Here is a 57006-nt window from a genome sequence, read left to right as displayed (position 1 = left end):
CGTCGTAGGGGTGGACGAAGGTCAGCCCCTCGCGTTCGGCCAGCTCCAGCGCATGCGTGCGCGCCGCCTCGAGCGTGTCGCCGTGCAGTACCACTTCGGCGCCGAAGCCGCGCGTGCGCTCGATCTTCACGCCGGGCGTGAAGCGCGGCATCACGATGAGCGCGCGCAGGCCGAGCCGCTGCGCGTGGTAGGCCACACCCTGGGCGTGGTTGCCGGCCGACATGGCCACCACGCCGCGCGTTGCTTCCTGGCCCTCCAGAAGATCGACCAGCTTGTTGCACGCCCCCCGCTCCTTGAACGAGGATGTGAACTGCAGATTCTCGAACTTCAGGTAGACCTGGGCGCCCACGATTTCGGAGAGCGTGCGCGATTCGACGCAGGGCGTGTTGAGCACCTGACCCTCGAGACGCGCCGCGGCGCGCCGGATTTCTTCGATTCCGACCATGGCGGGCATTGTGGCTGGAATCGCCTCATCAGGGTTTTTACCGCTCGCGCGTCTTCCCGAAGCCAAAAGTCTGCGTTATGGTCGCCCCAAGAAGTTCCTCGTCTGGAGGTTGTCCGATGGTCAAGCGTGCGGGTGTCGATGTGGTGGCTGCTGCGGTACGCGGGCAGGCATTGCCGTCGCCCGGGCTCAAGGGTGCGCCGGTGCTCGAACTGATGTGTTCGCACTTCGTGCTCACGCTGGCCGCCAAGCAGGGGCCGCGCTTCAACGTGCGCCGCGACATCAACGGCCTGCTCTCGCTCACCGGCCGCCACCTGGTGTGGCCGGCCGCGGTGCTGCAGCGGCTGCGCGAATTCCTGGGCCGGCGCTGCGCCGGCAACGAGGCCTGGAAGGGCGTCGAGAATTTCGACGGCCGCACGCTGCTCGAGCGGCACGGCGTGTGGCGCGGGCCCTACGAGGAAGGCACGCTGTTCTTCTACCTCGACGAATACGCCAAGGACTACCCCAAGGACCTGCTCTCGGTGCTGGCCGTCACGCGCGACTGGCTCACGCATGCGCTGCGCAAGCAGTCGACCTTGGTCGAGAAGAACATCGATGCGCTCGCGGGCCTGCTGCAGCTCAACAAGGCCGAGCGCGCGCTGCTGCTCTACGGCACGCTCGCGCGCTACCAGCGCGACCTGCGTTCGCTGCTGGTCGAGTTCAAGGTCAACAACGCGCCCGAGGCCTATGCCGCCATTGCCGACATCGCGGGCGTCAATGCCACCGAGGTGGGCGAGGCCCTGCGGGCAGGCTCGCGGCTGGAACGCATCGGGCTGGTCGAGAACCTGATTTCCGAGCACAACATCACCGACCTGGCCGACCTCATGAAGGTCAGCGAGAAGCTGCCGCCGGTGCTGATGCGCGAATACCGCGACCACAACGAACTGATGGCCGTGTTCACGCGGCCTTCCGCCAAGAGCGCGCTCACCACGCACGACTTTTCCTTCGTCGAGGAAGACGCGCAGATGCTCGTCACGCTGCTGCGCGCGGCGGTGGCGCGCAAGGAGCCCGGCGTCAACGTGCTGCTCTACGGGCCGCCCGGCACCGGCAAGACCGAGCTCGCCAAGGTGGTGGCGCAGGCGGCGGGGCTCGAGCTGTTCGAGGTCGAATACGCCGACCGCGACGGCAATTCGCTGTCCGGCCGCGACCGCTACCGCTCGCTGCAGATCGCGCAGGTGTTTCTCAAGGGAAGCGCGCAGGCTGCGCTGCTGTTCGACGAAGTCGAGGACGTGTTCCCGCCCATCAGCACCGAGGCCGCGCAGTTCATGGCGCGCGCCGAGCAGATTCCCGCGCCCACCAGCGGCAGCGTGAGCGGCAAGGCCTGGGTCAACCAGATCCTCGAGGCCAACCCGGTGCCCACGCTGTGGGTCACCAACCGCATCGAGCAGATCGACCCGGCGTTCCGGCGCCGCTTCGCCTACCACCTGGAGCTCAAGTCGCCACCGCCCGGTGCGCGCGAGCAGCTCGTGAAGAAGACGCTCGAAGGCATCGTCGTGTCCGAGGCCTTCACCGCCAAGCTGGCCGAGCGCAAGGGCCTCACGCCCGCGCAGATCCGCACCGCGGTGCGCTTTGCGGGGCTGGCGCAGACGGAGGACGGCGCCTCGATGGAGGCGCTGATCGAGCGCCAGCTCAAGAACGCCGACCTCGCGCTCGGCACGCTCGACACCGGCCCGGGCGAGCGGCGCAGCGTCACCACCTACGACCTCGACATGCTCAACGTCGAGACCCGCTTCGAGATCCCGCGGATCGTGGCGGCGATCAAGGCGCGCGGCCACGGCACGCTGTGCTTCTACGGCGCGCCCGGCACCGGCAAGACCGCGCTGGCCGAGCACATCGCCAAGGCCATCGGCCGGCCGCTGATCATCAAGCAGGCCAGCGACCTCATGAGCAAGTACGTCGGCGAGACCGAGCAGAACATGGCGGCCATGTTCAAGGAGGCCGAGGCCGAGAAGGCCGTGCTGCTGCTCGACGAGGCCGACAGCTTCCTGCAGGACCGGCGCGGCGCGCAGCGCACCTACGAAGTGACCGAGGTCAACGAGATGCTGCAGGGCATGGAGCGCTTCAACGGCGTCTTCATCTGCACCACCAACCTGCTCGACCGGCTCGACCAGGCGGCGCTCAGGCGCTTCACCTTCAAGATCAAGTTCATGCCGCTCACCGCGCCGCAGCGCGAGCGCATGTTCGTGACCGAGGCGCTGGCGGGCGACGCTGCGCTGCTCACTGGGGAGATCAAGGCGCGGCTGGCGCCATTGCACCAGCTGTGCCCGGGGGATTTCGCGGCCGTGAAGCGGCAGACGGATATTCTTGCGGTCGAGTTCTCGGCCGCCGAATTCCTCGACCAGCTCGAGGCCGAGCACCGCATCAAGCCCGAGGTGCGCGAGTCGCGCGGCATCGGCTTCATGCAGTAGCAAAAAGCAAGCAGGAAGGCCGCGGCAGCGCGGCAGACAAGAAAGAAAAACCGTCCGCCACGGCGGGCACGAGGAGGGCTCGATGAGCTTGGGCAATGGGCATGCGCGGGCGACGCCGCGCTTCACCGCATCGGCTGCGGCCGCATTCGCATTGGCCGGCATCGTCTGCGCGCTGGCAGGCTGTGGCGGTGGCGGCGGAGGAGGGGGCGGAGGCGGCGGGTTTCCGGTCATCGCGCCGCCCGGCAGCGCGCCGCCTCCCGCCAGCGGCGGCGGCGGTGGCGACGACGATGCCATCCTTGCCTCGGCCACCGTGGCCGGCCTGTGCGCCGCGCCGCGCGCCGGCGTCAACCCCGCAACAGGGGCGGCCTATCCCGACAAGCCCGGCACGCTGACCGACGAGAAGCGCTGGGTGCGCGGCTGGATCGACGAAACCTACCTCTGGTACGGCGAGGTGCCGACCACCCTCAAGGCCGCCGACTACGCCACGCCGGTGGCCTACTTCAGCGTGCTCAAGAGCCCGGCCCTCACGGCCTCGGGCCGCGCGAAGGACCGCTTCCACTACGTGTACGACACCGAGCGCTATCGGCAGCTCTCGGAGAACGGCGTGGCGCCGGGCTACGGCATGGAGATTGCCATCGTGCGCAGTTCTCCGCCGCGCAACATGCGCATCGCCTTCGTCGAGCCGAATTCGCCCGCCGCGAATACAGGCCTCCAGCGGGGCGCGAAGATCGTCGAAGTCGACGGCGTCGATGCCGTCGGCAGCACCGGCACCGAGAACGTCGATGCGATCAACCGCGCGATCTCGCCGCAAACCGAGGGCGAGTCGCACACCTTCGTGTTCGAGGTGGGCGGCGTCCGGCAGGCGCCCATCACGCTGGCGGCCGCGAAGATCACGCGCACGCCGGTGCAGAACGTGAAGACGATCGACACCGGCAGCGGCCGCGTGGGCTACCTGCTCTTCAACGACCACATCACGACCTCCGAATCGCAGCTCGTCAACGCCTTCAACCAGTTCAAGCAGGACGGCGTGCAGGACCTGGTGCTCGACATGCGCTACAACGGCGGCGGCCAGCTCAACATCGCCAACCGGCTCGCCTCCATGGTGTCTTCGCCGGGCGCCACCTCGGGCAAGGTTTTCGAGCGCCTGGCCTTCAACGACAAGAACCCGTTCCACCTGACGCCGGCGCAGACCATCTATCCGTTCCTCGGCACCAGCCGCACCGGCGCCACGCTGCCGAGGCTCGGCCTTTCGCAGGTCACGGTGCTGGTCAGCCGCGACACCTGCTCCGCCAGCGAGGCGGTCGTCAACGGCCTGCGCGGCATCGACGTCAAGGTCAATCTCGTGGGCGGCACCACCTGCGGCAAGCCCTATGGCTTTTCTCCGCAGGACAACTGCGGCACCAGCTACTTCGCGATCCAGTTCCAGGGTGTCAACAACAAGAACTTCGGCGACTACGGCGACGGATTCGCGCCCGACTGCGCCGTTGCCGACGATTTCGGCCACCAGCTCGGAGACCCGGCCGAGGCGCGCCTCGCGGCCGCGCTTGCCATGCGCAACGGCGGTGCCTGCCCTGTTTCGGCCTCGGCCAAGTCCCAGGCGGAACTCGAGAAATCCGGAACGGCCGACGACGAACAGCCCTACCTGCTCCATCGCTCTCCGCTGCGCGAAATGCGCCTGCTCGAAGCCGCGCCGTCGCCGGGCTGACCCGCTTCGGCACCGGCCTCGGTTACCCCTTGAAACCTTGCGCGTTGCCGCGCTCGTGGCATGCGCTTTAGAGTTCAGGCAAACGTTTGCGCAAACGTTTGGCATTTAGTTCTACATGGCAAGACCATTCGAAAAGGAGCCGGTATGACGATTCGGATTCAGCGACGCAGATGGATGGCAGCGGCCTTGCTCGCCACGGTGCTCTCGGCCTGCGGGGGCGGCGGCAACGGCAACGGCGGCTTCGGGCTCGCACCGGGCTTCGGCGCGGCGCCGCCGCCGGCGCAGAAGATCATCATCGACAGCGACTACAACACCATGAGCGACGACGGCCAGCTCGGCGTCATGGCCGCGCAGCTGCAGGCCCAGGGCAAGGTGCAGGTCATGGGCATCAGCGTGGTTTCGGGCAACCAGTGGCTCAGGCAGGGCGTGGCGGACGCGCTGAAGTCGGTCGAGCGGCTGGGCGTGGGCGACCGCATCGGCGTCTATTCGGGTGCGAACTACGCCTTCAACCACGACTACGCCACCATCGAGGCCGAGATGGCGGCCGGCTCCGGCGGCGACGGCTACCTGGGCGCCTGGAGTTCGCCCGAGCCCAAGACGGATGCCGACCTGAAGCCCCCGCCCGACGGCTTTGCCACCCACACGGTGCTCCAGCGCAGGAGCGCGGTCGACTTCATCGTCGACACCGTGAAGGCCAACCCCAACGAGATCACCATCCTGGCCATCGGCCCGCTCACCAACATCGCGCTCGCGGTCAAGCAGAACCCCGAGATCGTGCCGCTGATCAAGAAGATCATCTACATGGGCGGCGCGGTCGACGTGCCGGGCAACACCACCAGGTACGCCGAATTCAACTGGTGGTTCGACCCCGAGGCCGCGCAGTTCGTGGTGCGGCTGCCGATTCCGCAGGTGGTGGTGCCGCTGGACGTGACCGACACCGTGTTCCTGACCAAGCCGATCTACGACCGCATCGCGCATCCGGCCCGGCCCACGGCCGTGACCGAGGTGTTCCGCCAGCTCAACGGCTACGGCTTCAGCGGCACCAACGGCTTCGAGAACAACCCGGCCTACACGCAGAACATCTGGGACACGCTCACGCTCGCCTATCTCATCGATCCGGCCTATGCCACCGAAACCGTCGAGCGCTATGTCGACGTGGTCGCCAAGCCCGGCGCCGCCGACAACGGCCGCTCGATCGGCTATGCCTCGCAGCCCGCGGGCCCGGCGCTGCAGAAGATGACGGTGGTGAAGAAGTTCGACAACGCACGCTTCTTCGAGTTGTACGTCGACCTGCTCACGCGGCCGGTGCCGATCACGCTGCCGCCGGCGAGCTGACCGATGTGCGCGGGCCGGGCCTAGAAAGCCGAGGCGACGCGCAGCACCTCGGTGCCGTAGGCCTCGAGCTTCTTGGTGCCGATGCCGCTGATGCCCTGCAGGTCTTCGAGCGTCGCGGGCGCGCGTTCGGCAATGGCCGCCAGCGTGGCGTCGTGGAAGATCACGTAGGCCGGCAGGTTGTGCTCGCGCGCTACTTCGGCGCGCCAGGCCTTGAGCGCCTCGAAGCGCTTCTGCCCGTCGGCGTCGAGTGCCGCGGCCGCCGGAGACGGGGCGCCGCGCGCCGCCTTCTCGCGCCGGGGCTTGCCGCCGCGCGCGGCCGGCGAAGAGACCGACTCGCGCAGCGTCACGTTCGCTTCGCCCTTGAGCACCGCGCGCGAGCCTTCCGTGAGCTTCAGCGTGTTGAAGGCTTCCGCATCGACGGCCAGCGCGCCCGTGGCAATGAGCTGCCGCAGCACGCCGCGCAGCTGCACTTCGCTGAACTCCGCGCCGATCCCGAAGGTGCTGATGCGCTCGTGCCCGAACTGCTTGACCTTCTCGGTTTCCTTGCCGCGCAGGATGTCCATGATGTGGCCCGCGCCAAAGCTGATGCCGCTCAACTGCTGCACGCGGTAGATGGTGGAGAGCAGCTTGCGCGCCGCATCCGTGCCGTCCCACACCTGCGGCGGATTGAGGCAGTTGTCGCAGTTGCCGCAGGGCGTGCTCTTCTCGCCGAAGTAGCCCAGCAGGCGCACGCGCCGGCAGTCGCTCGCCTCGGCCAGCGAGAGCAGCGCGTCGAGCTTGCCGCGCATCACCTGCTTGAACTCTTCGCCCGCGGGGCTTTCGTCGATCATGCGGCGCTGGTTCACCACGTCCTGCAGGCCGTAGGCCATCCAGGCATCGGCCGGCGCGCCGTCGCGGCCCGCGCGGCCGGTTTCCTGGTAGTAGCCCTCGATGTTCTTGGGCATGTCCAGGTGGCCGACAAAGCGCACGTCGGGCTTGTCGATGCCCATGCCGAAGGCGATGGTCGCGACCATCACCACGCCTTCCTCGCGCAGGAAGCGGTCCTGGTGCCTCTGGCGCACCGCCGCGTCCAGGCCCGCGTGGTAGGGCAGCGCGTTGATGCCGGCGCCCTGCAGCATCACGGCCACGTCTTCCACCCGCTTGCGCGACTGGCAATAGACCACGCCCGCATCGCCTTCGTGCTCGCGCTCGATGAAGCGCAGCAGCTGCGTGGTCGCGTCCTTCTTCTCGACGATGGTGTAGCGGATGTTCGGCCGGTCGAAGCTGGAGACGAACTGGCGCGCTTCCTCGAGCTGCAGCCGCTCGACGATGTCGGCGCGCGTGAGCGCATCGGCGGTGGCGGTGAGCGCGATGCGCGGCACGCCCGGGTAGCGCTCGTGCAGCACCGTGAGCGCGCGGTATTCGGGCCGGAAGTCGTGGCCCCACTGGCTCACGCAATGCGCCTCGTCGATCGCGAACAGCGAGAGCTTGCCGCGCTCTTTCAGGGAATCGAGCTGCGACAGGAAGCGCGGCGTGTTCACGCGCTCGGGCGCCGCATACAGCAGCGTGATCTCGCCGCGCAGCATGCGGCGCTCGACGTCCTGCGTCTGTTCCCAGTCGAGTGTGGAATTGAGGAAGGCCGCGTTCACCCCGGCCTCGTGCAGCGCACCGACCTGGTCGTGCATCAGTGCGATCAGCGGCGACACCACCACCGAGACGCCGCGCCCCGCGCGCTGCCGCGCAATGGCCGGGATCTGGTAGCACAGCGACTTGCCGCCGCCCGTGGGCATCAGCACCAGCGCGTCGCCGCCGGCCACCACGTGCTCGACGATGTCCTGCTGCGGCCCGCGGAACTGCGAGTAGCCGAAGACTTCGTGAAGGATGTCGGCGGGTGCGCTGCTGCTGCCGGGGGCGTCGAGGGGGAGGGGAGCGAGCGAGGACACGGGCAGCGGATGCGAAGAATGGGGAAAAGAGCAGAAGGGGGAGCCGCTGATTGTCCCCCAGCAGCATCGATATGACTGTGGCACGAGGTTTGCAATCGTGAAGCCCGTCCCGCCGCCCCTCCTGTATAGACAGCAATCTGGTGCATTTTGCTGAAGGAATGCACCGAAAGTGGCCTTTCGGGTTATCCTGTATATACAAGTTGGGGCGCTTGGCAACAATGCGAGGCGTGCGCAGCCCTTGAGAGGGGGTGCATCGCCAAGCCTTTTCCTAGAAAACAGACCCAGGAGTACCCATGGTCAAGACGGTAGTTGTGAAAGTCGCTTCGCTGCTGGCAGCAGGTGCGTGTGCAGCAGGCATGGCCCAGACGGCCGCGGCGCAGGAAACCAAGATCGCGCTCGGCATGTCGGGCTGGACCGGCTTTGCGCCGCTCTCCTTGGCCGACAAGGCCGGCATCTTCAAGAAGAACGGGCTGGACGTCGAGCTCAAGATGATCCCGCAGAAGGACCGCCACCTGGCACTGGCCGCGGGCGCGATCCAGTGCGCGGCCACCACCGTGGAGACGCACGTGGCGTGGAACGCCAACGGCGTGCCGATCGTGCAGATCTTCCAGATGGACAAGTCCTACGGCGCCGACGGCCTCGCGGTGCGCAACGACGTCAAGAGCTTTGCCGACCTCAAGGGCAAGAGCATCGGCGTGAGCGCGCCCGGCACCGCGCCCTACTTCGGGCTGGCCTGGATGCTCAACAAGAACGGCATGACGCTGAAGGACGTGAAGGTGGTCTCGCTCGAGCCTCAGCCCGCGGCCCAGGCCTTCGTGGCCGGCCAGAACGACGCCGCCATGACCTACGAGCCCTACCTGTCGACCGTGCGCGCCAACCCCACCGCCGGCAAGATCCTGGCCACCACGCTCGACTACCCGATGGTGATGGACACCGTGGGCTGCGCCCCCACCTGGCTCAAGGCCAACGCCAAGGCGGCCGCCGCGTTGACGCAGTCATACTTCGAGGCGCTCGACCTGATCAAGGCCGACCCCGCCAAGGCCAACGAGCTCATGGGCTCGGCCGTCAAGCAGACCGGCGAGCAGTTCGCCAAGTCGTCGGCCTACCTGCGCTGGCAGGACAAGGCGGCCAACCAGAAATTCTTCGCGGGCGAACTCACCAGCTTCATGAAGGAAGCCGCGCCCATCCTGCTGGAGGCCGGCGTGATCCGCAAGGCGCCCGAAGACTACACGGCGATGTTCGATGCAAGCTTCGTCAAGTAAGGCCCTGCCGCAGGTGGCGCCGCGCGCGGCGGCGCCTGCATCGGCCGCAACCCCCCAGGCCGTCGCGCCCGCGCGGCGCCGCTCGCTCGCGCCGCTCGAGCCCGTCAGCGGGCGCGCCCGCGTGCTGCTGGGCCTCGGCTTCTTCGTGGCCTTCGTGCTCGTGTGGTCCGTTGCCACGCTCGGCGGCTTCGTGCCGCCGACCTTCCTGGCCAGCCCGGTGACCATGCTGAAGGAAGGCTGGATGCTGTTCGCCGAGTTCGGTTTCATCGGCGACGTGGGCATGACCGTGTGGCGCGTGTTCGGCGGTTTCCTGCTGGCGGCCGTGCTGGCGGTGCCGCTGGGCATTGCCATGGGCACCTGGAAGGCCGTGGAGGCCTTCTTCGAGCCCTTCGTCTCGTTCTGCCGCTACCTGCCGGCGTCGGCCTTCATTCCGCTGCTCATCCTGTGGGCGGGCCTGGGCGAGATGCAGAAGCTGCTGGTGATCTTCATCGGCTCGTTCTTCCAGATCGTGCTGATGGTGGCGGTGACGGTGGGCGGTGCGCGGCGCGACCTCGTCGAGGCCGCCTACACGCTGGGCGCGAAGAGCCGAGGCATCGTGGCGCGCGTGCTCATCCCGGGCGCCGCCCCTGGCATTGCCGAGACGCTGCGCCTGGTGCTCGGCTGGGCCTGGACCTACGTGATCGTGGCGGAACTCATCGGCTCCTCGTCGGGCATCGGCCACATGATCACCGACAGCCAGGCCTTGCTGAACACCGGACAGATCATCTTCGGGATCATCGTGATCGGCGTCATCGGGCTGGTGTCCGACTTCGCTTTCAAGGCGCTCAACCGCCGCCTCTTTGCATGGGCGGCACTGTGATGACGACCAACAACCAGCTTTCCATCCAGGGCGTCTCGCGCGTCTTCACCGGCACCAGGGGCCAGCGCACGCAGGCGCTGCTGCCGATCGACTTCGAGGTGCGCGAGAACGACTTCGTCACCATCCTCGGCCCCTCTGGCTGCGGCAAGTCGACGCTGCTGCGCATCGTCGCGGGGCTCGACTTCCCGACCACCGGCCAGGTGCTGCTCGACGGCGAGCGCATCGACGGCCCGGGCGCCGACCGCGGCGTGGTGTTCCAGAGCTACACGCTCTTTCCGTGGCTCACGGTGGCGCAGAACATCCGCTTCGGGCTGCGCGAGCGCGGCATGAGCGAGGCCGACCAGAAGGAGCGCAGCGAGTTCTTCATCGCCAAGGTGGGCCTGCGCGGCTTCGAGCACCACTTTCCGAAGCAGCTCTCGGGCGGCATGCAGCAGCGCACCGCGATTGCGCGCGCGCTCGCCAACGACCCCAAGATGCTGCTGCTGGACGAGCCCTTCGGCGCCCTCGACAACCAGACCCGCGTGCTGATGCAGGAGCTCCTGCTCGGCATCTGGGAGTCGGCGCGCAAGACGGTGCTGTTCGTCACGCACGACATCGACGAGGCGATCTTCATGGCCAACCGCGTGGCGGTGTTCAGCGCGCGGCCGGGCCGCATCAAGACCGAGATCGCGGTCGATTTTCCGCATCCGCGCAGCTACACCATCAAGACCTCGCCGGAGTTCATGGAGATCAAGGCGCGGCTGACGGAAGAGATCCGCGCCGAGTCGATGGCCGCGGCCGAACACTGACATGAAACGCGACCTGCCGTCCCTCGCGCTCTATGCGCAAGTCAAGGATCACATCTCCCGCAGGATCCAGGACGGCACCTGGCCGGCCGGGCATCGCCTGCCGTCGGAGAGCGAGCTGGTCGCGCAGTTCGGCATTTCGCGCATGACGGTGAACCGCGCGCTGCGCGAACTCATGGAGCAGGGCCGCATCGTGCGCGTGGCCGGTGTCGGCAGCTTCGTGGCCGAGAACAAGCCGCAGTCCACGCTGCTGCAGATCGCCAACATCGCGAGCGAGATCCGCCAGCGCGGGCACGACTACCGCTGCGAGATGCTCGCGGTGGAACGCCTGTCCGCCTCGCCCGACGTCGCCGCCTGGCTCGACATGCGCGCGGGCACCTCGGTGTTCCACAGCGTCTGCCTGCACCTGGAGAACGACACGCCGGTGCAGCTGGAAGAGCGCTACGTCAATCCGCTGGTCGTGCCCGACTTCCTCGAGCAGGACTTCGCCGCCGTGCCGCCCAGCGAGTACCTGGTGCGCCACGTGCCCTTCGACCAGATCGAGCACGTGGTCGACGCCGTGCTGCCCACCGCCGAGCAGGCCGAGCGGCTCGCCATGGCGCCCACCGATCCCTGCCTGCTGCTCACGCGCCGCACCTGGACGCGCAACACGCCCGTCACCTGGGTGCGCTGCCTGCATCCGGCGTCGCGCTACAGCCTGGGCAGCCGCTTCAAGGCCGACGGCAACCCGTCGTTCGGCTAGAACTATGGCTCTCCCCCAGTCTTCGCGCACTTCGTGTCGCTTCGCCAACCCCCTCGCCGGGGGCAACACCAGCGGCCCGGCAAAGCCGGTTCCGCGGTGTTTCACGAAGGGACCGTGAGTCTTTTTTAGTGTCCGAAGGACAAGGTTTTCTCTCGCAACCACTTGTATAGACAGGTTCACATGCCAAGAAACAATCACACCGCCACCACCCTGACCCTCACGCCCGGCAAGGTGGACCTCGCCATGCTGCGGCGCATCCAGGCCGGCGGCGTGCGGCTGGCGCTCGATCCTTCGGTGCAGGAGGGCATGGCGCGCGCCGAAGCGGCGGTGCGCCACATCGTCGAGAACGACCAGGTGGTCTACGGCATCAACACCGGCTTCGGCAAGCTCGCGAGCACGCGCATCGGCAACGACCACCTGGCCGAGCTGCAGCGCAACCTCGTGCTCTCGCACAGCGTGGGCACGGGCGAGCCGCTGGCCGCGCCGGTGGTGCGCATGGTGCTCGCGACCAAGGCCGTGAGCCTGGCGCGCGGCCATTCGGGCGTGCGGCCGGCGCTGGCCGATGCGCTGCTGGCGCTGTTCAATGCGGGCGTCATGCCGCGCATCCCGTGCAAGGGCTCGGTCGGCGCCTCGGGCGACCTCGCGCCGCTCGCCCACATGGCCTGCGTGCTGATCGGCGAGGGCGAGGCGACCCTGGCCGACGGCAAGGTCGTCGGCGGCGCCGAGGCCATGCGCAGCATCGGCCTCGAACCCTTCGTGCTCGGCCCCAAGGAAGGCCTGGCGCTGCTCAACGGCACGCAGGTGTCGACCGCGCTCGCGCTTGCCGGCCTGTTCGGCGCCGAGGACGTGTTCGCCTCGGCTCTGATGTCGGGCGCGCTCTCGCTCGAAGCCATCCAGGGTTCGATCAAGCCTTTCGACGCCCGCATCCACGCCGCGCGCGGCCAGCCCGGACAGATCGCGGTGGCCGGCGCGGTGCGCACGCTGCTCGAAGGCAGCGAGATCGTGCCCTCGCATGCCGACTGCGGCCGCGTGCAGGACCCGTATTCGGTGCGCTGCATCCCGCAGGTGATGGGCGCCTGCCTCGACAACCTCGCGCATGCCGCGCGCGTGCTGGTGATCGAGGCCAATGCCGCCTCGGACAACCCGCTGGTGTTCACCGACACCGGCGAAGTGATTTCGGGCGGCAACTTCCACGCCGAGCCGGTCGCCTTTGCGGCCGACATCATCGCGCTGGCCGTGAGCGAAGTGGGCGCGATTGCCGAGCGCCGCATCGCGCTGCTGCTCGACACCGGCCTGTCGGGCCTGCCGCCGTTCCTGGTGCGCGACGGCGGCCTGAATTCCGGCTTCATGATCGCGCAGGTCACGGCCGCGGCCCTCGCGTCGGAGAACAAGTCGCTCGCCCATCCCGCGAGCGTCGACAGCCTGCCGACCTCGGCCAACCAGGAAGACCACGTCTCGATGGCCACCTTCGCGGCGCGCCGGCTCGGCGACATGGTCAACAACACCGCGGTGGTGGTGGGCATCGAAGCCATGGCCGCCGCGCAAGGCATTGAACTCAAGCGCGGACTCAAGAGCTCCCCGCTGGTCGAAGCCGAGTTCGCCGCCATCCGCCAGAAGGTCGCTTTCCTCGAACGCGACCGCTACCTCGCGCCCGACATCGAAGCCATGCGCCAGTGGGCGCTGAAGGCCGAGCTGCCGGCTGCGCTCTTGAACATCCTGCCCAGCCACGCCTGAACACCGATCAAGGAGAACCTCGCCATGAACGCACCCGAAAAGCTCCCGCTGCAAAACACCGACCCGCGCCACGACCCCACGCGCGTGATCCGCGCCCCGCGCGGCAGCACGCTCAACTGCAAGAGCTGGCTCACCGAGGCCCCGTTCCGCATGCTGCAGAACAACCTCGACGCCGAGGTGGCCGAGCGCCCGCAGGACCTCGTGGTGTACGGCGGCATCGGCCGCGCCGCGCGCAACTGGGCCTGCTACGACCAGATCCTCGCGTCGCTGAAGGAACTGAATGACGACGAGACGCTGCTCATTCAATCGGGCAAGCCGGTCGGCGTGTTCAAGACGCACGAGAACGCGCCGCGCGTGCTGCTCGCCAATTCGAACCTCGTGCCCAAGTGGGCCAACTGGGAGCACTTCAACGAGCTCGACCGCCAGGGCCTCTTCATGTACGGCCAGATGACGGCTGGCAGCTGGATCTACATCGGCAGCCAGGGCATCGTGCAAGGCACCTTCGAGACCTTCGTCGAAGCCGGCCGCCAGCATTACAACAACAGCCTCGCGGGCAAGTGGATCCTCACGGCCGGCCTCGGCGGCATGGGTGGCGCGCAGCCGCTTGCGGCCACGCTGGCGGGCGCGGTGTCTCTCAACATCGAGTGCCAGCAGACCAGCATCGACTTCCGCCTGCGCACGCGCTACGTCGACAAGCAGGCGCGCGACATCGACCATGCGCTCGAGCTCATCCAGCAGCATTGCGACGCGAAGGAAGCCGTGTCGATCGCGCTGCTCGGCAATGCCGCCGACATCCTGCCCGAACTCGTGAAGCGCGCGAAGGCCGGCGGGCTCAAGCCCGACCTCGTGACCGACCAGACCTCCGCACACGATCTGATCAACGGCTACCTGCCCTCGGGCTGGAGCGTTGCGCAATGGCAGGCCGCGATGAAGGACGCCTCGCAGCACGACGCGCTCAAGAAGGCCGCCGCGAAGTCGTGCGCCGTGCACGTGCAGGCCATGCTCGACTTCCAGGCCATGGGCATTCCCACGGTCGACTACGGCAACAACATCCGCCAGGTCGCCTTCGATGAAGGCGTGCAGAACGCCTTCGACTTCCCCGGCTTCGTGCCGGCCTACATCCGTCCGCTGTTCTGCGAAGGCAAGGGACCGTTCCGCTGGGTGGCGTTGTCGGGCGACCCGGAAGACATCTACAAGACCGATGCCAAGATCAAGGAGCTGTTTCCCGAGAACACCCACACGCACCGCTGGCTCGACATGGCGCGCGAGCGCATCGCCTTCCAGGGCCTGCCGGCGCGCATCTGCTGGCTGGGCCTGGGCGAGCGCCACATCGCCGGCCTGGCCTTCAACGAGATGGTGAAGAACGGCGAGCTGAAGGCGCCCATCGTCATCGGCCGCGACCACCTCGACACCGGCTCGGTCGCCAGCCCCAACCGCGAGACCGAGGCCATGAAGGACGGCACCGATGCCGTCTCCGACTGGCCGCTGCTCAACGCGCTGCTCAACACCGCCGGCGGCGCCACCTGGGTCAGCCTGCACCATGGCGGCGGCGTCGGCATGGGCTATTCGCAGCACTCGGGCGTGGTGATCGTGTGCGACGGCACCGACGCCGCGGCCAGGCGCATCGAACGCGTGCTCTGGAACGACCCGGCCACCGGCGTGATGCGCCATGCCGACGCGGGCTACGACATTGCCGTGGCCACCGCGAAGAAGCAGGGCCTCAATCTGCCGATGATCAAGAATGGGTGATGCAATGTCTGCCGAAACGAATTCCGAACCCATCTACCTGCACTACCTGAACCACCTCGACGTGCAGGCGCTTGCGATGACCGATGCCGAGATCGTCGCGGCCGTCGAAGAGGGCCTCGTGGCCCAGGGCCGCGGCGAGACCACCATCGAGCCGCGCATGCACCTGGTGCCCGAGAAGGACTACCCGGGCCACTTCAACGTGCTGCGCGGCTACATCCGGCCGCTCGGCGTGGCCGGCGTGAAGGTGGTGGGCGACTTCTATCGCAACTACCAGGTCGGCCTGCCGTCGGAGCTCGCGCTGCTGAACCTGTTCGACCCGAAGACCGGCGTGCCGGTGGCCATCGTCGATGCCTCCGACATCACCGACATGCGCACCGGCGCGATCACGGCCATCGGCGCCAAGCATCTCGCGCGCAAGAATTCGAAGATCCTGGGCCATATCGGCGCGCGCGGCACCTCGTACTGGAACGTGCGTCTGCTCGACTCGATCTTCGACTTCGACGAGATCCGCGTGCACTCACGCCGGCCCGAGAGCCGTAACGCCTTTGCCGCCAGGCTGGAGCGCGACCTCGGCAAGAAGATCGTCGTGACCGAGGACTGGGAATCGTGCGTGCGCGGCGCCGACATCGTGGTCGAGGCCTCGCGCCTCGAGAAGCCGGAGCCGGTGCTCAAGACCGAGTGGATCAAGAAGGGCGCCTGCGTCATTCCGTACGGCACCATGAGCGCGGTCGAGCTGTCGCTGACCGACATCATGGACAAGATGGTGATGGACGACTGGGGCCAGGCCAAGGCCGGCCCCTTCGGTGCACTGCGCGCGCACGTCGACAGCGGCCGCCTGTCGGAAAAGACGCTGCATGCCGAGCTCGGACAGATCGTCGCGGGCCTGAAGCCCGGGCGCGAGAGCGACGAAGAGACCAACCTGTTCTGGCATCGCGGCCTCTCGCTGTCGGATATCGCGCTTGGCGCGGCGATGCTCGCGAAGGCGAAGAAGATGGGGCTCGGCCAGCAACTGCGTTTCCGTTGACCGGCGCATCGGAGCCACTGCGATGACGCCCGTCGCCAACGCGCGCATGTACTCGGCCACCGCCTCGGTGCGCGCCGACTGGAAGCAGCTTCTCGCGTGGGTGCTGGCACGCGCGGGCCTCGCGTGGGACGTGATCGACTACGACGCGCCCGCGCCGCTCTCGGCGCTGTGGGCGCGCGACGACCTCGGGCTCGCGATGATGTGCGGCCTGCCGTTCTCGCAGCGCGCGCCGCGCCCCACGCTGGTGGCCGCGCCGCTGCCTTCGCCCGCGCGCTATGGCGGCCGGCCGGTGTACTTCACCGACATCGTGGTGCGCACCGGCTCGGCCTTCGAAACGCTGGCGGACACCTTCGGCGGCATCGTGGGCTACACGCTGGCCGACTCGATGTCGGGCGGCGTGGCGTTGCGCAACCATCTTGCGCCGTTTCGCGCGGCGCGCGGCGCGCGTCTTTACCGCGGTGCCGTCGGCGGCCTCATCCATGCGCGCGGGGTGATCGAGGCCCTCGTCGAAGGCCGCATCGACGTTGGCCCGCTCGACAGCTACTACCACGACCTGCTGCGGCGCAACGAGCCGGCGCTCGCGCAGAAGGTGCGCATCGTCGACAGCACCGAGGCCCTGCCGATCCCGCCGCTCGTCGCAACGACGCCGCTCACGCCCGGCGAGCTCGCGCGCGTTCGCAGCGCATTGCAGGAAGCCACCCGCACGCCCGAACTCGCGGCCGTGACGGAACGGTTGTTGCTTGCAGGTTTCGTCTCGCCCGATCCTGCGGACTACGACGTTCTTGCGGCGATCTCCCTTCGTGCCATTCCCCCTTTCGAGGAACTCTGATGTCGATCAACCGCCGTGCGGCCGCCTTGTTGCCCCTGTTGCTTTGCGCCGCGCCATGGCTCGCGCATGCGCAGGCCTATCCCGAAAAACCCATCCACGTCGTCGTGCCGTTCGCGCCCGGCGGTCCGGCCGACGCGGTGGCCCGCATCCTCGGCCAGGAGCTGGTCGACACGCTGGGCCAGCCCTTCATCATCGACAACAAGGTCGGCGCCGCGGGCAACATCGGCGTGGCGCAGATCGCCAAGGCCGCGCCCGACGGCTATACGCTCGGCATCGTGCCGGTCGGCAATGTCGCGGTGAACCCGAGCCTCTTTCCGTCGCTGCCCTACAAGGTGTCGGAGCTGCAGCCGGTCGCAATGCTTGCCGTGGTCGAGAACGTGCTGGTCGTCAATGCATCCGTGCCGGCCGGGTCGGTGAAGGAGCTGCTCGCGCTCGCCAGGCAGAAGCCCGGCACGCTGAGCTTCGCATCGCCCGGCGCCGGCAGCCAGGCGCACCTGGCCGGCGAACTGATGGCGCTCGACGGCGACGTGCAGCTGATCCACGTGCCGTACAAGGGCATCGGCCCGGCGCTCAACGATGTGGTGGGCGGGCAGGTCACGATGATGTTCGGCTCGCTCTCGGCCGTGCTGCCTTTCGTCAAGAGCGGCAAGCTGCGGGCGATCGGCCTCGCGAGCCTCAAGCGCTCGGCCGCGATGCCGGAGCTGCCCACCGTCGCAGAACAGGGCCTGCCCGGTTTCGAGGCCATTTCCTGGTATGCGCTGATGGCGCCGGCCGGCACGCCGAAGGCCATCGTCGAGCGTCTCAACGCAGAGACGGCGCGCGTGCTGGCCAAGCCCGAGATGAAGGAGAAGTTCGCCGGCCTGGGCCTCGAGCCCGGTGCCGGCAAGCCGCAGGACATCGCCGCGAACATCCAGAGCGAAAGCGCGCGCTGGTCGGCCGTGATCCGGAAAAGGAACATCAAGCCGGAGTGACGACACCGCCCACGGATGCGCGCGGCGCCGGCAGGAAAAAGGCGCCGGCATTCTCACTGGGTGGGAATGAGGGCTTGGAGCCCGGGACGGCGCGCAAGATACTGCACGCCGTCCCGCCTCGGACTTCCGCCCGCCCTGCCATGACGCCCCCCCTCGATGCTCCGGCCCACAACGACCGCGCGCTGCGCGTGCTGTCGGTGCTGGCGCAGAGCAAGTCGGCGATGAGCGCGGCCGAGCTCGTGCAGGCCACGGGCCTCGTCAAGAGCACGCTGTACCGGCAGATCGCGGTGCTGCGGCGCTGGGGCTTCGTGATGGAGACCGACGGGCGCTATTCGCCCGGCCCCGTGAGCGTGCAGCTCGCGAGCGGTTTCGACGGCAACTCCGACCTCGTCATGGCCGCGCGCGCCGACATGCGCGCGCTCGCGCAGCAAAGCCATGAAAGCGTGGCGCTGGTCACGGCCGTGAACGACCGCGTGGTGTGCCTCGAGATGATCGACAGCGAGCAGTCGCTGCGCTGCTCCTTCGACCGCGGCCGCAGCGTGCCGGCGCGCGACGGCGCCAGCGCCAAGTGCCTGCTGGCCCACATGCCGCTCGACCAGCGCGATGCCTTGCTCGATGCGCTCGGCGAGAGTCCCGGGCGGCGCGCCGAGCGTGTCGCCGAGCTCGACGCAATCCGCGAGGCCGGCCATGCCGTGACCCACGGCGAGGTCGACGCCGGCGTCTGGGGTGCCAGCGCACCGGTGCTCGGCCCGGGCCGGCGCCTGCGCGGCGCGATCACGCTCATGGCGCCGCTCACGCGCGTCGAAGGCATGGAAGCTGCGTTGCTTCACATGACCGTCGTCACGGCGGCGCGCATCTCGCGCGCGCTGCAGTAGCGGTCCATCCGCCGCACCGATTTTTCTTCAACCTACGGAAGCCTTCCCATGAACACCCGCCGCACCCTCGTTGCCGCCGCACTCTCCAGCCTCGCCTTCTTCGGCTTTGCCGCCACCGCGCAAGCGCAGGGCGAGCCGCTGCGCGTGGCCACTGACGCCACCTTTCCGCCGATGGAATTCGTGGAGAACGGCAAGCGCACCGGCTTCGACGTGGAGCTGGTCGAGGCCATCGGCAAGACGCTGGGCCGCAAGATCGAGTGGATCGACATCGACTTCAAGGGCCTGGTGCCGGGGCTGGTGTCCAGGCGCTTCGACATGGCCGTGTCGGCCATCTACATCACCGACGAGCGCAAGAAGGTCGTCGACTTCACCGTGCCCTACTACGCGGGCGGCCTGGTCGTGATGGTGAAGGACGGCAACACGGCCATCAAGGCGCCGGCCGACATCAACGGAAAGAAGGTCAGCGTGCAGGTGGGCACCAAGTCGGTGGCCTACACCAAGGAAAAATTCCCGCAGGTGCAGCTGATGGAAGTCGAGAAGAACCAGGAGATGTTCAATCTCGTGGACATCGGCCGCGCCGACGCCGCCGTGACCGGCAAGCCCGCCGCCTACCAGTACGTGCGCACGCGCGGCGGCCTCAAGGTGCTGCCCGAGCAGATCACCACCGAGGAATACGGCATGGCCATCCGCAAGGACACGCCCGAGCTCACCAAGGCGGTGAACGGCGCCATCGAGAAGCTCAAGGCCGACGGCACTTACGCGCAGATCGTCGCCAAGTGGTTCAGCGCCAACGCCAAATAAGCGGCCCATGGATTTCGACTTCTCGCCGGTCTGGCAGGGCTGGCCCGACCTGCTGCGCGGCGCGCTGGTCACGGTGGAGATCACCGCCTGCGCGCTCGCGCTCGGCTGCGTGCTGGGGCTGCTGGTGGGCATCGGCCGGCTCAACCCGAAGCGGCGCTGGCTCTACGGCGTGTGCACGGCCTACGTGGCGGCGATTCGCGGCACGCCGCTCCTGGTGCAGCTGTTCATCCTGTTCTTCGGACTGCCGCATTTCGGCATCCTGCTGCCGGCCTTCCTGTGCGGCGTGCTGGGGCTCGGTGTGTATTCGGGTGCGTACGTGTCGGAGATCGTGCGCGGCGCGATCCAGTCGATCGACAAGGGCCAGACCATGGCGGCGCAGTCGCTGGGCATGACGCCTGGCACGGCGATGCGCGAGATCGTGCTGCCGCAGGCGGTGGTGCGCATGATTCCGCCGCTGGGCAACGAGTTCATCGCGCTCATCAAGAACTCGGCGCTGGTGTCGCTGCTGACGATCCACGACGTGATGCACGAAGGGCAGAAGATCATCAGCGTGTCGTACCGCTCGCTGGAGGTCTACCTGGCGATCGCGCTCGTGTACTTCGTGCTCACGGGCACGATGACGCTGGTGCTCAGGCACTTCGAACAGAAGCTGCGGCAGGGCGGGCTGATGCGATGAGCGGCACTGCATTCGCATTTCTCCCTCCCCTCCCGGGGGAGGGGAGGGGTGGGGGCACGACGGCCTTGCCCTTCGCGCGGCGCTCGTTGCGCGCCGCCCCCATCCCAGCCTTCCCCCGGAAGGGGAAGGAGCAAGAGGTCCCATCATGAGCAACGTGCAGCGTTTCTCGCGCGCGGCGCTCCCGGCCATGCCCTGGAAGAACGGCGGCGGCACCACGCAGGAGATCGTGAGCTGGCCGCAGGGAGCGGGGCTCGACAGCTTCGGCTGGCGCGCAAGCATCGCGACCATCGCGGCGGCCGGGCCGTTCTCGGTGTTCGCGGGCGTGGACCGCAGCATCATGCTGCTCGAAGGCGACGGCGTGCGGCTGTTCACGCACGATGGGCGCATCGAGCACCGGCTCGACGTGCCGCACCGGCCGTTCGCCTTCAGCGGCGACGACGCGATCGACTGCACGCTGCTCGGCGGCGCATCGAACGACTTCAACATCATGACGCGGCATGGGCAGTGGCACGCCGACGTGCAGGTGCTGGACCATGCATCGGCCATCGAGGCCGCACCGCACGGCGTGCTGCTCGCGCTGAGCGGCGCATGGCGGCTGAACGGCGAGCCCTGCCGCGAAGGCGAAGGCCTGTACTGGACCGACAGCGCGCAGGCATGGCAGGCCGTGCCCGAGGGTGAAGGCGCGCGGCTGGCTGCGGTCCGCATCGTGCCGGCGTAAGCTGTGCAAACACCAGACAAGACATGACATCCGCAACCACATCCCCATCGGCCGACGGCCTCTGGACGGGCCTGCGCCTGGCGCCCGGCGCCGCGCCCGGCACCACCCTGGACGCCGGCACCGAAGCCGCGATCGCGGTGGCCGAGGGCACGATCCGCTGGGTCGGCGCACGCAGCGCCCTGCCGGCCGGCTTCGAGGGCCTGCCGCTGCACGATGGTGGCGGCGCGCTCGTCACGCCCGGCCTCGTCGATTGCCACACCCACCTGGTTTATGGCGGCCAGCGCGCCAACGAGTTCGCGATGCGGCTCGCGGGCGCCAGCTACGAAGAAGTGGCGAAGGCCGGCGGCGGCATCGTCTCGTCGGTGCGCGCCACGCGCGAGGCCGATGAAGACGCACTCTTCGCGCAGGCCGTGCCCCGGCTCGAACAGCTGCTGGCCGACGGCGTGTGCGCCATCGAGATCAAGTCGGGCTACGGCCTGGCGCTCGAACATGAACGCAAGCAGCTGCGCGTGGCGCGGCGCCTGGGCGAAGCCCATGGCGTCACCGTGCGCACCACCTTCCTTGGCGCGCACGCGCTGCCGCCCGAATATGCGGGCCGCAGCGGCGAGTACATCGATCTCGTCTGCAATGAGATGCTGCCCGCGCTCGCGGCCGAGGGGCTGGTCGATGCGGTCGACGTGTTCTGCGAACGCATCGCCTTTTCGCTTGCGGAAACCGAGCAGGTGTTCCAGGCCGCGAAGGCGATGGGCCTGCCGGTCAAGCTGCATGCCGAGCAGCTCTCCGACATGGGCGGCGCCGCGCTCGCCGCGCGCTACGGCGCGCTGTCCTGCGACCACATCGAGCATTTGTCGGCCGAGGGCATCGAGGCCATGCGCCAGTCGGGCACCGTGGCCGTGCTGCTGCCCGGCGCCTACTACACGCTGCGCGACACGCACCTGCCGCCGATCGAGGCGCTGCGAGCGGCCGGCGTGCCGATGGCGGTGTCCACCGACCACAACCCCGGCACCTCGCCGGCGCTGAGCCTGCTGTTGATGATGAACATGGCCTGCACGCTGTTCCGCCTGACCGTGCCCGAGGCGCTGGCCGGCGTCACGGTGCATGCGGCGCGCGCGCTCGGCCTGCAGAAGACGCACGGCGCGATCGCCGAAGGCATGCCCGCCAACTTCGTGCTGTGGAACGTGCGCGATGCGGCCGAGCTCGCCTACTGGTTCGGCCAGCGTCCGGTGCGCAGCGTCGTGCGGCAAGGCCGCATCGCCGTGGGGGCGAGCCAATGAACACGCTGTTCGCGGCCGACGCGCTGCTGCCCGGCGGCTGGGCGAAGAACGTGCGGCTGTCGTGGAACGACGCCGGCCAGCTCACGCAGGTGCAGTCCGCCGCCCAGCCTGCCGCAGGCGCGCCGATGGCGAACGGCCCGGTGATCCCCGGCATGCCCAACCTGCATTCGCATGCCTTCCAGCGCGCCTTCGCGGGGCTGACCGAATACCGCGCCCAGCAGCAGGACAGCTTCTGGAGCTGGCGTACGCTGATGTACCGCTTTGCCGCGCGCCTCGGCCCGCAGCAGATGGAGGCCATCGCGACCTGGCTCTATGCCGAAATGCTCGAGGCGGGCTACACCAGCGTGTGCGAGTTCCAGTACGTGCATCACGATGCCGACGGCCGCCCCTATGCCGACGATGCGACGCTGAGCCTCGCATTGCTGCGCGCCGCGAAGAAGGCCGGCATCGGCTTCACGCTGCTGCCCGTGCTCTACCAGGCCAGCGGCTTCGGCGGCCTGCCGCCCAACGAGGGGCAGCGCCGCTTCATCCGCTCGACCGATTCGATGCTGCGCCTGCTCGATAGACTCAAGCCCGCGTGCGAAGCGCAAGGCGCGCGGCTCGGGCTGGCACCGCACTCGCTGCGCGCCGTGCCGCCCGACGCGCTGCGCGAAGCCATCGCGGGGCTCGAGGCCATCGACCCGGGCGCGCCGATCCACATCCACATTGCCGAGCAGACCAAGGAGGTCGACGACTGCGTGGCCTGGAGCGGCCAGCGCCCGGTGGCCTGGCTGCTCGACCATGCGCCGGTCGATGCGCGCTGGTGCCTGGTGCATGCCACGCACATGGATGCGGCCGAATACGAGCGCGGCGCCAAGAGCGGCGCGGTGGCAGGCCTGTGCCCGACCACCGAGGCCAACCTGGGCGACGGCATATTCGATTTTTCCGCCTGGCGCCACCACGGCGGCGCCTGGGGCCTGGGCTCCGACAGCCATGCCACGGTCAATGCCGCGGAAGAGTTGCTGATGCTCGAATACAGCCAGCGCCTGGCCTGGCGGCAGCGCAACGTCGGCGCCAGCGCGGCGCAGCCGCATGTGGCCACCGCGCTTACGCTCGAAGCGGTGCGCGGCGGCGCGCAGGCTTCGGGCCGGGCCATCGGCGGCCTCGCCGCGGGGCAGCAGGCCGATTTCATCGTGCTCGATGCCGCACAGCTTGCGCTGCAAGGCCTGCCAGCGCCCGACATGCTGTCGGCCCACGTCTTTGCGAGCCACCGCACCTCGGCCATCGACACCGTCTGGGTGTCGGGCCAGCCGCGCGTCGCGGCCGGCCGCCATGCCTTGCACAACGAGGCCGCCGCCGCCTTCGTCGCGGCGCGCGGCCAGCTTCTCCAGGAAAATTGAGCCCATGAGTTTCATCACCACCGAACCCGCCTTCCGCTTCCGCCAGGGCACGCGTCCCCTGCTGATCTCGATGCCGCATGTCGGCACCTACGTGCCGCCCGCGCTCGCCGCCCGCCTGACCGAAGAGGCGCGCCAGGTGCCCGACACCGACTGGCACCTCGAACGGCTCTACGACTTTGCCGATGCGCTCGGCGCCTCGGTGCTCGTCGCCACGCATTCGCGCTACGTGGTCGACCTGAACCGGCCACCGGATGGCGCCAGCCTCTATCCGGGCCAGAGCGTCACCGGCCTGTGCCCGGTCGACACCTTCGACGACACGCCGGTCTATGCGTCCAGCGACGACCTGCCGGGTGACGATGAAATCGCCGCGCGCCGCGACGCCATCTGGCAGCCCTACCATCGGCAGCTGCAGGCCGAGCTCGACCGCCTGAAGGCCGCGCACGGCACCATCGCGCTGTGGGACGCGCACTCGATCCGCTCGGTGCTGCCGCGCTTCTTCGAGGGCAAGCTGCCCGACCTGAACCTGGGCACCGGCAAGGGCACGAGCTGCGACCCCGCGCTGGCCGCCACGCTGCTGGGCATCGCCGAATCGGCCACCGGCTACACGGGCGTGCTCAACGGCCGCTTCACGGGCGGCTACATCACGCGCCAGTACGGCAACCCCGCGGCCGGCGTGCACGCGGTGCAGCTGGAGATGACGCAGTCGAGCTACATGCAGGAGAAGCTGCCCTTCGACTACCTGCCCGAAGTGGCGGCCGGCGTGCAGCCGCATGTGCGGCGCATGATCGAGGCGGTGCTGGAATTCGTCGAAGGCCGCTAAAGCACCGACGGCGGCCAGGGACAGCCCCGCTTCCTACAATCGGGGGCTATGAAGCCCGTCACTTACACCCGCGGCCAGGCACTCGCCGGCATCCTCGAAAAGCGCATTGCCATCCTCGACGGCGCAATGGGCACGATGATCCAGCGCTTCAAGCTCACCGAGGAACAGTACCGGGGCGAGCGCTTCAAGGATTTCGAGCGCGACGTGAAGGGCAACAACGAGCTGCTCTCGCTGACGCGGCCCGACGTGATCCGCGACATCCACGAGGGCTACCTCGCGGCCGGCGCCGACCTGATCGAGACCAACACCTTCGGCGCCACCACCATCGCGCAGGAGGACTACAGGATGGCGCATCTCGCACGCGAGATGAACCTCGAATCGGCGAAGCTCGCGCGCGCGGCCTGCGACAAGTTCAGCACGCCCGACAAGCCGCGCTTCGTGGCCGGTGCCCTGGGCCCGACGCCCAAGACCGCGAGCATCAGCCCCGACGTGAACGACCCCGGCGCGCGCAACGTCGACTTCGAGCAGCTGCGCGCGGCCTACTACGAGCAGACCGAGGCGCTGGTCGAGGGCGGCGCCGACGTGATCCTGGTCGAGACCATCTTCGACACGCTCAACGCCAAGGCCGCGCTGTTCGCGGTCGACGAGTATTTCGACCACAGCGGCCAGCGCCTGCCGCTGATCATCAGCGGCACCGTGACCGACGCCTCGGGCCGCATCCTGAGCGGCCAGACCGTCACCGCGTTCTGGCACAGCGTGCGCCATGCGCAGCCGCTGGCCGTCGGGCTCAACTGCGCGCTCGGCGCCGCGCTGATGCGGCCCTACATCCAGGAACTCGCAAAGGTGGCGGGCGACACCTTCATCAGCTGCTACCCGAACGCGGGCCTGCCCAACCCGATGAGCGAGACCGGCTTCGACGAGACGCCCGACGTCACCTCGCGGCTGTTGCACGAGTTCGCGGCCGAAGGGCTGGTCAACATCGTGGGCGGCTGCTGCGGCACCACGCCGGACCACATCGCGGCCATCGGGAAGGCCGTGGCGCCGATGAGCGGCCGGCTGTTGAACAACAACGGCTTCTACCGCGAAGCCGCGTGACCGACGGCCGGGGCTGTCGCGCCCTCGGCTGATTGACGGCATCCGGGCCGCCGCCTAGGCTGGTGGCGCAAAGGAAGCCTGATCATGAACAACAAACTTTCCCTGCGCTGGATCGGCATCGGCGCCATGGCGCTGGCCCTGCCGCTGGCCGCCGCGGCGCAGCAGGCCTTCACGCGCGGCGCGGTCAACCTGCGCGCGGGCCCCTCGGGCGACTATCCGCTGGTGGCGCGACTCGGGCCGGGCCAGCCGCTCGACGTGATCGGCTGCACCGGCGGCTACAGCTGGTGCGACGTGGTGCTGCCCGACGGCGGACGCGGCTGGGTCTGGGCCCGGAGCCTGGACTACGCCTACCAGGAGCGGCGCGTGCCGCTGACCAGCTACGCCGCGGTGATCGGCGTGCCCGTCGTCACGTTCGTGATCGGCAGCTACTGGGCCGACTACTACCGAGACCGGCCCTGGTACGGTGAGCGCCGCTGGTGGGGCGGCCGGCCGCCGCCTCCGCCGATGCCCGGCTGGCGTCCCCCGCCGCCGGTGCGGCCGGCCTGGCAACCGAGGCCATGGCCGGGCCCGGGCTTCAAGCCCGCGCCGGGGCCCGGCTTCCATCCGCAACCGGGACCGGGCTACCGTCCACCACGGCCGGGGCCGGGCTATCGCCCGCCGGCCGACCCGGGCATCAAGCCGCCGCGGCCCCAGCCGGCCTTCCGGCCCGGACCGCCGCCCGGCCAGCCGCAGATGCATCCGGGCGGCGGGCGCCCGCATGGAGGCGGTGAAGGTGGCGGCAGGGGTGGTGGCCACGGCCATGGCGGCGGTGGTGGCGGTGGAAAGGGCGGCGGCCACGGCCACCGCGACTGATCAGCCGCGCGCGCTCGCGGCAGGAATGCCCGCCGCGGCCTGCCGGTCGCGCGCGATCAGTGCCACGAAGCGCTGCGCCCCCAGCCCCAGCGGCCGCTCGCGCGACCACACCACGTCGACCCACAGGTCGAGTCCGTTGCTGAGGTTCTCGAATGGAATCTCGACCAGCGCGCCCGCGGCCACGTGCGGCCTGGCGAAATTGCGCGGCAGCCAGCCCCAGCCGAGGCCGGCCGTGATCAGGCTCAGTGCGGCCAGCGCGTTGTCGGTGCGCCAGACGTGGCGCGCGAACACGAAGCGCGGATCGCTGGTGGCCAGGTCGCGGCCCGCCACCACGATCTGCCGGGTATTCGTGAGGTGCTCCTCGCGCAGCCGCTCGCCGGCGGCCGCAAGCAGCACGGGGTGGCCAGGCGCCATCACCGCCACCATGGTGTCGCTGCCGACTTCCTGAAAGCCTTCCCGCCCATCGAGGCTCGGGCGCTCGAACACCAGCGCCAGCTGCGCGCGACCGCTGTGCAGCAGCGCCAGCGCATCGGCCTGCGGCGCCGCCAGCACCTCGACCTGCAGCAGCGGATATTCCTCGGCCAACGCGGCCAGCGGCCCGCTCCAGGGCGCGGCCAGCAACTCGGGCGCAATGGCCAACGTGAGGCGGTTTTCAAGGCCCTGCGTGAGCGCCAGGGCCTGCACCTGCAGCTGCTTCAGCTGGGCCGCCAGCAGCCGCGCCTGCGGCTCCAGCGAACGGGCCGCGGCGGTCGGCTGCGGCTCGCGGCCGCTGCGGTCGAACAGCGGCAGGGCCAGTTCGGCCTCGAGGTTGGCAATGGCCATGCTGACGGCCGAGGGCACCTTGTGCAGCGCGCGCGCCGCAGCCGAAAAGGAGCCGTGGTCGATCACGGCCAGGAAGACCTCGACGTTGTCGCTGGAGAAAGCCATGGCCGATCTATCAATAAAACTGAAATAAGTTGACTTTTTATATCAGCGAACAGCAAATAAAGTCCAGCCATCGTCTTCATCCGCCAGAGGAAACAGTCATGCAGGGGTTCCAGCGCCGCGTCGTCTACATCAGCCTTTACGAAGGAATCGCCATCGTGGCCGCCAGCGCCGGCCTGGCGCTGATGACGGACGCCGGGCTCGGGCATTCGGGCGTGCTGGCGGTGGCCGCCTCGGTCATTGCCGTGATCTGGAACCTGGTGTTCAACGCCCTGTTCGAGCGCTGGGAGTCGCGCCAGGCGGTGCGCGGGCGCAGCGTGCGCCGGCGCGTGGCGCATGCCGTCGGCTTCGAGGGCGGATTGATCGCGGTGTTGGTGCCGCTGTTTGCCTGGGGCCTTGGCGTGACGCTCTGGCAGGCGCTGGTGATGGACCTGGGCCTGGTGGTGTTCTTCCTGGTCTACACCTTCGTCTTCAACTGGGGCTTCGACCGGGTGTTCGGGCTGCCGGCCTCGGCCGCGCCCGCCAAGACCGGACCGGCAGCAGCGGCCGGGCAGGGCGCCTGAACGACCCTGGCGGCCGCGGTCCTTGCCGCAGCCGGTAAAATTGCGCTCCCTTCCAAGGAGCGTTGCAGCGGCGGCCCGCATCGAGAGGCCCGCCGTCAGGCTTGGAAGGCGCCCTGCCGCCAGGGCGCAAGCCGCAAACGACGCTCACCTGACGTTTTTTCCTGCCCAGGTGAGCCCCCATGAACGAAGTCTCCACGCCCCGCGTCCCCCCGATGAAGCTGTCCGGCCTCGAACCGGTGGCCATCGATGCCGGGTCGCTGTTCGTCAACATCGGCGAGCGCACCAACGTCACCGGCTCCAAGGCCTTCGCGCGGATGATCCTGAACGGCCAGTTCGAGGACGCCCTGGCCGTGGCGCGCCAGCAGGTCGAGAACGGCGCGCAGGTGATCGACATCAACATGGACGAGGCCATGCTCGACAGCAAGGCCGCGATGGTGCGCTTTTTGAACCTGATTGCCAGCGAGCCCGACATCGCGCGCGTGCCGGTGATGGTCGACAGCTCCAAGTGGGAAGTGATCGAGGCCGGCTTGCGCTGCATCCAGGGCAAGGGCATCGTCAACTCCATCTCCATGAAGGAGGGGGTCGACAAGTTCAAGCACGAGGCCAAGCTCGTGAGGCGCTACGGCGCCGCCGCGGTGGTGATGGCCTTCGACGAGAAGGGCCAGGCCGACACCTACGAACGCAAGATCGAGATCTGCGAGCGCGCCTACCGCATCCTGGTGGACGAGGTGGGCTTTCCGCCCGAGGACATCATCTTCGACCCCAACATCTTCGCGATTGCCACCGGCATCGAGGAGCACGACAACTACGCGGTCGACTTCATCAACGCGGTGCGCTGGATCAAGCAGAACCTGCCGGGCGCCAAGGTGTCGGGCGGCGTGAGCAACGTGAGCTTCAGCTTCCGCGGCAACGACCCGGTGCGCGAAGCGATCCACACCGTGTTCCTGTACCACGCGATCCAGGCGGGCATGGACATGGGCATCGTCAATGCCGGCATGGTGGGCGTGTACGACGACCTGGAGCCGACCCTGCGCGAGCGCGTGGAAGACGTGGTGCTCAACCGGCGGCCCGATGCCGGTGAACGTCTTGTCGAAGTGGCCGAGACCGCCAAGAGCGGCGCCAAGGACGACAGCAAGAAGCTCGAATGGCGCGGCACGCCGGAGCATCCGGTGCACGTCAACCAGCGCCTCTCGCATGCGATGGTGCACGGCATCACCGACTTCATCGTGGAAGACACCGAGGAGGCCTACCGGCAGATCCTCGCCAAGGGCGGCCGGCCGCTGCACGTGATCGAGGGGCCGCTGATGGACGGCATGAACATCGTGGGCGACCTGTTCGGCCAGGGCAAGATGTTCCTGCCGCAGGTGGTGAAGTCGGCGCGCGTGATGAAGTCGGCCGTGGCCCACCTCATCCCCTACATCGAGGAAGAAAAGCGCCAGGACGAGGCCGCGGGCCGCGACGTGCGCACCAAGGGCAAGATCATCATCGCCACCGTCAAGGGCGACGTGCACGACATCGGCAAGAACATCGTCACGGTCGTGCTCCAGTGCAACAACTTCGAGGTGGTGAACATGGGCGTGATGGTCCCGTGCCACGAGATCCTCGCCAAGGCGAAGGTCGAGGGCGCGGACATCGTCGGCCTCTCCGGCCTCATCACGCCGAGCCTGGAAGAAATGCAGTACGTGGCCGGCGAAATGCAGAAAGACGACCACTTCCGCATCAAGAAGATTCCGCTTCTGATCGGCGGCGCCACCACCAGCCGCGTGCACACCGCCGTGAAGATCGCGCCGCACTACGAAGGCCCGGTGGTCTACGTGCCCGATGCCTCGCGCAGCGTGAGCGTGGCGCAGTCGCTGCTCTCCGAGCAGGCCACCGCGTACATCGACGAGATCAACGCCGACTACGAGAAGGTGCGCACGCAGCACGCCAACAAGAAGCAGGTGCCGATGTGGCCGCTGGCCAAGGCGCGCGCCAACAAGACGCCGATCGACTGGTCCGGCTACACGCCGCCGGTGCCCAAGTTCATCGGCCGGCGCCTGTTCAAGAACTTCGATCTCACCGACCTCGCGAAGTACATCGACTGGGGCCCGTTCTTCCAGACCTGGGACCTGGCCGGCCCGTTCCCGGCCATCCTGAAGGACGAGATCGTCGGCACGGAGGCCGTGCGCGTGTATGCCGACGGCCAGCGTATGCTCAAGCGTTTGATCGAAGGGCGCTGGCTCAGCGCCAGCGGCGTGGTCGGCTTCTGGCCCGCCAACACGGTGAACGACGACGACATCGAGCTCTACACCGACGAGACGCGCAGCGAGGTCGCCATGACCTGGTACGGCATGCGCCAGCAGACCGAGAAGCAGGTGATCGAGGGCGTGATGCGCCCGAGCCGCTGCCTGGCCGACTTCGTCGCGCCCAAGGACAGCGGGCTGAAAGACTACGTGGGCGTGTTCGCGGTGACGGCGGGCCTGGGTGTCGAGAAGAAGGAGAAGTACTTCATCGACGACCTCGACGACTACTCCGCCATCATGCTCAAGGCCCTGGCCGACCGGCTGGCCGAGGCCTTTGCCGAATCGCTGCACCACCGCGTGCGCACCGACCTCTGGGGCTATGCGCCCGACGAGGGCCTGAGCAACGAGGACATGATCGCCGAGAAATACCGCGGCATCCGCCCTGCGCCGGGCTACCCGGCCTGCCCCGACCACAGCGTGAAGCGCCCGATGTTCGACCTTCTGGGCTGCGCGGACATTGGCATGACGCTGACCGAAAGCCTCGCTATGATGCCCGCCGCCAGCGTGAGCGGCTTCTACCTGAGCCATCCCGAGTCGACGTACTTCAACGTCGGCAAGATCGGGCACGACCAGCTGCAGGACCAGGCGGCGCGGCGCAAGGAGAGCGAATCCGACCTCGAGCGCCTGCTGGCGCCGAACCTTTGAACCTGCCGGCCGGCGTGGCCGACCGGCACCGGGAGTTGTTATTCAGAAGCTGATATTTGCTGCCGCGCACTACGCGGCATTGGCGGTCTTTGTCCTTGGCTGCTGGGGTTTCGGGCGTGCGCTGCTGGCGCGCCTCGCGCCGCCGCCGCGCCGGGACGCCTGGCTCGAAGCGGCCATGGCGGCGGCCCTGGGCGTGGGTTTGTTCATCTGCGCCTTCCAGCTGCTGGCGATCTTCGGCGCGTTCAAGCCGGGCGCCACCGTGGCGCTGATCGCCGCCGGCGTGGTGGCGGCCGCGCTGCAGCTGCGGCCCTGGTGGCGCGAAGTGCGGGCGCTGCGCGCCCCTGCTCCGCCGTGGAGCCGCGCCGAAAGGATCGCCGCCATCGCGCTGGCGCTGGTGGCGCTGCCCGCGCTGGTCGCGCCGCTCGCGCCGCCCGCCGCCTTCGACGAGCTGATGTACCACCTGCCCTATGCGCGGCAGGTGGCGCAGCAGGGCTCGCTGGGCATCCACGAGTGGCTGCGCTACCCCTGGTTCCCCTACAACTACAACCTGCTGTATGCGGCCGCGCTGCAGCTGGGCGACGACGTGCTGCCGCACTTTCTCAATGCGCTGGCTGGCGCGCTTTCAGCGGTGATGGTCTACCGCCTCGGCATCCAGCACGCGAACCGGCTCACGGCCTGCATCGGCGCGGCCATCTGGATCGGCATCGGAGATTATTCGAACGCGCTGATCGACATGGGCGTGGCGCTCTTCGTGCTCGGTGCCTGCGTGGCGCTGTGGTGGTGGCGCGAATCGCAGCCGCTGCAGGGCGGCACGCGCTGGCTCGGGCTGGCGGCGTTCTGCCTTGGGGTGGCGGCGGGTTCGAAGTACCAGGCGCTCACCTTCCTGCCGCTGGTGGCGCTGTTCGTGGTGTGGCACGAGCGCCGGCCCAAGGCCTGGGCGCTGGCGCTGCTGTGCTTCCTGATTCCGTGCGTGTACTGGTACGCGCGCAACGCCATCATGACCGGCGATCCGTTCAACCCCATCGGTGCGCGCGTGTTCGGCTTCACCGACTGGATCCCGGCCGACTACGTGCAGCAGGTGGCCGACGTGCGCGACCATGCGGCACGGCCCAACGCGCTGATCTGGGCCGTGTTCCTGGCGCCGTTCAGCCTGCTGTGGAAGCGCTCGGCCGCGCTGCGCGCCGCGGGCTGGTTCTGCTTCTATTCCGTGGCCGTGTGGCTCTTGACCTCGCGCTATCCACGCTACCTCACGGCTTCGTTTCCGCTGCTCGCGCTGATGGCGGCCATCGGCTGGCAGGTGCTGTTCGGCGGGATGGCCGCAGGCCTGCGCCGTGCATTCGGAGGCCGGAGCGGGCAGGCGGAGGCCGCACCTGCGTCCACCGCTGCAGCACCCGCCGGTCGCCTGGGCCTTGCCGGCGACTGGATCGTCGTGCTGCTCCTGGCCGCGTTGGCCGCGGTGTCGCTGCGCCAGACGGCGGGCAAGGTGGCGATGATCTCGCCCACGCCCGAAACGCGCGAAGCCTTCCTGCGCCAGCATGTGCCGGGCTATGCCGCCATGGACTACCTGCGCCAGCATGCCGACGGGCGCGTCTACCAGATCGCGCTGAACGAGGCGATCTACTACGGCCCCAATCCGATCTGGGGCGATACGCTCGGCCCGTGGCGCTACCGCGATTTCCTGCTGCTGCTGCCCGGCGACATGGCGCGCAAGCTGGCCGCGATGGGATTCACGGCCATCGTCATGCCGACCTCGATGGTGCCCACGCTGGCCACCCGGCCCGGCTTCGACGCGCATTTCGCCCTGCTGTACGAAAAAGACGGCGGCCGGGTCTACCGCATTCTCTCGACCGCACCATGACCGACGACAACCCATCCGCCGCCGCCCGCGCCCCGATCCGCATCGCGGCGGTGATTCCCTGCTACAACGAGGCGCTGTCGATCGCGCAGGTGGTCGCGCAGTTCCGCGCGGCGCTGCCCGAGGCCGAGATCCATGTCTTCGACAACAACTCGACCGACGACACGGCCGCCATCGCACGCGCGAGCGGCGCCACGGTGACGCACGTGGCGGCGCCGGGCAAGGGCAACGTGGTGCGGCGCATGTTCGCCGACGTCGAGGCCGACGTGTACGTGACGGTCGACGGCGATGCCACCTACGATGTGGCCAGCGCGCCGCGGCTGGTGGATGCGCTGGTGGAGCGCAACCTCGACATGGTCGTGGGCTGCCGCGTCGACGATGGGCAGAACGCGCTCACCTACCGCGCCGGCCACCGCTTCGGCAACCGGCTGCTCACGGGCGCGGTGGCGCAGCTCTTCGGCGGCGGGCTGACCGACATGCTCTCGGGCTACCGCGTGTTCTCGCGCCGCTATGCCAAGTCGTTTCCCGCGCTTTCACAGGGCTTCGAGATCGAGACCGAGCTCACGGTGCATGCGCTCGAACTGCGCATGCCCCATGCGGAGTTCGACACCGCCTACAGCACGCGGCCCGAAGGCTCGCACAGCAAGCTCTCGACCTACCGCGACGGCTGGCGCATCCTGAAGACCATCTGCAAGCTGTTCATCAGCGAGCGGCCGCTGCAGTTCTTCTCGATCCTTGCGGCGGTGCTTGCGGCGGGCGCGATCGCACTGGCCATTCCGCTGCTGCTCACCTACCTGCACACCGGCCTGGTGCCCCGGCTCCCCACGGCGGTGCTGGCGACCGGCGCCATGCTGGCCGCCATGCTGTCGATGGTCTGCGGCGTCGTGATGCACGCCATCCGGCTCGCCCGCCGCGAGGCCAAGCGGCTGCGCTACCTCGCGATTCCCGGCGTCGGGCAGTTCCGCCGCACGCCATGAAGGCGGGCCGCGAGTTCCTGGCGTTCGCCATCGTCGGGGCGGCGGGATTCGTGGTCGACGTGGCCGTGCTGTACCTTGCGGCGCCGCTGCTGGGCTGGTACGGCGCGCGGGTGCTGTCGTTTCTTGCGGCGGCAACGGCCACTTGGGCATTGAACCGGCGCTACACCTTCGCGGCGCGGCGCTCCTCGGGCGCGGCGACGCCGATCGTGCGCGAATACCTCGGCTATCTGGCCACCATGCTGGGCGGGGCGGTCGTCAACTACGGCGCGTATGTGCTGGTGCTGCACTGGGCTTCGGGCCCCTGGGCTCCCGCGGCCGGCGTGGCGCTGGGCAGCTGCGCAGGGCTGGCCGTGAACTTCCTGTCCGCGCGCTACCTGGTGTTCAGGACGCCTCGCCGCTGAGCCAAGGGCGCCTCAGTGCGCCGCCGACACCACCACGGGGATTTCGGTCGCGGGCGGCGTGTTGCGGCTGCGGCCGCAGCGCACGATGCCGTCGATCATCACCATGCCCACGCCCGGAATGTCGCCGAGCTGCACGCTCTCGAGCAGGCCTGGTGCGGGCGAATGCTGCGCGCGGTCCATGAAGACGAAGTCGGCGTCGCGGCCCACCTCGACCAGCCCGCAGTTGAGCTTGCGGATCTTCGCGGTGTTGCCGGTGGCAAAGCAGAACACCAGCTCGGCCGGGATGTTTGCAATGGACGACAGCATGGCCACCATGCGCAGGATGCCCAGCGGCTGCACGCCGGAGCCCGCGGGCCCGTCGGTGCCGAGGATCACGCGGTGCGGGCACTTGAGCTCGAGCGCGGCCTTGGCCGCGGCGATGGCCACCTTCTCGTTGCCGTTGTGCACGATCTCGATCGCGCGCGAGCTCTTCTCGCACAGCTCGCACACATGCGCCTCGGGCAGCGAGGTGTGGCCGCCGTTGATGTGGCCGATGATGTCGGCGTCGGCCTCCAGCACCACGTCCTTGTCGATCAGGCCCGAGCCCGGGATCGACGGGCCGCCCGTGTGGATCGTGCTCTGGATGCCGTACTTGCGCGCCCAGGCCACCATCTCCTTGGCCTCGTAGCCGGCCTTCACCGAGCCCAGGCCCACTTCGCCCAGCAGGCCCACGCCGGCGTCGGCGAGTTCCTTGAAGTCGCTCTCGACCATGCCCTTCTCGATCACCGGCGCGCCGGCCAGCACCTTCACGCCGCCGGGGCGGAAGTTGTCGAACGCGCGCTGCGCGGTGATGGCCAGCGCCTTCAGGCCCACGATGTCCTTGGGCCGGCCGGGCAGGTGCACCTCGCCGGCCGAGATCATGGTGGTGACGCCGCCGTGCATGGTCGAGTCGATCCAGCCGATCTGGCCCTGGCGCGGCGTCCAGTCGCCGAACACCGGGTGCACGTGGCTGTCGATCAGGCCGGGCGCGACGCAGGTCTTCTTCGCGTCGATGACGGTCTGCGCACCTTCGAGGTCGCAGTCCTTTTCCTTGCCGACTGCCACGATCAGGCCGTCGTTCACCACGATGGTGTCCGCGTCCAGGATGGGCTTGTCGATGTCGCCCGAGAGCAGCAGCCCTATGTTCTTGATGACGACCTTGCCCGACTTTGCGCCGGCTGCGATTTCTGCCATTTCGTGGTGTCCTCGTCGTGGGGTGGGGAGTTGTTCTCTTGTTCCTGGATGTCGTCCGCGCGCACGGTGCGCAGCACGGTCTCGATCACGAAGTCTTCCCAGTGCGTGATCGCCTCGGGCGACTCCAGCGGCTCGCCCAGGAAGGCCGTGAGCGTGTGCCGGTTCGAGGTGTAGAAGTAGCCGGTGGACGCGATCAGCAGATAGATGTCGCGCGCGTTCAGGTCGCGGCGGAACAGGCCCTGCGCCGCGCCGCTCGCCAGGATCTCGGCAATGATCGCCACCGCCCGCGACGAGTATTCGCGCGCCCTGAGCGACTTCGAGATGTGCCGGCCCTTGTGCAGGTTCTCGGTGTTCAGCAGCGTCACGAACTCGGGGTTCTTGCGGTAGTAGCCGAGCACGAAGCGGATGACCTCGGTGAGCGCCTCCACCGGCCGCGAGGCATCGAGCGCGATGGCGGCTTCGGCGTCGTCCATGCGCTTGTAGATGCCTTCGAGCACCGCGATGAAGAGGCCTTCCTTGCTGCCGAAGTAGTAGTAGATCATCCGGTCGTACGACTTGGCGGCCTTGGAGATCTTCTCCACGCTGCCGCCGTCGTAGCCGTATTTGGCGAACACCTTGGTCGCCGACTTCAGGATGCTGTCGCGCGTGGCCTGTGCCGCGGCCTCGCGCACGCCGGTGCGGCGCTGGGGCTTGGCGGCGGTGCGGCTGTCGGCCATCGTGCGCGCGGCTCGGCCTACTTTTCGGCGAAGGCGCGTTCGACCACGAAGTCGCCGGGCGTCGAGGTGTTGCCTTCCTTGAAGCCGCGCTTCTCCAGGATGTGCTTCAGGTCCACCAGCAGGCCCGGGCTGCCGCACAGCATCACGCGGTCTTCCACCGGGTTGAGCGGGGGCAGGCCGAGGTCGTCGGTGAGCTTGTTGGTCTCGATCAGGTCGGTGATGCGGCCCTGGTTGCGGAATTCCTCGCGCGTGACCGTCGGGTAGTAGAGCAGCTGCTTCTCGACCATCTCGCCCAGGAACTCGTGCTTGGGCAGGTGGTCGGTCACGAGGTCGTGGTAGGCCAGTTCGTCGACCTGGCGCACGCCATGCACCAGGATGACCTGCTCGAACTTCTCGTAGGTGTCCGGGTCGCGGATGATGCTCATGAACGGTGCGAGGCCCGTGCCCGTGCCGAACAGGTACAGGCGCTTGCCGGGCAGTGTGTAGTCGATCAGCAGCGTGCCGGTGGGCTTGCGGCCCACGATGATGGTGTCGCCGACCTGGATGTGCTGCAGCTTGGAGGTGAGCGGGCCTTCTTCCACCTTGATGCTCAGGAACTCGAGATGCTCCTCGTAGTTCGGGCTCACGATGCTGTAGGCGCGCAGCAGCGGCTTGTTGTTGACCTTCAGGCCGATCATCGTGAAATGGCCGTTGGAGAAGCGCAGCGCCGGGTCGCGCGTGGTGGTGAAGGTGAACAGGCGGTCGGTCCAGTGGTGGACGCTCAGGACGCGTTCTTCGCTGAAAGCACTCATACGGAACTCAAGAGTTGGTTGGAACAGTGGAAGGTGGCTGAGCCGGAACGCACGCTTGTGGGGCGTGCAGCCGCCGGCCGGCTGCGAACCCTCCATTGTCGTTGGTCGGAAAAACCCCGATGAACACCGCGAGAAAACACCATTGCAAGCATCGGGCCTGTTTGCTACATTGACCTCGAATGTAGTGAACGCAACATGAAAGTGTAGGGAATGCTACACAAATGGAAGGCGGCGCACAAGCGGGCAGGCGGCACGTTTGTTGCAACCCTCCGCTGACCGAGTTTCCCCGTGCCCGACCCGCATCACGCCCACGAGATCGCCCCGATGACAGAACACACCAAGACAGATGGCCTTCCCGGCATGGACATGCCGGTGGTGGCCGAAGCCGGCAGCGGCGCCTTCGGCAAGGCGCCCCCGCGCAACGAGAAGATGAGCAGCGCCAAGGTCGAATGCAACGCCTGCCCGGTGCTGTGCCAGATCTCCGACGGCCGCACCGGCGCCTGCGACCGCTATGCGAACAGGCAGGGCGTGCTGGTGCGCGTCGACCCGGTGCTGCTGCTGCGCCGCGAGATCGCGAGCGAGGCCCCGGTGCTGGTGCCCTTCGACCGCCCGGCTGCAGAGAAGCCCGAGGGCGGCGCGCCCGACTGGAGCGGCGACCTGCTGCACGCTGACGAAGTCTTCGTGACCGGCGTGGGCTCGTCCACCACCTATCCCGACTACAAGCCCGCTCCCTTCATCGTGGCCTCCAAAGCCCAGGGCGTCGACATGGTCACCGTCGTCACCGAAGGCATCTTCAGCTACTGCAGCTTCAAGGTGAAGATCGACACCGACCGCTTCCTCGGCTCCGAGCAGGCCAACGTGCGCTACAAGGGCGAGGTGGTCGGCCACGTGACCACGGCCGAGTACGGCTCGCAGATGCTGTCGCTGGGCGGCGTGCACCATCTCACCGGCGGCAGCAAGAAGGAAGGCCGCATGACGGCCGAGCTGATGCAGCTGCTGGGCAACAAGAAGGCCGTCGAATGCACCATCGACGGCGGTTCCACGCTCGTCATCCAGGCCGGAAAAGCACCCATCGTCAACGGCGTGGAGGAGCAGCGCATGCGCGTGGGCTGCGGCTCGGCGGCCGTGGGCATCTTCGCACGCCAGTTCGCGGGCGTGGCCGACGAGGTGGTGGTGGTCGACGACCACATCACCGGCGTGCTCACAGAGCACCAGGCGGGGCGCTGTCTCGACATGGCGCCTTCGGGCATCCAGATGCTGGGGCGCAAGTCCACGCCGGGGCGCTACTTCCAGGTGGCGAATCCGGGCAACGGCTGGGGTGGCACCGACATCGCCGATCCGCTCTCGATCATCGAGGGCTGGGAAGAGGGCGTGGCGCGGCCGGGCCTGCGCCTGTTGATGACATCGACCACCGGCGAGCATGCGCAGTGGTACGTGCTCGACGAGGCGCTGAAGCCTGTCGAACAGCCAATGCCCGCCGAGGTGCGCCGCATCGTCGAGCGCATCGGCGAGAACTGCGAACCTTCGCTGTGCACCGTGCTGTTCCTCGGTGGTGCGGGCGGGTCCTTGCGCGCCGGCGTCACCGAAAACCCGGTGCTGCTCACGCGGGCCATCAAGCGCGCGCTGGTCAACGTCACCTGCGGCGGCGCGCCGGCCTATGTGTGGCCCGGCGGCGGCATCACCGTGATGGCGGACGTCATGCGCATGCCCGACAACAGCTTTGGCACCGTGCCCACGCCGGCCATCGTGGCGCCCATCGAGTTCAGCATGCGGCGTGACGACTACCAGGCGCTCGGCGGCCACATGGAACACATCTTCTCGCTCGAGCAGGCGCTTTCGCGCGGCGCGTGGCAGGAAGACGGCGCACCGCTGGCGCGGCAGTGGGTCGTGATGGACGATGCCAATCCGTGGCCGCTTGGCCACCCACCCATGCTGGGTTGAGCGATGGCCATCTTTTCGTGTGCCGTGGCTGTTGCCCCTTCCCCCACCGGGGGAAGGCCGGGATGGGGGCGGGCAGAGCGCCCGACGATTGCACCGCGTGCCCCCACCCCGACCCTCCCTCGGAAGGGGAGGGAGAAACAAGGCGCCGTCCCCGCGCTCTTGCTGCCATGACCGCCCAACGTACCGCGCTCGACGCGAACCGCTGGCACTTCAACCACGGTCCGATCGACATCGTGGCCGAGGCGCATGGCGACCCCTACGCCGTCGCAGCCGCGCACGACGCGGCCTGGGCGCGCTTCGGCCATGTGCTGGACGAACTGGTGCGCGAGCTGCCGCTGCTGCGCGCGCCCGTGGCCGGCGGCGTGCGCCCGCGCGGCGTGGTCGGCGCGCGCATGTGGGATGCCTGCGCGGCGTTCTCGCCGATGTTCATCACGCCGATGGCGGCGGTGGCCGGATCGGTGGCGCAGGAGCTGATCGCGTTCTACGAGCGCACCGGCATCGAGCGCGCCTGGATCAACAACGGCGGCGACATCGCGCTGCACCTGGCGCCGGGCCATTCGGCGCGCGTGGGCGTCTATGCCGATCTCGCGCGCTTCGACTGGCGCGAGCGCGATACCGGCCTTCTCACCACCGACGGCCAGTTCGAGATCAGGGCCGAGCAGCCGGTGCGCGGCGTGGCCACCAGCGGCTGGCGCGGGCGCAGCTTCTCGCTGGGCATTGCCGACAGCGTGACGGTCCTGGCCGCCACCGCAGCGCAGGCCGATGCCGCCGCCACCGTGATTGCCAATGCCGTCGACGTGGACGATGCGGCCATCGGACGGCGCCCCGCCAGCGAATGCAAGGACGATAGCGACCTGGGCGACACCCTGGTCACGGTCGATGTGCCGCCACTGGCGCCCTCGCAAGTGAAAAGCGCGCTCGACACCGGCGCCGTATGCGCGAAGGTGCTGCAAAAAGGGGGGCTCGTCTGGGCCGCTCTGCTCGTTTGCCAGGGGCAGTGGCGACTTGTCGAACCCTTATGCTCGAAGTCGCTGCCCAGTGCACCGTCCGATGCAGTTGGTTCAGTATTTGCTTAACGAAAAGCAAGGTTCCTTTCCATGATCGATATACGCCGCGTCTTCACCCATGTCGAGCACATCCACCACGAGTTCGGACCGCGCGCCGCAACGCCGCTGGTGCGCGGTGCCATCGGCGCGGTGCTGACCAATCCCTTCGCAGGCCGCTACGAGCCCGACATCCTGCCCATGATGGCGCTGCTCGACCCGGTGGGTGTCGACATGGCGCACAAGCTGCACGCCGCCATGGACGTGCCGCTCGAACAGATCGCCACCTATGGCAAGGGCGCCATCGTCGGCGCCGCCGGCGAGCTCGAACACGGCGCGCTCTGGCATGTGCCCGGCGGCTATGCGATGCGCGAGCTGCTCGGCTGGAAGGGCGACCGCGCGGCCTACACCGCGGGCAAGGCCGAAGAGAAAACCGGCCAGCCAGGCAATGCGCTGTCCATCGTGCCCTCGACCAAGAAGGTCGGCCCGCCCGGCGCCGCGCTCGACGTGCCGCTCACCAACATCAACGCCAGCTACGTGCGCGGCCAGTTCGACGCCATCGAGGTGCGTGTGCCCGGCGCACCGGCAGCCGACGAGATCGTCTTCATCCTTGCAATGAGCACCGGCTACCGCGTGCATGCGCGCGTGGGCGGCCTGCTCGCGAAAGACATCAGCAAATGGGACGGCTTGCGCTGACCTGATGAACCAGAGACACGAAGAAGGAACACAACACATGACCGCCAACATCCGCAAGCTCGTCATCCAGGTCGACGAAACCCGCAAGGAAATGGGCCAGGACATCGTGCCCCCCACGCGCCGCGCCGTCGCCATCGCGGTGATCGAGAACCCCTACGCGGGCCGCTTCAGCGAGAACCTCGACGAGCTGATCGCCATCGGCGAAGAGCTGGGCGCGCTGCTCGGCCAGAAGGCGGTGAAGGCGCTCGGCATCGAGCCGGGCCAGGCGCAGAGCTACGGCAAGGCCGCGATCGTCGGCGAGAACGGCGAGCTCGAGCATGCCGCCGCCATCCTGCATCCCAAGCTCGGCGCGCCGCTGCGCGCGGCGGTTGAAAAGGGCGCCGCGCTCGTGCCTTCGGCCAAGAAGCGCGGCACGCTGGGCACCGCCATCGACGTGCCCCTCGGCCACAAGGATGCGGCCTTCGTGCGCAGCCACTTCGACGCCGTCGAGGCCCGCGTGTCCGACGCGCCGCGCGCCAACGAGATCGTGGTGGCCGTGGCCGTCACCGACAGCGGCCGTCCGCTGCCGCGCATCGGCGGGCTGCAGGCCAGCGAAATCAAGGGTGAAGACGGGCTGAGATGAGTACACCCCCAGTCTTCGCGCACTTCGTGTCGCGCGCGCCTTCCCCCTCGCCCGGGCAACACCAGCGGTCCGGCAAAGCCGGTTCCGCGGTGTTTCCCGCAAAGACCTCGTTTCTCGTCCCTTCAAGGAGTTTCCTCATGAACCCATTGCGTCACGTCTTCAGCGCCGCGGCCGTTGCCACGCTGGCCACCGCCCTCGTTCCTGCCCATGCCCAGGGCGTGATCAAGATCGGGGAGGTCAACAGCTACAAGGCCCAGCCCGCCTTCCTCGAGCCCTACAAGAAGGGCATGGAGCTGGCCGTGGAAGAGATCAACGCCAAGGGCGGCGTCAACGGCCGCAAGGTGGAGCTCATCACGCGCGACGACAACGCCAACCCCGGCGATGCGGTGCGCGTGGCCGAGGAGCTGGTGGCGCGCGAGAAGATCGACGTGCTCACCGGCACCTTCCTGTCGAACACCGGCCTGGCCGTGGCCGACTTCGCCAAGCAGAAGAAGATCTTCTTCCTGGCCGGCGAACCGCTGACCGACAAGATGACCTGGCAGGGCGGCAACGAATACACCTTCCGCCTGCGCCCCGGCACCTACATGCAGGCCGCGATGCTGGTGCCCGAAGCGGCCAAGCTCAAGAAGAAGCGCTGGGCCGTCGTCTACCCCAACTACGAATACGGCCAGTCGGCCGTGGCCGCGTTCAAGACGCTGCTGAAGGCGGCGCAGCCCGACGTCGAGTTCGTCGCCGAACAGGCGCCGCCGCTCGGCAAGGTCGATGCGGGTGCCGTGGTGCAGGCGCTGGCCGATGCCAAGCCCGATGCGGTCTTCAACGTGCTGTTCGGCGCCGACCTTTCCAAGTTCGTGCGCGAAGGCAACACCCGCGGCCTCTTCAAGGATCGCACGGTGGTGAGCGTTCTGACCGGCGAGCCCGAGTACCTCGACCCGCTCAAGGACGAAACGCCCAACGGCTGGATCGTGACCGGCTATCCCTGGTACGGCATCCAGACGCCCGAGCACAAGGCCTTCTTCCTCGCCTACCACGCCAAGTACAAGGACTACCCGCGCCTCGGTTCGGTGGTGGGCTACAGCATGATCAAGTCGGTGGCGGCCGGTATCGACAAGGCCAGGAGCACCGAGACGCCGAAGCTCGTCGCCGCCTTCAAGGGCCTGCAGGTCGACACGCCGTTCGGCAAGATCAGCTACCGCGCCGAAGACCACCAGTCGACCATGGGCGCCTTCGTCGGCAAGACGAAGAACGAGAACGGCAAGGGCGTGATGGTCGACTACACCTACTTCGACGGCGCCAAGTTCCAGCCGAGCGCCGCCGACGTCAAGAAGTCCCGCGCTGCCGACTGACCTTTTTCTTCCCGGAACGCTTGCACCCATGAGCCTCTCGTCCCTGCTGCTTCAGTTCCTCACCGGGCTGTCGTCGGCTTCGTCGCTGTTCCTCGTGGGGGCCGGCCTTTCGTTGATCTTCGGCGTCACGCGCATCGTCAACTTTGCGCATGGCTCCTTCTTCATGGTGGGCATCTACCTTGCCTACACACTGGTCGAGAAGCTCGGCACGCTCGGCTTCTGGCCGGCCGTGCTGATCGCCGCCCTCGCGGTGGGCGTGATCGGTGCGCTGATCGAGATGGTGCTGCTGCGCCGCATCTACAAGTCGCCCGAGCTGTTCCAGCTGCTGGCCACTTTTGCACTGGTGCTCGTCATCAAGGATGCGGTGCTCTATTTCTGGGGGCCGGACGAATTGCTCGGCCCGCGCGCGCCGGGCCTGTCGGGCTCGGTCGACATCCTGGGCCGCCAGTTTCCGACCTACGACCTGTTCCTGATCGTCGTCGGTCCGGTGGTGCTCGGCCTCATGTGGCTGCTGCTCACGCGCACCCGCTGGGGCACGCTGGTGCGCGCCGCCACGCAAGACCGCGAGATGGTCAGCGCACTGGGCGTGAACCAGGCCTGGCTGTTCACGGCCGTGTTCGCACTGGGCGCCACGCTCGCGGCGCTGGGCGGTGCGCTGCAGCTGCCGCGCGAGCCGGCCACGCTCGCGATGGACCTCAACACCATCGGCGCGGCCTTCGTGGTGGTGGTGGTGGGCGGCATGGGCTCGATTCCTGGCGCGTACGTGGCAGCGCTGCTGCTGTCCGAAATCAAGGCGGTCTGCATCTGGCTTGGCGTGGTCGAGATCTTCGGCTACAGCGTGTCGTTCTCCAAGCTCACGCTGGTGGTCGACTTCATCGTGATGGCCATCGTGCTGGTGTGGCGTCCCTGGGGCCTGCTCGGCCGCCCGCAGGCGCCCAGCCGCTACGTGGGCATGCAGGAAGAGCCGCTGCGGCGCGCGAGCAAGGGCTACCTGTGGCTCGTCGCCGCGCTCGGGCTCGCGCTCATGGCGATGCCGCTGCTGACTGCCGATTCGCCCTACACCACGGTGCTGATGATCGACCTGCTGATCGCGGCGCTGTTCGCGGCCAGCCTGCACTTCATCATGGGCCCGGCTGGCATGCATTCGTTCGGCCACGCGGCCTACTTCGGGCTGGGGGCCTACGGTGCCGCACTGCTGGTTCGCGCAAGCGGCATGCCGATGGAGCTCGCGCTCGTCGTCGCACCGCTGGTGGCCGCCATCGGGGCTTTTGTCTACGGCTGGTTCGCGGTGCGGCTCTCGGGCGTGTACCTGGCGATGCTCACGCTGGCCTTTGCACAGATCACCTGGGCCGTGGTCTACCAGTGGGATTCGTTCACCGGCGGCAGCAACGGGCTCACCGGTGTGTGGCCTTCGGAGTGGCTGTCGGACAAGCGCACTTATTACTGGCTCACGCTGGTGTTGGTTGCCGCGGGCATCCTGATGCTGCGCCGCGTGCTGTTCTCGCCGTTCGGCTATGCCTTGCGCGCGGGCCGCGATTCGGTGCTGCGGGCCGATGCGATCGGCATCGACGTCAAGCGCATGCAATGGACGGCCTTTGTCATCGCTGGAGCGGCGGCTGGATTGGCCGGAGCGCTCTATGCTTTTTCGAAGGGCAGCATTTCGCCTGAAAGCCTGAGCGTCGACAAGTCGGTCGATGGGCTGGTGATGGTGCTGCTTGGCGGTATCCAGACGCTGGCGGGGCCGGTGGTGGGGGCTGTGACTTTCAGCTGGCTGCATGACACGGTGGCGCGCAATACCGACTATTGGCGGGCGACGCTGGGGGCGATCATCCTGCTGTTGGTGTTGCTGTTTCCGCAGGGGATTGCGGGGTTTGCGAAGCAGTTGAGCGATCGCTTGCTGCGCGGGCGCCGGCGTCCGGAAGTGGATGTTGCTTTGAAGGAGAAGCGGACGTGAGGGGCGGTTGTCTTTCGTCGTTCAGGGGTCTTCTTGGTTCCCGAGACCCGGCCCCGGGAAGCAACCGCCCCGCAGCAACAAAAAAGCCCTCACCCCAACCCTCTCCCACAGAGAGAGGGAGTAAAGCCAAATGACCCTCCTCAAAGTAGACAACCTGGGCAAGTCCTTCGGCGGCGTCAAAGCCGTCGACGGCATCAGCTTCGAGCTGAAGGCCGGCGAGCTGCTGGCCCTCATCGGCCCGAACGGCGCCGGCAAGTCCACCACCTTCAACATGGTGAACGGCCAGCTCGGGGCCGACCAGGGTTCGATCGTGTTCGACGGCCACGAACTCGTGGGCCAGAAGCCGCGCGAGATCTGGCGCAAGGGCGTGGGCCGCACCTTCCAGATCGCCGAAACCTTTGCGTCGCTCACCGTCGCCGAGAACGTGCAGATGGCCATGCTCTCGCACGACGGCAAGCTGTTCTCGATGTGGCGCCGCGCGGCGGACCACAAGCGCGACGAGGCGCTGGCGCTGCTCGACCAGGTCGGCATGAAGGCACAGGCCGACCGGCCCTGCAGCGAGCTCGCCTATGGCGACGTCAAGCGCGTCGAGCTCGCGATCGCGATGGCCAATGCGCCCAAGCTGCTGCTGATGGACGAGCCCACCGCCGGCATGGCGCCGAAGGAGCGCAACTCGCTCATGGCGCTGACCAAGGAACTGGTGGTCCAGCGCGGCCTGGCCGTGCTGTTCACCGAGCACAGCATGGACGTGGTGTTCGCCTACGCCGACCGCATGATCGTGCTGGCCCGCGGCCGCCTGATCGCGCAGGGCAAGCCGCTCGAGATCCGCGACCATCCGAAGGTGCAGGAGGTGTACTTCGGCAGCGGCAAGACCTTCGAGAAGATTGCAGAGAAAGCCGCCGAAGTGAACGCGGCAGTGGGAGCCATCGGATGAGCACGCACGAAACACTGTTGAAGGCGAATTCGCTGTGCGCCTGGTATGGCGCCGCGCAAATCCTCTACGACGTCGACCTCGAAGTGCGCCGCGGTGAGGTCGTCGCGCTCATGGGCCGCAACGGCGCGGGCAAGTCGACCACGCTCAAGACGCTGATCGGCATGCTGGCCAAGCGCAAGGGCAGCGTCAGCTTCCTCGGCCACGACATCTCGAAGAGCGAACCTCATCACGCAGCGAAGCTCGGCCTCGGCTTCGTGCCCGAAGACCGCCGCGTGTTCACCGATCTCACGGTGATGGAGAACCTCGAAGTCGGCAAGCAGTCGTCACGCCGCTGGGCCGATGGCAGCGAGGCGCCGCTGTGGACGCCCGAACGGCTGTTCAAGCTCTTCCCCAACCTGGGCGAAATGCCCGACCGCCCGGGCGGCCGCATGAGCGGCGGCGAGCAGCAGATGCTCACCGTGGCGCGCACGCTCATGGGCAACCCCTACCTGGTGCTGCTCGACGAGCCCTCCGAAGGCGTGGCGCCGGTCATCGTCGAGCAGATGGCCAACATGATCCTGGAACTCAAGGCGCAGGGCGTGAGCATCCTGCTGTCGGAGCAGAACATGCACTTCGCCGAGCTGGTGTCCGACCGCGCCTACGTGCTCGAGAAGGGCCAGATCCGCTACCACGCCACCATGGCAGAGCTCGCGGCCAACGAAGAGGTGCGCCGCGCCTACCTGAGCGTCTAGCCGCACCTGCGCGGCTGCTTTTTCTTCTCATCAACCACCGGAGCACACGCCATGCACGACTCGCACCGCAGATCCCTTCTGAAGTCCACGGCCGCACTGGGCCTGCTGGGCGCGGCCGGGACGCTGTTCGCGGCCCCGAAGCTCAAGCCGAACGACAAGTCCGCGCTGATCGTGATCGATGTGCAGAACTGCTTCGTCGACGGCGGCACACTGCCCGTCAAGGGCGGCGCCGAGGTGGTGCCGGTGATCAACAAGCTGGCCGATTCGTTCGAGAACATCGTGGTCACGCAGGACTGGCACACGCAGGGCCATGCGTCGTTCGCGAGCGCGCATCCGGGGCAGAAGCCGTTCAGCAGCATCAAGCTCTCGTACGGCAACCAGGTGCTCTGGCCCGACCACTGCGTGCAGGGCACCGACGACGCGGCGCTGCACAAGGACCTGAAGCTGCCGACCGCGCAGATCATCATCCGAAAGGGCTTCCACAAGGGCGTCGACAGCTACTCCGCCTTCGAGGAGGCCGACCGCAAGACCGCCACCGGCCTGGGCGGCTATCTCAAGCAGCGCGGCATCAAGACGGTCTATGTGGCCGGGCTGGCCACCGATTTCTGCGTGGCCTGGACCGCGCTCGATGCGCGCAAGGCCGGCTTCGAGGTCTACGTGATCGAGGACGCCACGCGCGCCATCGACCTCAACGGCTCGCTCGCCGCGGCATGGAAGCAGATGGCGGCCAAGGGCGTCAAGCGCATCCAGTCCGCCGACATCCAGACGGCCTGAGCAGACCCGCGCCGCATTCACATCCGCCCGGCAACAGCGACAACAACGAGCTCGACAACGCATGACGATTCCGATTTCAAGGCGCGCCCTGGTGGCGGGCGGCGCAGCCCTGGCACTGGGCCCGGGCCTTCTGCGTTCGGCGCGCGCCGACAACGGCGTGACCGACGGCCTCATCCGCATCGGCCAGTCGGCCGTGTTCAGCGGCCCGGCCAAGGACTTCGGCATCGACTACCGCGCGGGCATCAGGCTGTACTTCGACCGCATCAACAAGTCGGGCGGCGTCAACGGCCGCAAGCTCGAGCTCGTCAGCTACGACGATGCCTACGACCCCGCGAAGACGGCCGCCAACACCGCGAAGCTGATCGACGAGGACAAGGTGTTCGCGCTCGCAGGCTTCGTCGCCACCGGCAACCTCGCGGCCGCGATGCCGCTGGCCGAGAAGGCCGGCGTGCCCATGTTCGCGCCGCTGGTGGGCACCACCTCGTTCCGCACCAGGGTCAACCGCCTGCTGTTCCACGTGCGCGCGGGCTACGACCTCGAGCTGCGCAAGATCATCAGCCATCTCTCGACCCTCAGCCTCTCGTCGATTGCGGTGGTCTACCAGGACAGCGCCTTCGGCAAGTCGAACCTCGCCACCTGCGAGCAGCTGGCTGCCGACTACAAGGTGCAGGTCGTGAAGACGCTGCCGCTCGCGATTGCCGCGGAAGACGCCAAACAGGTCGTCGCCAGCCTGGCCGATGCCAAGCCCGGCGCGGTATTGATGATCATGGCCGGACGCATGGTCGAGGTGTTCATGCGCGACTACCGCGCGAACGGCGGGGCGGCGCCGCTCTATACGCTGTCGGTCGGCATCACCGACGCGGCCGGTTCCGCCAAGCGGCTCGAAGGCAAGCTCGCGGGGCTGGTCACGGCCAGCATCGTGCCGCCGCCGCAGGCCGTGCGCGTGCCCATCGTGGCCGACTACCAGCGCGACCGTGCCGAGTTCGGCGAGAAGATCGACAGCTACACCACGCTCGAAGGCTATATCGCATCGCGCGTGATGGTCGAAGGCCTGCGCCGCGCGGGCAAGGCGCTCACGCGCGACAGCTTCATCGCCGGGCTCGAAGGCATCGGCAGCGCGCGCTTCGGCGATTTCCCGGTCGAGTACGGCGCGAAGAACCACAACGGCTCGACCTTCGTGGACCTGGAGATGTACACCCGTGACGGCCAGTTGCGGCGCTGAGCCGCTGCTGCACCTGCAGGTCAACGGCAGGGCCTGTTCGATCGAAGGCGTGCCGCGCGCGGCCACGCTGCTGCACCTGCTGCGCAACGACCTCGGCCTGAACGGGCCCAAGTACGGCTGCGGACTGGGGCAGTGCGGCGCCTGCACGGTGCACGTCGACGGCGTGGCGGCGCGTGCCTGCGTGATTCCCGCGCATGGCGTGGCGGGCCGCGCGATCACCACGCTCGAAGGCCTCGGCACGCGTGGGCGCTGGCATCCCGTGCAGGCCGCCTTCGAAGACGCGCAGGCCGCGCAGTGCGGCTACTGCCTGAACGGCATGGTGATGCAGGCCGCAGCGCTGCTTGCGCGCGACCCGCAGGCAAGCGAGGCGCGCATCCGCAGCGAACTCTCGGGCAACCTGTGCCGGTGCGGTACGCACATTGAAATACTGGACGCGGTGCAGCGCGCGGCGGTGCGCATGCGCGCGGAGCAAGAGCCATGACGCGCCGCGCCGATCTGCCGCGGACCCGCGCGGAGTTTCTCTCGGCCGACGGCGTGCTGCTGGTCGTGCGCGAGACGCCGCCAGCGCCGGCGCCCGCCAACGGGCAGCCCGCGGCCGTGGCGGGCAACCCGCTCGAAGGCGACGAGATCCTGCTCGCCGTCTGGGACGACGGCAGCGCCTCGGCGCTCAACGGCCACGTCGACCTCGGCACCGGCATCCAGACCGCGCTCGCGCAGATCGTGGCCGAGGAACTCGAACTCGGCATGCCCTGCGTGCGCATGATGCTCGGCGACACCGCGCGCGCGCCCAACCAGGGCGCGACGATCGCGAGCGCCTCGATCCAGATCCATGCGCAACCGTTGCGCCTGGCCGCCGCGCAGGCGCGCGCGTGGCTGCTTGCGCGCGCGGCCGAGCGGCTCGGCGTGGCTGCCGGCGCACTGCAGGTGCGCAATGGGGTGGTGCGGGTGGCCGAGGCGCCGGACCGCCGCATCCACTACGCCGAGCTGGTCGCGGGGCAACGCACTGTGCTGCGGCTCGATCCGGGCGCGCAGCCCAAGGACCCGGCCGACTACCGCATCGTCGGCACGCGCCAGGCCCGCGTGGACATTCCTGCCAAGCTCGCGGGCGACCTCGTGTTCGTGCACGACATGCGCGTGCCCGGCATGCTGCACGGCCGCGTGGTGCGCCCGCCGTATGCGGGTGCGGACCATGGCGAGTTCATCGGCAACACGCTCGAGTCGGTGGACGAATCGTCGATCGCGCACATCCCCGGCGTTCGCGCGGTGGTCGTGATCCGCGACTTCGTCGGCATCGTGGCCGAGCGCGAGGAGCACGCCGAGCAGGCGCTGCGCGAATTGCGCGTCACGTGGAAGCCCTGGCCCGGCATGCCCGACCTGTCCGACCTCGCGCAGGCCCTGCGCGACAACCCGTCGACGCAGCGCCTGCTGGTCGATGAAGGCGATGTCGACGGCGCCATCGCCGCGGCCGCGCAGCCGATGCATCGCACCTACGTGTGGCCGTACCAGATGCACGCGTCCATCGGGCCGTCGTGTGCGCTGGCAGAGTGGCAGCCGGCCGATGGCAGCGGGATGCGGCTGCGTTGCTGGGCCGGCTCGCAGAATCCGCATGTGCTGCGCGCCGATCTCGCAAAGCTCATGGGCCTGGACGACGTGCAGGTCGACGTCATCCGCATGGAAGCTGCGGGCTGCTACGGCCGCAACGGCGCCGACGACGTGGCGGCCGATGCGGCACTGCTCGCGCGCGCCGTGGGCGCGCCGGTGCGCGTGCAGCTCACGCGCGAGCAGGAGCATGCCTGGGAGCCCAAGGGCGCCGCGCAGCTCATGGAAGTGGATGGCGGGCTCATGGCCGATGGTCGCATCGCCGCCTACGACTACGAAACTTCGTACCCCTCCAACGGCGCGCCCACGCTCGCGCTGCTGCTCACGCGCACCATCGAGCCGGTGGCGCAGGCCTTCGAGATGGGCGACCGCACGGCGCGTCCGCCCTACAGCGTCGACAACCTGCGCGTGAAGGTCAACGACATGGCGCCGATCGTGCGCGCTTCCTGGCTGCGCGGCGTGTCGGCGCTGCCGAGCTCCTTTGCGCACGAGTCGTACATCGACGAGCTGGCCACCGCGGCCGGCGTCGATCCGGTGCAGTTCCGCCTGCGCCACCTGAACGATCCGCGCGCGGTCGAACTGGTGCAGGCCACCGCGCAGAAGGCCGGCTGGCGCATGCGCACCGGGCCGCAGGAAAACGCCGACGGCGGGCTGGGTATGGGCGGCGACGTTCTCTTCGGCCAGGGCTTTGCCTACGCGCGCTACATCCACAGCAAGTGGCCGGGCTTCGGCGCCGCATGGGCCGCATGGGTGGCGGACGTCGAGGTCAACCGCAAGACCGGCGAGGTGCATGTGCGCCGCGTGGTGGTGGGACACGACGCGGGGCTGCTGGTCAACCCCGCGGGCGTCGAGCACCAGGTGCACGGCAACGTGATCCAGACCACGAGCCGCGCGCTCAGAGAAGAGGTGCAGTTCGCGCCGCAGCAGGGCACGGCAACGACCGGTGCGCAGTTGCCCGGCGTGCTGCCCTCGGGCGTGGTCGCGAGCCGCGAGTGGGGCAGCTACCCGATCATCAATTTCCGCGACGTGCCGGTGATCGAGATCATGCACATGCCGCGGCCCGGCGAACCGTCGCTCGGCGCGGGCGAGTCGTCGTCGGTGCCGGGCACGGCGGCGATCGCGAATGCGATCTTCGATGCGACGGGCGTGCGCTTCCGCGAGCCGCCGTTCACGCCGGAGAAGGTGCTGGCCGCGTTGAATCCGGGGTTGCTCCCTCCCCTTTCGGGGGAGGGCGGGGGTGGGGGCGAGCGGCGTTCGAATGGTGACGCTGCCATGCCCCCATCCCAACCTTCCCCCGGAAGGGGAAGGAGCAACACGGCCTGGCCTCGGCGCAAAGGCCTCTGGGCCACCGCCTCTGCCCTCGCCATCGGCGGCATCGGCCTCATCGCCGGCCTGCTCGGCTGGCGCTCCGCCATTGCCCCGGTTTCGCTCACTGCCCCGGTGTACAGCGAGGCCACCATCGAGCGCGGCCGCGTGCTTGCCGCGCTCGGCGACTGCGCCGTGTGCCATACCGCACCGGGCGGCGCGCCCAACGCCGGCGGCCGCGCGATGCAGACGCCCTTCGGCACGCTCTACACCACCAACCTCACGCCCGATGCCGACACGGGCCTGGGCCGCTGGTCGTTCAGCGCCTTCCAGCGCGCGATGCGCGAGGGCGTCTCGCGCGACGGCCACCACCTGTATCCGGCGTTTCCATACACCGCCTTCGCCAGGACCAGCGACGACGACCTGCAGGCGCTCTACGCCTACTTCATGTCGATGCCCGCGGTGCGCGCCGAGACGCCGAAGGCCGAACTGAAGTTTCCATTCAGCATGCGGCCGCTGATGGCCGGATGGAACGCACTTTTCCACGACCCCGCGCCCCTGCAGCCCGTCGCCACGCAAAGCGCCGAGTGGAACCGCGGCGCCTACCTCGTCAACGGCCTGGGCCATTGCGGCGCCTGCCATACGCCGCGCAACGCGCTAGGCGCGGAGCAGGGCGGCAGCGCGTTCCTCTCGGGCGCGATGGTCGATGGCTGGGAGGCGCCGGCGCTCACGCAGCGCTCCAAATCCGCCGTGCCCTGGGATGCCGACGAGCTCTACCGCTACCTGCGCCAGGGCCACACGCAGCGCCATGGCATCGCGGGCGGCCCGATGGCCGAGGTGGTGCGCGAACTTGCGCAGGTGTCCGATGCCGACGTGCGCGCCATGGCCACCTATCTCGCCTCGTTCAATCCGGCGTCCGCGGCCGAGCCGCAGGCCGTGGCGCAGCAGGTGGTCGACAACGCGGCACGCACGCAGGATCGGCTGCTCGGTCCCGCGCAGCGCATGTTCGACAGCGCCTGCGCGTCGTGCCACCACGACGGCGACGGCCCCACGCTGCTCGGCGTGAACACGCCGCTCGCGCTCAACGGCAATCTCACGAGCGCGCGGCCCGACAACCTGCTGCGCACCATCCTCGATGGCGTGCGCGAGCCCGCGAGCCGCGACATCGGCTTCATGCCGGCCTTCCGCGACGCGCTCGACGACCGGCAGATCGCCGAACTCGCGGGCTACATGCGCGCGCGCTTCGCACCGCAGGAGCCGGCGTGGAAGAACCTGTCGGCCGAAGTGGCACGCGTGCGCGCCGCGCGCGGCCACGGCGCCGAGTAAGCCGCCTTCCGCTTGCGCAGCGGCAGGGAACACATTCATTCAGAATGTCCGCTCCAAGAACCCAACCCAAGTGCCTCCGGAGACAACATGCCCCTGAATCTTTCCACCGCCGCCAGCCTTCCCCGCGATGCAGAGCGCGCCACGCTCGTCGGGCGCATCTGGCAGCCCGGCGTGGGCCCCGTACTCGTGGCGGTGCACGAGGGCGGGCTGCACGATCTCTCGCGGCTCGCGCCCACGATGAGCGACCTGCTCGAGGCGAAGGAGCCGCCCGCCGACGCGGTGCGGCGCGCACTGCGCAGCGGCCAGGCTCCGCGCGTCGCCTCGCTGGCCGAGGCCATCGCCAACAGCGACGCCACCGCGCGCGACGAAGCCAAGCCCTGGCTGCTCGCACCCTGCGACCTGCAGGCCATCAAGGCCAGCGGCGTGACCTTCGTCGAAAGCCTGCTCGAGCGCGTGATCGAAGAGCAGGCGCGCGGCGATGCCTCGCGCGCCGAGGCCACGCGCGCGGCACTCAGCGGCGTGCTCGGCGACAACCTCGCGGGCATCGTGCCGGGCTCGGCCGAGGCCGCGAAGGTCAAGGAGGTGCTGATCTCGCAGGGCGCATGGTCGCAGTACCTCGAGGTCGGCATCGGGCCCGACGCGGAGATCTTCACCAAGGCGCCGGTCCTCTCGGCCGTGGGCATGGGCGCCGACGTGGGCATCCATGCCGCATCCGTGTGGAACAACCCCGAGCCCGAGGTCGTGCTCGCGGTCAACAGCCGCGGCGAGACGCTGGGCGCCGCGCTCGGCAACGACGTCAACCTGCGCGACTTCGAAGGCCGCAGCGCGCTGCTGCTCGGCAAGGCCAAGGACAACAACGCCTCCTGTGCGATCGGTCCTTTCATCCGCCTGTTCGATGCGCACTTCGGCATCGACGACGTGCGCCGCATCACGGTGGCGCTCGAAGTGAAAGGCCCCGAAGGCTTCACGCTCGAAGGCTCGAGCTCGCTCGCGAAGATCAGCCGCGATCCGCTCGACCTCGTCTCGCAGGCGGTCGGCGCGCACCACGACTATCCCGACGGCTTCATGTTGTTCCTGGGCACCATGTTTGCGCCGACACAAGACCGTCATGGTCCTGGGCAAGGATTCACCCATGTCGTCGGCGATCGCGTGAGCATTGCCGCGCCGGAACTCGGCGCCCTCGTGAACCGCGTGGTCCATTCGGACCAGGCACCACGGTGGACTTTCGGGTTAAGTGCGCTGATGCGGAATCTGGCTGCGCGCGGATTGCTGTAAACGTTCTTTCTACGCTTTAAAAGGAGTTGTACTCCTTTGTGATTCATAGCCGGCACGTAGCAAACTGTTGCTGTTGACCGCGTCTCGCGTTCCCCTCAAGATAACCGGTCTTGAAAATGGATAACACGGGAGATGGGGTTGCCACCGAGCGAGATCGAACTACTGCAGTCGCCTGTTGAAGGCCCGCTTCCTTGCGGTGAAGACCTCGAATACGACCCCGAGTTCATGGCGTTGCAGCAAGCTGCAACGGGAAAGCGGGAGCAGCAGTTCGGCTCGACCATCATTCCGGCCGAGCCGCCCGACTGGGCCCGTGTCGAGCGCATCGCCAAGCAGCTGTGCCAGCGCACGCTCGACGTGCGCGTGCTGGTCCTGTTGACGCTGGCATGGACCGAGAGCCGGGGACTGCCGGGCTACGTCGATGGCTTGCGCGTGGTGGACGGCATCCTGCAAAAGTTCTGGAACGACGTGCATCCGCGCGTCGTCGATGGTGATTTCGAAGACCCGCTGCCGCGCATGAATGCGCTGGCTGCATTGGCCGAAGCCGAGGGACTCGGACGCAGCGTGCGCGATGCGCGGCTGCTCGAGGATGCCGGCGCGTCGATGAGCCTGCGGCAGGTCGAGGCCCTGCTCGACTCGAGCAAGGCCGACCAGATCGATTACCCGGGCGGCATCGGCCGGCTGCGGGAGGTGGCGCGCCGCGCGCAGGAGAAGGCGGCGCCCGCGGTGATGGCATTGCATGCAGCACTGGAGCTGCTGCGGCGCATCCGGGAGACTTCGGAGCGGGCCCTGGGACAGAGCTGGGCGCCCGATTTTTCCCGGCTCGAACGCTCGCTTCGCACCGTGGTCCAGCTGCTGCCCGAGCAGGCCCAGCCGGAACCGGCCGAAGCGTCGCAGGCGGCCGTGCAAGGCAATGGATCGGCGCAGGCCGCACCTTCGGCGCAGGGCGCTGCGGCCACGGGCAATGGCGCCTCCGGCGCGCGTGCGGCAAGCATTAAAGATATTGAAATATCGACTCGTGATGATGTGCAGGTCTTGTTGGAAAAGGCGTGCCAGTACATGGAACGCACCGAGCCCAGCCATCCGGCCCCCATGCTCATCCGCAGAGCGCAAAGGCTGCTGGACCTCAACTTTTTCCAGATCATCGAAGAACTCGTTCCCGAGGGCCTGCAGAAGATCGAAAGCCTGGCCGGCCGTTCGCTGAGCGGCGGGGCCGCAGCGGAATGAGCGGCCGGCGCAATCACCGGGAAACAGGCCGCCGGGGCTCGACCCATACGAATACGCATTGAGATTCAAGAGGAAGCTTTATGGCAGACAACCGTGTCAGAAACAGTGGTCAGAAGTTCATCGCGCGCAACCGGGCACCCCGCGTGCAGATCGAGTACGACGTCGAGATCTACGGCAGCGAGCGCAAGATCCAGCTGCCCTTCGTGATGGGCGTGATCGCCGATCTCGCAGGCAAGCAGGTCGACCCGATGCCCGACCTCGCCGAGCGCGACTTCATGGCGGTGGACATCGACAACTTCGACGACCGCATGAAGGCCATCAAGCCGCGCGTGGCCTTCCAGGTGCCCAACACCCTCACGGGCGAAGGACAGATGAACGTCGACATCACCTTCGACAGCATGGACGACTTCTCGCCCGCGCGCATCGCCCGCCAGGTGGGCGCGCTGCAGCATCTGCTCGAAGCGCGCACCGAGCTTTCCAACCTGCTGTCCTACATGGACGGCAAGAACGGTGCCGAGCAGCTGATCGCCCAGGCGCTGCAGAACCCGGAGCTGCTCAAGTCGCTCGCATCCGCACCCAATCCCGCCGTTGCCAAGGCGATCGAGGCCGCGAACGAAAAGTCGGGCAACCCCGGCACCACACCTTCCGAGTAAGCCGACAGGATCTCCATCATGAGCACCGCACCCAAACAGACAGCGCGCGGACAGGCCGCCACCATCGAAGCGCTCGAGCCGAACGAGTTCTCCGACCTTCTGCAGCGCGAATTCAAGCCCAAGACCGACCAGGCGCGCGAGGCGGTGCAAAGCGCCGTCAAGACGCTGGCGGTGCAGGCGCTTGAGAGCACCGTCACCATCTCGAACGATGCCTACCGCACCGTGCAGGCGATCATCACCGAGATCGACCGCAAGCTCTCCGAGCAGATCAACCAGATCCTGCACCACGAAGACTTCCAGCAGCTCGAAGGCGCATGGCGCGGCCTGCACTACCTGGTCAACAACACCGAGACCGACGAGCAGCTCAAGATCCGCGTGATGTGCGCCTCCAAGCGCGAAGTGGCGCGCTCGCTCAAGCGCCACAAGGGCATCGGCTGGGACCAGAGCCCGCTGTTCAAGAAGATCTACGAGGCCGAGTACGGCCAGTTCGGCGGCGAGCCCTTCGGCGCGCTGATCGGCGACTTCCATTTCGACCACAGCCCGCCCGACGTCGAGATGCTCGGCGAAATGGCCAAGATCGCCGCAGCCGCGCACTGCCCCTTCATTGCCGGCGCATCGCCCACCGTGATGCAGATGGACTCGTGGCAGGAACTGTCGAACCCGCGCGACCTCACCAAGATCTTCCAGAACACCGAGCACACCGCCTGGCGGTCGCTGCGCGAGTCGGAAGACGCGCGCTACATCGGCCTGGCCATGCCGCGCTTCCTGGCGCGCCTGCCCTACGGCGCGCGCACCAACCCGGTCGACGAGTTCGAGTTCGAGGAAGAAACCGACTCGGCGCTGCACAACCGCTACACCTGGGCCAACTCGGCCTATGCGATGGGCGTGAACATCAACCGCTCGTTCAAGCAGTTCGGCTGGTGCACGTCGATCCGCGGCGTGGAATCGGGCGGCGCGGTCGAGAACCTGCCCACCCACACCTTCCCGACGGACGACGGCGGCGTGGACATGAAGTGCCCGACCGAGATCGCCATCAGCGACCGGCGCGAGGCCGAACTCGCCAAGAACGGCTTCATGCCGCTGGTGCACCGCAAGAACTCCGACTTCGCGGCCTTCATCGGTGCGCAGTCGCTGCAGCAGCCGGCCGAGTACTACGACGCCGATGCCACGGCCAATGCCAACCTGGCGGCGCGCCTGCCGTACCTGTTCGCATGCTGCCGCTTCGCGCACTACCTGAAGTGCATCGTGCGCGACAAGATCGGTTCATTCCGCGAGCGCGAGGACATGGAGCGCTGGCTCAACGACTGGATCATGAACTACGTGGACGGCAGCCCGGGCACGTCGTCCCAGGATACGAAGGCAATGAAGCCGCTGGCGGCGGCCGAAGTCCAGGTGGAAGCCATCGAGGACAACCCGGGCTACTACGCCGCCAAGTTTTTTCTCCGGCCGCACTATCAGCTCGAAGGGCTGACGGTGTCATTGCGGCTGGTTTCGAAGCTGCCATCCAACAAGAAGGACAGCAGCTAGTTCAACGGTGTCCCGCAATCGGGCATATATATAACTCTGGGGGTTAATCATGGCAGTAGACATGTTCATGCGCGTCGAGGGCGCGAACGGCGAATCCAAGGACTCGAACCACAAGGACTGGACGGATATCAAGTCGTTCGCATGGGGAGCAACGCAGCCTGGCAACATGGTCAGC

General features: G+C 68.2%; 49 protein-coding genes and 1 riboswitch (1 of these 50 only partly in view). Of the genes, 43 read left to right on the top strand and 6 right to left on the bottom strand.

The window, feature by feature from the left end:
• Window positions 1–445 carry the beginning of a threonine ammonia-lyase gene (locus IB278_RS27055; RefSeq protein WP_186454092.1) on the bottom strand. The gene continues 761 nt to the left of window position 1, outside the view, so the window shows 445 of its 1206 coding nt (coding positions 1–445); it begins with the start codon at window positions 443–445; its stop codon lies beyond the left edge, outside the window.
• Window positions 446–561: 116 nt separating this feature from the next.
• Here IB278_RS27055 and IB278_RS27050 point away from each other — a divergent pair, with 116 nt between their 5' ends.
• The 3 genes from IB278_RS27050 to IB278_RS27040 all read left to right on the top strand — a co-directional run bounded on the left by IB278_RS27050 (window position 562) and on the right by IB278_RS27040 (window position 5929).
• Complete coding sequence (locus IB278_RS27050; protein WP_145738672.1) at window positions 562–2889, top strand: ATP-binding protein; 2328 nt, start codon at window positions 562–564, stop codon at window positions 2887–2889.
• Between the two features lie 82 nt (window positions 2890–2971).
• On the top strand, window positions 2972–4594 hold the full coding sequence (locus IB278_RS27045) for a S41 family peptidase (RefSeq protein ID WP_145738670.1): 1623 nt from the start codon (window positions 2972–2974) through the stop codon (window positions 4592–4594).
• Between the two features lie 144 nt (window positions 4595–4738).
• Entirely contained in the window at window positions 4739–5929 is a 1191-nt protein-coding gene (locus tag IB278_RS27040; protein ID WP_145738668.1) for a nucleoside hydrolase, read from the top strand.
• A 20-nt stretch (window positions 5930–5949) separates the two neighbouring features.
• Here IB278_RS27040 and recQ read toward each other — a convergent pair whose 3' ends face one another.
• Entirely contained in the window at window positions 5950–7851 is a 1902-nt protein-coding gene (gene recQ / locus IB278_RS27035; RefSeq protein ID WP_145738666.1) for a DNA helicase RecQ, read from the bottom strand.
• A 293-nt stretch (window positions 7852–8144) separates the two neighbouring features.
• Between recQ and IB278_RS27030 the strand changes: the two genes are divergently transcribed.
• From IB278_RS27030 to IB278_RS26945, 18 genes are all read left to right on the top strand, one after another.
• Window positions 8145–9113: an ABC transporter substrate-binding protein gene (locus IB278_RS27030; RefSeq protein ID WP_192326718.1), complete on the top strand. Its 969-nt coding sequence runs from the start codon at window positions 8145–8147 to the stop codon at window positions 9111–9113.
• Window positions 9094–9972 carry an ABC transporter permease gene (locus IB278_RS27025; RefSeq protein WP_145738662.1) on the top strand — a complete coding sequence of 293 codons (879 nt, stop codon included), beginning with the start codon at window positions 9094–9096 and terminating at the stop codon, window positions 9970–9972. The genes IB278_RS27030 and IB278_RS27025 overlap by 20 nt, the downstream gene beginning before the upstream one ends.
• On the top strand, window positions 9972–10760 hold the full coding sequence (locus IB278_RS27020) for an ABC transporter ATP-binding protein (RefSeq protein WP_145738661.1): 789 nt from the start codon (window positions 9972–9974) through the stop codon (window positions 10758–10760). Before IB278_RS27025 ends, IB278_RS27020 begins: the two co-directional genes overlap by 1 nt.
• Before the next feature lies 1 nt (window position 10761).
• Entirely contained in the window at window positions 10762–11499 is a 738-nt protein-coding gene (gene hutC, locus IB278_RS27015) for a histidine utilization repressor (RefSeq protein ID WP_145738659.1), read from the top strand.
• A gap of 180 nt (window positions 11500–11679) precedes the next feature.
• Window positions 11680–13233 (top strand): histidine ammonia-lyase, encoded by a 1554-nt coding sequence (gene hutH / locus IB278_RS27010; protein ID WP_145738657.1) that lies wholly within the window; start codon window positions 11680–11682, stop codon window positions 13231–13233.
• A gap of 24 nt (window positions 13234–13257) precedes the next feature.
• The gene (hutU, locus tag IB278_RS27005) at window positions 13258–14982 is read left to right on the top strand and encodes a urocanate hydratase (protein WP_145738656.1); all 1725 of its coding nucleotides are present in this window, start codon (window positions 13258–13260) and stop codon (window positions 14980–14982) included.
• Between the two features lie 4 nt (window positions 14983–14986).
• Entirely contained in the window at window positions 14987–16006 is a 1020-nt protein-coding gene (locus tag IB278_RS27000) for an ornithine cyclodeaminase family protein (protein WP_145738654.1), read from the top strand.
• 22 nt (window positions 16007–16028) lie between these two features.
• A complete protein-coding gene (locus IB278_RS26995) occupies window positions 16029–16835 on the top strand; it encodes a phosphate/phosphite/phosphonate ABC transporter substrate-binding protein (protein ID WP_145738652.1) in 807 nt (268 codons plus the stop codon).
• Window positions 16835–17806, top strand: a complete 972-nt coding sequence (locus IB278_RS26990) for a tripartite tricarboxylate transporter substrate binding protein (protein WP_145738650.1) — start codon at window positions 16835–16837, stop codon at window positions 17804–17806. Before IB278_RS26995 ends, IB278_RS26990 begins: the two co-directional genes overlap by 1 nt.
• A gap of 140 nt (window positions 17807–17946) precedes the next feature.
• On the top strand, window positions 17947–18681 hold the full coding sequence (locus IB278_RS26985; protein WP_192326717.1) for an IclR family transcriptional regulator: 735 nt from the start codon (window positions 17947–17949) through the stop codon (window positions 18679–18681).
• A gap of 48 nt (window positions 18682–18729) precedes the next feature.
• Window positions 18730–19482 carry a transporter substrate-binding domain-containing protein gene (locus tag IB278_RS26980; RefSeq protein WP_145738646.1) on the top strand — a complete coding sequence of 251 codons (753 nt, stop codon included), beginning with the start codon at window positions 18730–18732 and terminating at the stop codon, window positions 19480–19482.
• A 7-nt stretch (window positions 19483–19489) separates the two neighbouring features.
• Window positions 19490–20158 carry an amino acid ABC transporter permease gene (locus tag IB278_RS26975; RefSeq protein WP_124961348.1) on the top strand — a complete coding sequence of 223 codons (669 nt, stop codon included), beginning with the start codon at window positions 19490–19492 and terminating at the stop codon, window positions 20156–20158.
• A 145-nt stretch (window positions 20159–20303) separates the two neighbouring features.
• Window positions 20304–20876, top strand: a complete 573-nt coding sequence (locus IB278_RS26970; RefSeq protein ID WP_192326716.1) for a HutD family protein — start codon at window positions 20304–20306, stop codon at window positions 20874–20876.
• 23 nt (window positions 20877–20899) lie between these two features.
• Window positions 20900–22150, top strand: a complete 1251-nt coding sequence (gene hutI / locus IB278_RS26965) for an imidazolonepropionase (protein WP_145738642.1) — start codon at window positions 20900–20902, stop codon at window positions 22148–22150.
• Entirely contained in the window at window positions 22147–23529 is a 1383-nt protein-coding gene (locus tag IB278_RS26960; protein WP_192326715.1) for a formimidoylglutamate deiminase, read from the top strand. The genes hutI and IB278_RS26960 overlap by 4 nt, the downstream gene beginning before the upstream one ends.
• Window positions 23530–23533: 4 nt before the next feature.
• Window positions 23534–24349, top strand: a complete 816-nt coding sequence (gene hutG, locus IB278_RS26955) for an N-formylglutamate deformylase (protein WP_145738638.1) — start codon at window positions 23534–23536, stop codon at window positions 24347–24349.
• A 48-nt stretch (window positions 24350–24397) separates the two neighbouring features.
• On the top strand, window positions 24398–25444 hold the full coding sequence (locus IB278_RS26950) for a homocysteine S-methyltransferase family protein (protein ID WP_145738636.1): 1047 nt from the start codon (window positions 24398–24400) through the stop codon (window positions 25442–25444).
• A gap of 84 nt (window positions 25445–25528) precedes the next feature.
• Window positions 25529–26296 (top strand): SH3 domain-containing protein, encoded by a 768-nt coding sequence (locus IB278_RS26945; protein WP_192326714.1) that lies wholly within the window; start codon window positions 25529–25531, stop codon window positions 26294–26296.
• On the opposite strand, the gene IB278_RS26940 is transcribed toward IB278_RS26945, so the two are convergent.
• Window positions 26297–27223: a LysR family transcriptional regulator gene (locus IB278_RS26940; RefSeq protein ID WP_145738632.1), complete on the bottom strand. Its 927-nt coding sequence runs from the start codon at window positions 27221–27223 to the stop codon at window positions 26297–26299. It lies immediately after the preceding gene.
• A 98-nt stretch (window positions 27224–27321) separates the two neighbouring features.
• Here IB278_RS26940 and IB278_RS26935 point away from each other — a divergent pair, with 98 nt between their 5' ends.
• The 5 genes from IB278_RS26935 (at window position 27322) to IB278_RS26915 (ending at window position 33943) form a co-directional block, all read left to right on the top strand.
• A complete protein-coding gene (locus IB278_RS26935) occupies window positions 27322–27783 on the top strand; it encodes a PACE efflux transporter (protein WP_192326713.1) in 462 nt (153 codons plus the stop codon).
• A 48-nt stretch (window positions 27784–27831) separates the two neighbouring features.
• Window positions 27832–27936, top strand: a riboswitch (S-adenosyl-L-homocysteine riboswitch).
• A 59-nt stretch (window positions 27937–27995) separates the two neighbouring features.
• Entirely contained in the window at window positions 27996–30710 is a 2715-nt protein-coding gene (metH, locus tag IB278_RS26930; protein WP_192326760.1) for a methionine synthase, read from the top strand.
• Between the two features lie 52 nt (window positions 30711–30762).
• On the top strand, window positions 30763–32568 hold the full coding sequence (locus tag IB278_RS26925) for an ArnT family glycosyltransferase (RefSeq protein WP_145738628.1): 1806 nt from the start codon (window positions 30763–30765) through the stop codon (window positions 32566–32568).
• Window positions 32565–33542, top strand: a complete 978-nt coding sequence (locus IB278_RS26920) for a glycosyltransferase family 2 protein (protein WP_145738626.1) — start codon at window positions 32565–32567, stop codon at window positions 33540–33542. The genes IB278_RS26925 and IB278_RS26920 overlap by 4 nt, the downstream gene beginning before the upstream one ends.
• Complete coding sequence (locus tag IB278_RS26915; protein ID WP_145738624.1) at window positions 33539–33943, top strand: GtrA family protein; 405 nt, start codon at window positions 33539–33541, stop codon at window positions 33941–33943. The genes IB278_RS26920 and IB278_RS26915 overlap by 4 nt, the downstream gene beginning before the upstream one ends.
• A 12-nt stretch (window positions 33944–33955) precedes the next feature.
• Here the strand turns inward: IB278_RS26915 and IB278_RS26910 are convergent, their stop codons facing one another.
• From IB278_RS26910 to IB278_RS26900, 3 genes are read right to left on the bottom strand one after another with little or no spacing between them, the layout of a single operon-like run.
• A complete protein-coding gene (locus IB278_RS26910; RefSeq protein ID WP_145738622.1) occupies window positions 33956–35155 on the bottom strand; it encodes an amidohydrolase family protein in 1200 nt (399 codons plus the stop codon).
• On the bottom strand, window positions 35101–35871 hold the full coding sequence (locus IB278_RS26905) for a TetR family transcriptional regulator (protein WP_192326712.1): 771 nt from the start codon (window positions 35869–35871) through the stop codon (window positions 35101–35103). The genes IB278_RS26910 and IB278_RS26905 overlap by 55 nt, the downstream gene beginning before the upstream one ends.
• A 17-nt stretch (window positions 35872–35888) precedes the next feature.
• Entirely contained in the window at window positions 35889–36662 is a 774-nt protein-coding gene (locus tag IB278_RS26900) for a ferredoxin--NADP reductase (protein WP_145738618.1), read from the bottom strand.
• A gap of 324 nt (window positions 36663–36986) precedes the next feature.
• Here IB278_RS26900 and IB278_RS26895 point away from each other — a divergent pair, with 324 nt between their 5' ends.
• The 17 genes from IB278_RS26895 to IB278_RS26815 all read left to right on the top strand — a co-directional run.
• A complete protein-coding gene (locus IB278_RS26895) occupies window positions 36987–38603 on the top strand; it encodes a 6-hydroxynicotinate reductase (RefSeq protein WP_192326711.1) in 1617 nt (538 codons plus the stop codon).
• Window positions 38604–38770: 167 nt separating this feature from the next.
• Complete coding sequence (locus tag IB278_RS26890) at window positions 38771–39679, top strand: UPF0280 family protein (protein WP_192326710.1); 909 nt, start codon at window positions 38771–38773, stop codon at window positions 39677–39679.
• A gap of 21 nt (window positions 39680–39700) precedes the next feature.
• Entirely contained in the window at window positions 39701–40342 is a 642-nt protein-coding gene (locus IB278_RS26885) for an amino acid synthesis family protein (protein WP_145738612.1), read from the top strand.
• Between the two features lie 37 nt (window positions 40343–40379).
• Window positions 40380–40964 carry an amino acid synthesis family protein gene (locus tag IB278_RS26880; protein WP_192326708.1) on the top strand — a complete coding sequence of 195 codons (585 nt, stop codon included), beginning with the start codon at window positions 40380–40382 and terminating at the stop codon, window positions 40962–40964.
• Window positions 40965–41101: 137 nt separating this feature from the next.
• Entirely contained in the window at window positions 41102–42307 is a 1206-nt protein-coding gene (locus IB278_RS26875) for an ABC transporter substrate-binding protein (RefSeq protein ID WP_192326706.1), read from the top strand.
• Between the two features lie 28 nt (window positions 42308–42335).
• Window positions 42336–44261, top strand: a complete 1926-nt coding sequence (locus IB278_RS26870) for an ABC transporter permease (RefSeq protein ID WP_145738606.1) — start codon at window positions 42336–42338, stop codon at window positions 44259–44261.
• 130 nt (window positions 44262–44391) lie between these two features.
• Window positions 44392–45195 (top strand): ABC transporter ATP-binding protein, encoded by an 804-nt coding sequence (locus tag IB278_RS26865; RefSeq protein WP_192326704.1) that lies wholly within the window; start codon window positions 44392–44394, stop codon window positions 45193–45195.
• Window positions 45192–45926, top strand: a complete 735-nt coding sequence (locus IB278_RS26860) for an ABC transporter ATP-binding protein (RefSeq protein WP_145738602.1) — start codon at window positions 45192–45194, stop codon at window positions 45924–45926. The genes IB278_RS26865 and IB278_RS26860 overlap by 4 nt, the downstream gene beginning before the upstream one ends.
• A gap of 51 nt (window positions 45927–45977) precedes the next feature.
• Window positions 45978–46700 (top strand): bifunctional nicotinamidase/pyrazinamidase, encoded by a 723-nt coding sequence (gene pncA / locus IB278_RS26855; protein ID WP_192326702.1) that lies wholly within the window; start codon window positions 45978–45980, stop codon window positions 46698–46700.
• A 61-nt stretch (window positions 46701–46761) separates the two neighbouring features.
• Window positions 46762–47922 (top strand): ABC transporter substrate-binding protein, encoded by a 1161-nt coding sequence (locus IB278_RS26850; protein ID WP_192326700.1) that lies wholly within the window; start codon window positions 46762–46764, stop codon window positions 47920–47922.
• A complete protein-coding gene (locus IB278_RS26845) occupies window positions 47900–48403 on the top strand; it encodes a (2Fe-2S)-binding protein (RefSeq protein WP_145738596.1) in 504 nt (167 codons plus the stop codon). The genes IB278_RS26850 and IB278_RS26845 overlap by 23 nt, the downstream gene beginning before the upstream one ends.
• Window positions 48400–52152 carry a molybdopterin cofactor-binding domain-containing protein gene (locus tag IB278_RS26840; RefSeq protein ID WP_192326698.1) on the top strand — a complete coding sequence of 1251 codons (3753 nt, stop codon included), beginning with the start codon at window positions 48400–48402 and terminating at the stop codon, window positions 52150–52152. Before IB278_RS26845 ends, IB278_RS26840 begins: the two co-directional genes overlap by 4 nt.
• Window positions 52153–52239: 87 nt before the next feature.
• Window positions 52240–53427, top strand: a complete 1188-nt coding sequence (locus IB278_RS26835; protein ID WP_145738593.1) for a fumarylacetoacetate hydrolase family protein — start codon at window positions 52240–52242, stop codon at window positions 53425–53427.
• Between the two features lie 132 nt (window positions 53428–53559).
• On the top strand, window positions 53560–54651 hold the full coding sequence (gene tssA / locus IB278_RS26830; protein ID WP_145738591.1) for a type VI secretion system protein TssA: 1092 nt from the start codon (window positions 53560–53562) through the stop codon (window positions 54649–54651).
• 80 nt (window positions 54652–54731) lie between these two features.
• Window positions 54732–55304, top strand: a complete 573-nt coding sequence (gene tssB / locus IB278_RS26825; RefSeq protein WP_145738589.1) for a type VI secretion system contractile sheath small subunit — start codon at window positions 54732–54734, stop codon at window positions 55302–55304.
• An 18-nt stretch (window positions 55305–55322) separates the two neighbouring features.
• On the top strand, window positions 55323–56831 hold the full coding sequence (gene tssC, locus IB278_RS26820; protein ID WP_012745359.1) for a type VI secretion system contractile sheath large subunit: 1509 nt from the start codon (window positions 55323–55325) through the stop codon (window positions 56829–56831).
• 49 nt (window positions 56832–56880) lie between these two features.
• Window positions 56881–57006, top strand: a 126-nt coding sequence (locus IB278_RS26815) for a type VI secretion system tube protein Hcp (protein WP_192326697.1), incomplete at its 3' end; no start/stop codon positions are given.

The sequence above is a fragment of the Variovorax sp. VRV01 genome (assembly GCF_014852545.1).
Lineage (GTDB): Bacteria > Pseudomonadota > Gammaproteobacteria > Burkholderiales > Burkholderiaceae_C > Variovorax > Variovorax beijingensis_A.
This window is presented reverse-complemented; position numbering and strand designations above follow the sequence as displayed.

What these genes read in the sequence shown, in the direction of transcription:
- IB278_RS27045 (WP_145738670.1), top strand. Translation starts at nt 2,972, where the DNA reads ATGAGCTTGGGCAATGGGCATGCGCGGGCGACGCCGCGCTTCACCGCA.
- tssA (WP_145738591.1), top strand. Translation starts at nt 53,560, where the DNA reads ATGGGGTTGCCACCGAGCGAGATCGAACTACTGCAGTCGCCTGTTGAA.
- IB278_RS26880 (WP_192326708.1), top strand. Translation starts at nt 40,380, where the DNA reads ATGACCGCCAACATCCGCAAGCTCGTCATCCAGGTCGACGAAACCCGC.
- IB278_RS26865 (WP_192326704.1), top strand. Translation starts at nt 44,392, where the DNA reads ATGACCCTCCTCAAAGTAGACAACCTGGGCAAGTCCTTCGGCGGCGTC.
- hutH (WP_145738657.1), top strand. Translation starts at nt 11,680, where the DNA reads ATGCCAAGAAACAATCACACCGCCACCACCCTGACCCTCACGCCCGGC.
- IB278_RS26975 (WP_124961348.1), top strand. Translation starts at nt 19,490, where the DNA reads ATGGATTTCGACTTCTCGCCGGTCTGGCAGGGCTGGCCCGACCTGCTG.
- IB278_RS26885 (WP_145738612.1), top strand. Translation starts at nt 39,701, where the DNA reads ATGATCGATATACGCCGCGTCTTCACCCATGTCGAGCACATCCACCAC.
- IB278_RS26995 (WP_145738652.1), top strand. Translation starts at nt 16,029, where the DNA reads ATGACGCCCGTCGCCAACGCGCGCATGTACTCGGCCACCGCCTCGGTG.
- IB278_RS26910 (WP_145738622.1), bottom strand. Translation starts at nt 35,155, where the DNA reads ATGGCAGAAATCGCAGCCGGCGCAAAGTCGGGCAAGGTCGTCATCAAG.
- IB278_RS26945 (WP_192326714.1), top strand. Translation starts at nt 25,529, where the DNA reads ATGAACAACAAACTTTCCCTGCGCTGGATCGGCATCGGCGCCATGGCG.
- hutU (WP_145738656.1), top strand. Translation starts at nt 13,258, where the DNA reads ATGAACGCACCCGAAAAGCTCCCGCTGCAAAACACCGACCCGCGCCAC.
- IB278_RS27000 (WP_145738654.1), top strand. Translation starts at nt 14,987, where the DNA reads ATGTCTGCCGAAACGAATTCCGAACCCATCTACCTGCACTACCTGAAC.
- IB278_RS26840 (WP_192326698.1), top strand. Translation starts at nt 48,400, where the DNA reads ATGACGCGCCGCGCCGATCTGCCGCGGACCCGCGCGGAGTTTCTCTCG.
- IB278_RS26850 (WP_192326700.1), top strand. Translation starts at nt 46,762, where the DNA reads ATGACGATTCCGATTTCAAGGCGCGCCCTGGTGGCGGGCGGCGCAGCC.
- IB278_RS26890 (WP_192326710.1), top strand. Translation starts at nt 38,771, where the DNA reads ATGACCGCCCAACGTACCGCGCTCGACGCGAACCGCTGGCACTTCAAC.
- IB278_RS26985 (WP_192326717.1), top strand. Translation starts at nt 17,947, where the DNA reads ATGACGCCCCCCCTCGATGCTCCGGCCCACAACGACCGCGCGCTGCGC.
- metH (WP_192326760.1), top strand. Translation starts at nt 27,996, where the DNA reads ATGAAGCTGTCCGGCCTCGAACCGGTGGCCATCGATGCCGGGTCGCTG.
- hutC (WP_145738659.1), top strand. Translation starts at nt 10,762, where the DNA reads ATGAAACGCGACCTGCCGTCCCTCGCGCTCTATGCGCAAGTCAAGGAT.
- IB278_RS26905 (WP_192326712.1), bottom strand. Translation starts at nt 35,871, where the DNA reads ATGGCCGACAGCCGCACCGCCGCCAAGCCCCAGCGCCGCACCGGCGTG.
- IB278_RS26935 (WP_192326713.1), top strand. Translation starts at nt 27,322, where the DNA reads ATGCAGGGGTTCCAGCGCCGCGTCGTCTACATCAGCCTTTACGAAGGA.
- IB278_RS26900 (WP_145738618.1), bottom strand. Translation starts at nt 36,662, where the DNA reads ATGAGTGCTTTCAGCGAAGAACGCGTCCTGAGCGTCCACCACTGGACC.
- IB278_RS26860 (WP_145738602.1), top strand. Translation starts at nt 45,192, where the DNA reads ATGAGCACGCACGAAACACTGTTGAAGGCGAATTCGCTGTGCGCCTGG.
- IB278_RS26870 (WP_145738606.1), top strand. Translation starts at nt 42,336, where the DNA reads ATGAGCCTCTCGTCCCTGCTGCTTCAGTTCCTCACCGGGCTGTCGTCG.
- IB278_RS26960 (WP_192326715.1), top strand. Translation starts at nt 22,147, where the DNA reads ATGAACACGCTGTTCGCGGCCGACGCGCTGCTGCCCGGCGGCTGGGCG.
- IB278_RS27030 (WP_192326718.1), top strand. Translation starts at nt 8,145, where the DNA reads ATGGTCAAGACGGTAGTTGTGAAAGTCGCTTCGCTGCTGGCAGCAGGT.
- tssB (WP_145738589.1), top strand. Translation starts at nt 54,732, where the DNA reads ATGGCAGACAACCGTGTCAGAAACAGTGGTCAGAAGTTCATCGCGCGC.
- IB278_RS26940 (WP_145738632.1), bottom strand. Translation starts at nt 27,223, where the DNA reads ATGGCTTTCTCCAGCGACAACGTCGAGGTCTTCCTGGCCGTGATCGAC.
- IB278_RS26895 (WP_192326711.1), top strand. Translation starts at nt 36,987, where the DNA reads ATGACAGAACACACCAAGACAGATGGCCTTCCCGGCATGGACATGCCG.
- IB278_RS26835 (WP_145738593.1), top strand. Translation starts at nt 52,240, where the DNA reads ATGCCCCTGAATCTTTCCACCGCCGCCAGCCTTCCCCGCGATGCAGAG.
- IB278_RS27040 (WP_145738668.1), top strand. Translation starts at nt 4,739, where the DNA reads ATGACGATTCGGATTCAGCGACGCAGATGGATGGCAGCGGCCTTGCTC.
- pncA (WP_192326702.1), top strand. Translation starts at nt 45,978, where the DNA reads ATGCACGACTCGCACCGCAGATCCCTTCTGAAGTCCACGGCCGCACTG.
- IB278_RS26950 (WP_145738636.1), top strand. Translation starts at nt 24,398, where the DNA reads ATGAAGCCCGTCACTTACACCCGCGGCCAGGCACTCGCCGGCATCCTC.
- hutI (WP_145738642.1), top strand. Translation starts at nt 20,900, where the DNA reads ATGACATCCGCAACCACATCCCCATCGGCCGACGGCCTCTGGACGGGC.
- hutG (WP_145738638.1), top strand. Translation starts at nt 23,534, where the DNA reads ATGAGTTTCATCACCACCGAACCCGCCTTCCGCTTCCGCCAGGGCACG.
- IB278_RS26915 (WP_145738624.1), top strand. Translation starts at nt 33,539, where the DNA reads ATGAAGGCGGGCCGCGAGTTCCTGGCGTTCGCCATCGTCGGGGCGGCG.
- tssC (WP_012745359.1), top strand. Translation starts at nt 55,323, where the DNA reads ATGAGCACCGCACCCAAACAGACAGCGCGCGGACAGGCCGCCACCATC.
- IB278_RS27050 (WP_145738672.1), top strand. Translation starts at nt 562, where the DNA reads ATGGTCAAGCGTGCGGGTGTCGATGTGGTGGCTGCTGCGGTACGCGGG.
- IB278_RS26990 (WP_145738650.1), top strand. Translation starts at nt 16,835, where the DNA reads ATGTCGATCAACCGCCGTGCGGCCGCCTTGTTGCCCCTGTTGCTTTGC.
- IB278_RS26920 (WP_145738626.1), top strand. Translation starts at nt 32,565, where the DNA reads ATGACCGACGACAACCCATCCGCCGCCGCCCGCGCCCCGATCCGCATC.
- IB278_RS26980 (WP_145738646.1), top strand. Translation starts at nt 18,730, where the DNA reads ATGAACACCCGCCGCACCCTCGTTGCCGCCGCACTCTCCAGCCTCGCC.
- IB278_RS26970 (WP_192326716.1), top strand. Translation starts at nt 20,304, where the DNA reads ATGAGCAACGTGCAGCGTTTCTCGCGCGCGGCGCTCCCGGCCATGCCC.
- IB278_RS26875 (WP_192326706.1), top strand. Translation starts at nt 41,102, where the DNA reads ATGAACCCATTGCGTCACGTCTTCAGCGCCGCGGCCGTTGCCACGCTG.
- IB278_RS27025 (WP_145738662.1), top strand. Translation starts at nt 9,094, where the DNA reads ATGCAAGCTTCGTCAAGTAAGGCCCTGCCGCAGGTGGCGCCGCGCGCG.
- IB278_RS27020 (WP_145738661.1), top strand. Translation starts at nt 9,972, where the DNA reads ATGACGACCAACAACCAGCTTTCCATCCAGGGCGTCTCGCGCGTCTTC.